This is a genomic window from Pseudonocardia sp. D17, from assembly GCF_036984265.1.
In the GTDB taxonomy this organism is placed as follows: Bacteria; Actinomycetota; Actinomycetes; order Mycobacteriales; family Pseudonocardiaceae; genus Pseudonocardia; species Pseudonocardia benzenivorans.
This window is the reverse complement of sequence record NZ_BPRG01000113.1, coordinates 138,288-185,263: the sequence shown is the minus strand read 5'-3', so window position 1 is coordinate 185,263 and position 46,976 is coordinate 138,288. Positions and strand designations below refer to the sequence as shown.

The 46,976-nt window shown below is 74.5% G+C and carries 43 protein-coding genes and 2 pseudogenes; 20 read left to right on the top strand and 25 right to left on the bottom strand.

The window, feature by feature from the left end:
* The first annotated feature begins 299 nt into the window (after positions 1 to 299).
* Both PSD17_RS19040 and PSD17_RS19035 read left to right on the top strand, forming a co-directional pair.
* A complete protein-coding gene (locus PSD17_RS19040) occupies positions 300 to 698 on the top strand; it encodes a DnaJ domain-containing protein (RefSeq protein WP_339123904.1) in 399 nt (132 codons plus the stop codon).
* Between the two features lie 141 nt (positions 699 to 839).
* Positions 840 to 1,373 carry a hypothetical protein gene (locus tag PSD17_RS19035; protein WP_013674433.1) on the top strand — a complete coding sequence of 178 codons (534 nt, stop codon included), beginning with the start codon at positions 840 to 842 and terminating at the stop codon, positions 1,371 to 1,373.
* A 64-nt stretch (positions 1,374 to 1,437) separates the two neighbouring features.
* Here PSD17_RS19035 and PSD17_RS19030 read toward each other — a convergent pair whose 3' ends face one another.
* A complete protein-coding gene (locus PSD17_RS19030) occupies positions 1,438 to 1,623 on the bottom strand; it encodes a DUF1918 domain-containing protein (RefSeq protein ID WP_013674434.1) in 186 nt (61 codons plus the stop codon).
* A gap of 231 nt (positions 1,624 to 1,854) precedes the next feature.
* On the opposite strand from PSD17_RS19030, the gene PSD17_RS19025 reads away from it, so the two are divergent.
* The 4 genes from PSD17_RS19025 (at position 1,855) to PSD17_RS19010 (ending at position 4,692) form a co-directional block, all read left to right on the top strand.
* Entirely contained in the window at positions 1,855 to 2,322 is a 468-nt protein-coding gene (locus tag PSD17_RS19025) for a nitroreductase/quinone reductase family protein (RefSeq protein ID WP_013674435.1), read from the top strand.
* Positions 2,319 to 2,978, top strand: a complete 660-nt coding sequence (locus PSD17_RS19020; RefSeq protein WP_339123900.1) for a hypothetical protein — start codon at positions 2,319 to 2,321, stop codon at positions 2,976 to 2,978. Before PSD17_RS19025 ends, PSD17_RS19020 begins: the two co-directional genes overlap by 4 nt.
* A gap of 281 nt (positions 2,979 to 3,259) precedes the next feature.
* Positions 3,260 to 4,153 (top strand): universal stress protein, encoded by an 894-nt coding sequence (locus tag PSD17_RS19015; protein ID WP_445261023.1) that lies wholly within the window; start codon positions 3,260 to 3,262, stop codon positions 4,151 to 4,153.
* A gap of 110 nt (positions 4,154 to 4,263) precedes the next feature.
* Positions 4,264 to 4,692: a pyridoxamine 5'-phosphate oxidase family protein gene (locus PSD17_RS19010; RefSeq protein WP_339123897.1), complete on the top strand. Its 429-nt coding sequence runs from the start codon at positions 4,264 to 4,266 to the stop codon at positions 4,690 to 4,692.
* 29 nt (positions 4,693 to 4,721) lie between these two features.
* On the opposite strand, the gene PSD17_RS19005 is transcribed toward PSD17_RS19010, so the two are convergent.
* Positions 4,722 to 5,480, bottom strand: coding sequence for a gamma carbonic anhydrase family protein (locus PSD17_RS19005; protein WP_013674439.1), 759 nt, complete (start codon positions 5,478 to 5,480; stop codon positions 4,722 to 4,724).
* Positions 5,481 to 5,767: 287 nt separating this feature from the next.
* On the opposite strand from PSD17_RS19005, the gene PSD17_RS19000 reads away from it, so the two are divergent.
* Positions 5,768 to 6,430: a trimeric intracellular cation channel family protein gene (locus tag PSD17_RS19000; protein WP_339123895.1), complete on the top strand. Its 663-nt coding sequence runs from the start codon at positions 5,768 to 5,770 to the stop codon at positions 6,428 to 6,430.
* A gap of 44 nt (positions 6,431 to 6,474) precedes the next feature.
* Here the strand turns inward: PSD17_RS19000 and PSD17_RS18995 are convergent, their stop codons facing one another.
* From PSD17_RS18995 to PSD17_RS18965, 7 genes are all read right to left on the bottom strand, one after another.
* Positions 6,475 to 6,990 carry a hypothetical protein gene (locus PSD17_RS18995; protein WP_339123893.1) on the bottom strand — a complete coding sequence of 172 codons (516 nt, stop codon included), beginning with the start codon at positions 6,988 to 6,990 and terminating at the stop codon, positions 6,475 to 6,477.
* A 214-nt stretch (positions 6,991 to 7,204) separates the two neighbouring features.
* Positions 7,205 to 8,557: an NADP-specific glutamate dehydrogenase gene (gene gdhA, locus PSD17_RS18990; protein ID WP_233899390.1), complete on the bottom strand. Its 1,353-nt coding sequence runs from the start codon at positions 8,555 to 8,557 to the stop codon at positions 7,205 to 7,207.
* A 135-nt stretch (positions 8,558 to 8,692) separates the two neighbouring features.
* A complete protein-coding gene (locus tag PSD17_RS18985; protein ID WP_199796577.1) occupies positions 8,693 to 9,211 on the bottom strand; it encodes a MarR family winged helix-turn-helix transcriptional regulator in 519 nt (172 codons plus the stop codon).
* A gap of 210 nt (positions 9,212 to 9,421) precedes the next feature.
* Positions 9,422 to 10,159, bottom strand: coding sequence for a hypothetical protein (locus PSD17_RS18980; RefSeq protein ID WP_339123891.1), 738 nt, complete (start codon positions 10,157 to 10,159; stop codon positions 9,422 to 9,424).
* Between the two features lie 62 nt (positions 10,160 to 10,221).
* On the bottom strand, positions 10,222 to 10,731 hold the full coding sequence (locus tag PSD17_RS18975; protein ID WP_013674445.1) for a GreA/GreB family elongation factor: 510 nt from the start codon (positions 10,729 to 10,731) through the stop codon (positions 10,222 to 10,224).
* Positions 10,732 to 11,247: 516 nt separating this feature from the next.
* Positions 11,248 to 11,700 carry a MarR family winged helix-turn-helix transcriptional regulator gene (locus PSD17_RS18970; RefSeq protein ID WP_339123889.1) on the bottom strand — a complete coding sequence of 151 codons (453 nt, stop codon included), beginning with the start codon at positions 11,698 to 11,700 and terminating at the stop codon, positions 11,248 to 11,250.
* A 99-nt stretch (positions 11,701 to 11,799) separates the two neighbouring features.
* Positions 11,800 to 13,488: an ATP-binding SpoIIE family protein phosphatase gene (locus PSD17_RS18965; RefSeq protein ID WP_339123887.1), complete on the bottom strand. Its 1,689-nt coding sequence runs from the start codon at positions 13,486 to 13,488 to the stop codon at positions 11,800 to 11,802.
* 670 nt (positions 13,489 to 14,158) lie between these two features.
* On the opposite strand from PSD17_RS18965, the gene PSD17_RS18960 reads away from it, so the two are divergent.
* The 7 genes and pseudogenes from PSD17_RS18960 to PSD17_RS35385 all read left to right on the top strand — a co-directional run.
* The gene (locus tag PSD17_RS18960) at positions 14,159 to 14,590 is read left to right on the top strand and encodes an STAS domain-containing protein (RefSeq protein WP_339123886.1); all 432 of its coding nucleotides are present in this window, start codon (positions 14,159 to 14,161) and stop codon (positions 14,588 to 14,590) included.
* Between the two features lie 61 nt (positions 14,591 to 14,651).
* Complete coding sequence (locus PSD17_RS18955; RefSeq protein WP_339123884.1) at positions 14,652 to 15,713, top strand: chemotaxis protein CheB; 1,062 nt, start codon at positions 14,652 to 14,654, stop codon at positions 15,711 to 15,713.
* 56 nt (positions 15,714 to 15,769) lie between these two features.
* Positions 15,770 to 17,629 (top strand): CheR family methyltransferase, encoded by a 1,860-nt coding sequence (locus PSD17_RS18950; RefSeq protein WP_339123882.1) that lies wholly within the window; start codon positions 15,770 to 15,772, stop codon positions 17,627 to 17,629.
* A gap of 36 nt (positions 17,630 to 17,665) precedes the next feature.
* The gene (locus tag PSD17_RS18945) at positions 17,666 to 18,055 is read left to right on the top strand and encodes a hypothetical protein (RefSeq protein WP_013674451.1); all 390 of its coding nucleotides are present in this window, start codon (positions 17,666 to 17,668) and stop codon (positions 18,053 to 18,055) included.
* Between the two features lie 110 nt (positions 18,056 to 18,165).
* Positions 18,166 to 18,891 carry an ATP-binding protein gene (locus PSD17_RS18940; RefSeq protein ID WP_013674452.1) on the top strand — a complete coding sequence of 242 codons (726 nt, stop codon included), beginning with the start codon at positions 18,166 to 18,168 and terminating at the stop codon, positions 18,889 to 18,891.
* A 146-nt stretch (positions 18,892 to 19,037) separates the two neighbouring features.
* Positions 19,038 to 19,520: a DEAD/DEAH box helicase gene (locus PSD17_RS18935; protein ID WP_339123879.1), complete on the top strand. Its 483-nt coding sequence runs from the start codon at positions 19,038 to 19,040 to the stop codon at positions 19,518 to 19,520.
* Between the two features lie 204 nt (positions 19,521 to 19,724).
* Positions 19,725 to 19,958: pseudogene (locus PSD17_RS35385) on the top strand (helicase-related protein); the annotation flags it as partial.
* A gap of 834 nt (positions 19,959 to 20,792) precedes the next feature.
* On the opposite strand, the gene PSD17_RS18930 reads toward PSD17_RS35385, so the two are convergent.
* Complete coding sequence (locus PSD17_RS18930; protein ID WP_199796579.1) at positions 20,793 to 21,317, bottom strand: hypothetical protein; 525 nt, start codon at positions 21,315 to 21,317, stop codon at positions 20,793 to 20,795.
* Between the two features lie 234 nt (positions 21,318 to 21,551).
* Here PSD17_RS18930 and PSD17_RS18925 point away from each other — a divergent pair, with 234 nt between their 5' ends.
* Positions 21,552 to 22,088: a helix-turn-helix domain-containing protein gene (locus PSD17_RS18925; RefSeq protein WP_013674455.1), complete on the top strand. Its 537-nt coding sequence runs from the start codon at positions 21,552 to 21,554 to the stop codon at positions 22,086 to 22,088.
* A gap of 39 nt (positions 22,089 to 22,127) precedes the next feature.
* Here PSD17_RS18925 and PSD17_RS18920 read toward each other — a convergent pair whose 3' ends face one another.
* Together PSD17_RS18920 and PSD17_RS18915 are read right to left on the bottom strand one after the other, a co-directional pair.
* Positions 22,128 to 22,466 (bottom strand): hypothetical protein, encoded by a 339-nt coding sequence (locus PSD17_RS18920; protein ID WP_143770446.1) that lies wholly within the window; start codon positions 22,464 to 22,466, stop codon positions 22,128 to 22,130.
* Positions 22,467 to 22,595: 129 nt separating this feature from the next.
* A pseudogene (locus PSD17_RS18915) lies at positions 22,596 to 22,646 on the bottom strand (hypothetical protein); the annotation flags it as partial.
* A gap of 818 nt (positions 22,647 to 23,464) precedes the next feature.
* Between PSD17_RS18915 and PSD17_RS18910 the strand changes: the two are divergent.
* Together PSD17_RS18910 and PSD17_RS18905 are read left to right on the top strand one after the other, a co-directional pair.
* On the top strand, positions 23,465 to 24,499 hold the full coding sequence (locus tag PSD17_RS18910) for a sugar ABC transporter substrate-binding protein (RefSeq protein WP_233899391.1): 1,035 nt from the start codon (positions 23,465 to 23,467) through the stop codon (positions 24,497 to 24,499).
* A 91-nt stretch (positions 24,500 to 24,590) separates the two neighbouring features.
* The gene (locus PSD17_RS18905) at positions 24,591 to 25,835 is read left to right on the top strand and encodes a CaiB/BaiF CoA transferase family protein (RefSeq protein ID WP_013674458.1); all 1,245 of its coding nucleotides are present in this window, start codon (positions 24,591 to 24,593) and stop codon (positions 25,833 to 25,835) included.
* Positions 25,836 to 25,884: 49 nt separating this feature from the next.
* Here PSD17_RS18905 and PSD17_RS18900 read toward each other — a convergent pair whose 3' ends face one another.
* The 5 genes from PSD17_RS18900 to cbiM form a co-directional block, all read right to left on the bottom strand.
* Complete coding sequence (locus PSD17_RS18900) at positions 25,885 to 26,526, bottom strand: IclR family transcriptional regulator (RefSeq protein ID WP_013674459.1); 642 nt, start codon at positions 26,524 to 26,526, stop codon at positions 25,885 to 25,887.
* Between the two features lie 138 nt (positions 26,527 to 26,664).
* Positions 26,665 to 32,241, bottom strand: a complete 5,577-nt coding sequence (locus PSD17_RS18895; RefSeq protein ID WP_339123874.1) for a GAF domain-containing protein — start codon at positions 32,239 to 32,241, stop codon at positions 26,665 to 26,667.
* A 359-nt stretch (positions 32,242 to 32,600) separates the two neighbouring features.
* Positions 32,601 to 33,407: an energy-coupling factor ABC transporter ATP-binding protein gene (locus tag PSD17_RS18890; RefSeq protein ID WP_339123872.1), complete on the bottom strand. Its 807-nt coding sequence runs from the start codon at positions 33,405 to 33,407 to the stop codon at positions 32,601 to 32,603.
* On the bottom strand, positions 33,394 to 34,344 hold the full coding sequence (gene cbiQ / locus PSD17_RS18885; protein WP_339123870.1) for a cobalt ECF transporter T component CbiQ: 951 nt from the start codon (positions 34,342 to 34,344) through the stop codon (positions 33,394 to 33,396). The genes PSD17_RS18890 and cbiQ overlap by 14 nt, the downstream gene beginning before the upstream one ends.
* Positions 34,341 to 35,450 carry a cobalt transporter CbiM gene (gene cbiM, locus PSD17_RS18880; protein WP_339123868.1) on the bottom strand — a complete coding sequence of 370 codons (1,110 nt, stop codon included), beginning with the start codon at positions 35,448 to 35,450 and terminating at the stop codon, positions 34,341 to 34,343. Before cbiM ends, cbiQ begins: the two co-directional genes overlap by 4 nt.
* A 353-nt stretch (positions 35,451 to 35,803) precedes the next feature.
* Here cbiM and PSD17_RS18875 point away from each other — a divergent pair, with 353 nt between their 5' ends.
* The 3 genes from PSD17_RS18875 (at position 35,804) to PSD17_RS18865 (ending at position 38,776) form a co-directional block, all read left to right on the top strand.
* A complete protein-coding gene (locus PSD17_RS18875) occupies positions 35,804 to 36,931 on the top strand; it encodes a HoxN/HupN/NixA family nickel/cobalt transporter (RefSeq protein WP_339123866.1) in 1,128 nt (375 codons plus the stop codon).
* Positions 36,932 to 37,092: 161 nt separating this feature from the next.
* Positions 37,093 to 37,731 carry a peroxiredoxin gene (locus tag PSD17_RS18870; protein ID WP_013674465.1) on the top strand — a complete coding sequence of 213 codons (639 nt, stop codon included), beginning with the start codon at positions 37,093 to 37,095 and terminating at the stop codon, positions 37,729 to 37,731.
* A gap of 157 nt (positions 37,732 to 37,888) precedes the next feature.
* The gene (locus PSD17_RS18865; protein WP_339123865.1) at positions 37,889 to 38,776 is read left to right on the top strand and encodes an EamA family transporter; all 888 of its coding nucleotides are present in this window, start codon (positions 37,889 to 37,891) and stop codon (positions 38,774 to 38,776) included.
* A 23-nt stretch (positions 38,777 to 38,799) separates the two neighbouring features.
* Here the strand turns inward: PSD17_RS18865 and PSD17_RS18860 are convergent, their stop codons facing one another.
* The 8 genes from PSD17_RS18860 to PSD17_RS18825 all read right to left on the bottom strand — a co-directional run bounded on the left by PSD17_RS18860 (position 38,800) and on the right by PSD17_RS18825 (position 46,694).
* A complete protein-coding gene (locus tag PSD17_RS18860; protein ID WP_339123863.1) occupies positions 38,800 to 39,705 on the bottom strand; it encodes an NAD(P)H-hydrate dehydratase in 906 nt (301 codons plus the stop codon).
* Positions 39,683 to 40,423, bottom strand: coding sequence for a histidine phosphatase family protein (locus tag PSD17_RS18855; protein ID WP_339123862.1), 741 nt, complete (start codon positions 40,421 to 40,423; stop codon positions 39,683 to 39,685). Before PSD17_RS18855 ends, PSD17_RS18860 begins: the two co-directional genes overlap by 23 nt.
* Entirely contained in the window at positions 40,420 to 41,271 is an 852-nt protein-coding gene (locus tag PSD17_RS18850) for a glycosyltransferase family 2 protein (RefSeq protein WP_339123860.1), read from the bottom strand. Before PSD17_RS18850 ends, PSD17_RS18855 begins: the two co-directional genes overlap by 4 nt.
* Positions 41,256 to 42,314 (bottom strand): glycosyltransferase, encoded by a 1,059-nt coding sequence (locus tag PSD17_RS18845; protein ID WP_339123859.1) that lies wholly within the window; start codon positions 42,312 to 42,314, stop codon positions 41,256 to 41,258. Before PSD17_RS18845 ends, PSD17_RS18850 begins: the two co-directional genes overlap by 16 nt.
* The gene (locus PSD17_RS18840) at positions 42,311 to 43,387 is read right to left on the bottom strand and encodes a glycosyltransferase (RefSeq protein WP_339123857.1); all 1,077 of its coding nucleotides are present in this window, start codon (positions 43,385 to 43,387) and stop codon (positions 42,311 to 42,313) included. Before PSD17_RS18840 ends, PSD17_RS18845 begins: the two co-directional genes overlap by 4 nt.
* Positions 43,384 to 44,499, bottom strand: coding sequence for a glycosyltransferase family 1 protein (locus tag PSD17_RS18835; RefSeq protein ID WP_339123856.1), 1,116 nt, complete (start codon positions 44,497 to 44,499; stop codon positions 43,384 to 43,386). The genes PSD17_RS18840 and PSD17_RS18835 overlap by 4 nt, the downstream gene beginning before the upstream one ends.
* A gap of 117 nt (positions 44,500 to 44,616) precedes the next feature.
* Positions 44,617 to 45,657: a YihY/virulence factor BrkB family protein gene (locus PSD17_RS18830; protein ID WP_233899392.1), complete on the bottom strand. Its 1,041-nt coding sequence runs from the start codon at positions 45,655 to 45,657 to the stop codon at positions 44,617 to 44,619.
* 293 nt (positions 45,658 to 45,950) lie between these two features.
* The gene (locus tag PSD17_RS18825) at positions 45,951 to 46,694 is read right to left on the bottom strand and encodes a GAF and ANTAR domain-containing protein (RefSeq protein WP_339123853.1); all 744 of its coding nucleotides are present in this window, start codon (positions 46,692 to 46,694) and stop codon (positions 45,951 to 45,953) included.
* Positions 46,695 to 46,976: the final 282 nt, after the last annotated feature.

Sequence of the window (46,976 nt, the reverse complement as noted above, 5' to 3'; positions counted from 1 at the left end):
TCTCGAGGAGTTGGGCGATGCCGCGTCGGACGATCTCGTGGTCGTCGAGCAGGAACACCGAGATCGTCACCGGGGGCCTCCTGGTTCGTGGCGAGGCTCGACGATAACGGCGTTCGACCGGCCTTGAACAGAACCGATGGCCCCCTCCCGGTGGACCGCGGTCATGATCGGTTCCGGCCGGAGAAGCCGGCACGTCCGGGCGCCGGCGACCGTGGAGCGCTCGGCCGACCGGCGGGCGGTTCGGTTCTCCGGGCGCAGAGCCGGGTAACCGTGGGTCGTCGACGGCATCGGAGGTGCACGTGGCCGGCGAAGGACGAGCGACGCCCGACCTGTACCGGGTGCTCGGCGTACCCGCGGACGCGGACCAGGAACAGCTGCGGCGCGCCTACCGCCGCGCGCTGCGACGGCTGCATCCCGACACCCGGGGCGCGGCCGGCGACACACGCCCGGACGCGGCGGCGGAGGCGGCGTTGGCCCACGTCCTGCACGCCTACCAGGTGCTGCGCGACCCGATCCGGCGGGCGCACTACGACGCCGCGCGGGCGGCCGCCCGCGCACGGCCCGGTGGTCCCCGCCCCCGCCCCCGCAACCGGGCCACGCCGTCGGCCACCTCCGCCGGTCGCGAGCCGAGGCGGGCGCCACGCGCCGAAGGGCGGCTGGTGATCAGGATCGGCCCGCTGCGCATCGACCTCGGCTGAAGGCGAGCCCGGAACGAGGACGGTCTGATCGGCGCGCGCGGCCGGGCCGTTCGCCCCTGCTCCGCGCCCGCCGCCCGTTCCTAGCCTCGCGGACGGGGCTCACCGCGGCCCCGCATCCGTCCGACGACCCGGCGAGGCGTCATGACCATCGAGGTGAAGCCGAGCACCGCCGACGTCCTCCTGGCGGTGGCCAGGTCGGCGGGGACGACCGCGCGCCTGCTCGCCCGGCGCCGGCTGACGATGCCGTCGTCGCTGGTCGGGGCCCAGCTCCGGGATGTCGACGGGTCCTGCTCGACCGTGTTCCGTGAGACCGTCGCCGCGCGGCGCGCGACCGACCCGGTCCTGCTCGTCGTGGCCTTCCGCCTGCGGTGGGTCGGGGCCGCGCGGTGGGCGCACGCGGTCTTCCGCAGGACGTGCGTCGTCAACACGCCGTTGTTCGCCGGATTCCCGGGGTTCGTGAGCAAGCTCTGGCTCGCCGATCGGTCGACCGATGTCTACCGGGGTCTGTACGTATGGGACGGGGCCGCACGGGCGACGGCCTACGCGGTCCGGCTGTCCCAGGTCCTGAGGCTGGTGACGGTTGCGGGCTCGGTCGCCTACGAGGTGGTGGAGGGGGCGGAGCGTGCGGAGTTCCTCTCCGGACGACGCACGCTGCCCGCCGCACCGCCGCGGTGACCCGTCGGGCCGAACCCGGTCCGGGAGGCGCATTCCCGCCGGGACGAGTCCCGGGCCGCCCGGTTCAGCCCTTTTCGAGGTGTGCGTCCGGTCCCGGGAAGAACAGGGACTCGTGCCCGTCCTGCCACCGCACCTGGTAGTGCTCGAGCCCCTCGTCCTTGCCGAGCACCGCGACGACGGTCCCGCGCCGTGGGGTGGCGTCGAGGACGCTGTTCTCGACGACGATGTGGTCTCCGACGTCTGCGTGCACTGTTCCTCCTCGGTCGCGGGGCCGCAGCCCCGAGCGTCCGGGTCCGGTCGGGGCCTTCGCGTGAGGCTTCCGGCACGTCCGCCGAGGACCTCCGGCCCGACCGCGCCGCCCGGTCGTTCGGCCCCGGGGGAGGGGCCGGAGCGCCGCAGCGCGCCGCGGTGCGACGGACGAGGCTGGAGGCGTCCGACCCGGCCGATGCCCGGGCCGGGCGCCGGAGGCGAGGAGGAGACGATGACGGTCACGATCACCAGGAGGATTCCGCCCCAGCGGCTGATCGATGCGATCAATCCCGTCGTGCGGGGGCTCGCGGGCTCCCGGTTGCACGGCCTGGTCGACGACCAGGTGCTGATCCTGCACGTGACGGGCCGGCGCACGGGGCGTCGTTACGACATCCCGGTCGGTTTCGCGGACCTGGGAGACGAGCTGCTGGTGGTCACCCAGCACCGGTGGCGGACGAATCTGCGCGGCGGGTCGGACGTGACGGTCACCCACCACGGCCGGACGACACCGATGACCGCGGTGGTGACCGAGGAACCGGCTGCCGTCGCCGCGACGCTCGCGCGGGCCGTCGAGCGCATCGGCCGGGCGCAGGCGCAGCGCCGGTTCGGTCTGACGCTGCCGGACGGCTACGGTCCGGAGGACCTCGAGGCGGCGGTCCGGGAGTACGCGCTGGCGACGATCACGCTGCGTACCCCGTGACCGGGCCGGCCTCCTCGGCCGACGCCGCGAGCGCCGCGCCGGGTGGCCGCGGGGTGCCATCGGTCGCGGACGTGGCCGTGCTCGCCGGGGTGCACGGGCCGAAGGTCCCGTCGACGGCGGTCCGTCAGCGGGTCGCAGGGGACGGCCGGCCCGTGGTCGACGGGCTCCGGCCGCGCGAGGCTCTGCCTGACGATCCCGGCGACGGACGCGAGGTGGACATGCGGTACGTGGCGCAGGCGAGCCGACAGGAGACGGTCCGGGTCACCCGGTGGTCCCTGGTGGTGGTCGAGGCACTGGTCGCCCTCTCGGCGGTCTACGGCGGCGTGGGACTCATGGCGGACAACATGATCGGGATGCCGCACGACTGGCTCTCGGCGACCCCGTTCACGTCCTGGGTGGTCCCCGGGATGCTTCTGGTGCTCGTCGTGGCGGTGCCGATGACCGTTGCCGCGGTCCTGGAGGCCCGGCGCTCGACGTGGGCGCCGGTGGTGTCGATCGCGGCCGGTGGGGCGCTCGTCGCCTGGATCGGGGTCCAGCTGCTCGTCGTGCAGCGCTACAACGTGTTGCAGCCCGTCATGCTCGGGATCGGGCTCGCGGTGATCCTGCTGGCCGTCGTCCTGCACCGGCACGAACCGCCGACCGCGCTGCGACGGTGACGAGTTGCCGTCGGACGTCGGGTGCTGAGCCGGGGTGGGCGTTCCCCCATGGACGCCCACCCCGGCCCGACTACCCCGTCCGCTCCCCAGCGACGGGATGTGCCGGCGCGGTGTGGTCACGCTGACCGGCGACATCGATGGTGAGCCGACGAGTGTGGGTGCGGGCAGGGCCGAAGGACCTGAGCAGGCTGTGATTCGGCCGGCGGGGTCGCCGGACCGGAGCCGGGGTGACCCACAGCTGTGGTCGGCCCGGCCGTGCTCTGGCACCGTCGGACGGACGGATGGTCGGGAGAGGGGAGCAGCCAGTGAGCGAGCAGAGGCCCCGCGGCGTGGTGGTGGGCGTCGACGGTTCCGAGGCCGCGGCGGGGGCCGTGCGGTGGGCCGCACAGGAGGCGGCGCGCAGGCACCTGCCGCTGCGGCTGGTCGCGGCGGTCGACTGGGCCGTCCCGGCGGGGATCGGCGCGGTCGCCCTGCAGCCGGAGATCTTCCGCGACGCGATCGAGGCCGCAGCGCAGGAGTGGCTGGCGCACGCGCGCGCCATCGCCGAGGACGTCGCGCCGGAGCTCGGGACCGAGACGGAGGTCCGCGGCGGGGTGCCGGCCGCGGTCCTGCATCAGGAGTCGGAGACCGCGGAGCTGCTGGTCGTGGGCAACCGCGGGGTGGGAGGTTTCGCCGGGTTGTTCGCGGGATCGGTGTCGATCGCCGCCGCTGCCTCCGCGCACTGCCCGGTCGTCGTGGTCCGCGGTACCCCGACGCCGGACGGCCCGGTCGTGGTGGGTGTCGACGGGTCACCGGTGAGCGAGCCCGCGTTGTCGTTCGCGTTCACCGCCGCGTCGGCGCGGGGCAGCGGGCTCGTCGCCGTGCACGCGTGGAGCGACTCGACGCTCGACGCCGCCGGATGGGCGCTGCTGGAGTGGGACGCCATCGAGGCGGGCGAGCGGGAGTTGCTGGCCGAGCGGTTGGCGGGCTGGTCGGAGAAGTACCCCGATGTCGTGGTGACGCGCGAGGTCGTGCGCGACAACCCGGCCGCGGCGCTGGTGAGCCGGTCGAGGCGCGCGCAGCTGGTCGTGGTCGGCAGCCGTGGGCGCGGGTCGGTGCGCGGGGCCCTGCTGGGCTCGGTGAGCCAGGTCCTCCTCCGGCACGCCGGCTGCCCGGTCGCGGTGGTGCGTGCGTGAGACCGGTGTGGGCGGTGCCCCGGCCCGAGGGCCGAGGAAGGACGGGAAGTCCGTGCGAAGGGGGTCCTTCGGCCCGGTGACGCACGCGTGGGCGCAGGGACACTGGACCCGTGTGGATCTCTCCTCCGGCGGCGAGCATGTCGTCGGGCCTGCCCGAGCTCGACCGCGGCGAGTGCCTGCGGTTGCTGGCGGGCGCCGCGATCGGCCGCCTCGTGTTCACCCATGCGGCCATGCCTGCCGCCCATCCCGTGAACTTCCTGGTCGACGGTGACGAGATCGTCTTCCGGACCTGCCCCGACGGCCCCCTCCTACGAGCGGTCAACGGGGTCGTCGTCGGGTTCCAGGCCGACGACGTCGACCCGGCGACCCGGACGGGATGGAGCGTGCTCGCCGTCGGAGAGGCCTACGAGATCACCGATCCGCAGCGCCTCGCCGCGCTCGGGCCGCGGCTCCCGACGCAGTGTGCGCCGGGCCGGACCGCGCACACCCTCGCCATTCCCACCAGGCGGCTCACCGGCCGGGCCCTCACCCATGCCTGACCCTCACGGGTGGGTCCGTCGGACGTGCCCTACAGACGTTCGTCCGGCTGCTCGGTCCGGGTGACCCGCCTGCGCCGGGGCCTGCGGACCGTCCCGGCCCGCCCGTTGCCCGTCGGGCCGGGCAACTGGTCGTGCTGGCCGGGCGGGAGCACGGTGTCGCGGTGGTGCAGCGCCAGCGCGCGGGCGTAGCGCTGAGCGATGTCGGGCACCGAGCCGCCCTGTCCCGCCGCCCCGAACACGGTGCCGGGGTAGTCCAGCGGGCCGATCAGGTCCCGGATGCGCTCCCATTCGCCCGGGGCGACGAGCTCCGCCGGATCACCTCCTGCGAACCAGCCCATCGGCACCGCCGTCCCGGCCGGGACCACGGTGTTCACGTAGACGACGGCATGGAACTCCACCTCGGCGCCGACCTCGACGCGCGCACCGTTGAACACCACCGCGCCGGTCGCGATGCGGGTGTCACCCTCGACGACACAGCCCGTCAGCGAGGCGTGGGGGCCGACGAGGACGTGGTCCCCGAGCCGGGCCGGGTGCTGGGGCACCCCGCGAATGACGGCGTTCTCCATGACCACGCAGTGTTCGCCGATCTCGACGGGACCGCCCTCCGCGGTGACGACGGCGCCGAAGAGCACCCGGCTGTGCGGGCCGACGGTCACGTCGCCGCACAGCACCGCGTTCGGCGCGACGTAGGCCGACTCCGCGACCTTCGGGCTCTTGAGCCGGTGCCGGACGAACACGGCATCGCGGCCCACGGCTCGGGGCGGCGTGGTGTAGTCCTCAGCGGTCATGTCCGCCTCCACCCTCACCGGTCACGACGGCTCCGTCGCTGCGCACGCCGGCCCCGGGAGGTCCGGCCGCCGCGCATGCCGGCGGAGGCTACGCCTGCCCGGCGAGCGCGACAATCCCGGCAGCGGGCCGGGCGGCCGGCCGCCCGGTCGTCGGCCGACGTGCCGGGTTCATGCGCCGAGCAGGCCGAACCCCGCCGGGAGCGCCGGTTCCTCGAGTGACGGGCCGCCCGCTCGCCGCCGTCCCGGAAGGCACGGCGGTGTCGACGGGCGGCTGCTAGGAAGGCGGGGTGACGCAGCCGCTGCTGCTCGTACTGGACCTGACGGGCACGTTCGTGTTCGGGCTCAACGGCGCGCTGACCGCGGTGCGGGCCGCGCGGCTGGACGTCGTCGGTGTGCTGACCCTCGGGGTGATCACCGCGCTCGGCGGCGGGATCACCCGCGACGTCCTGATCGGCGCGATCCCGCCTGCCGCCTTCACCGACTGGCGCTACCTGGCGCTCGCCCTGGGCGGCAGCGCGGTCGCGTTCGTGCTGAGCCGTCGGTTGGACGCGCTCGGCACGCCGATCCTGGTCCTCGACGCCGTCGGGTTGAGCGTGTTCGCGGTGATCGGCGCGGCGAAGGCCCTGGAGTTCGGCCTCGGAGCCGCGCCGGCCGTCCTGCTCGGAGCGGTCACGGCGGTCGGCGGCGGCACGATCCGCGACACCCTCGTCCGGCAGGTCCCGACGGTGCTGCACTCGGAGCTGTACGCGATCCCGGCGCTGGTCGCTGCCGGGCTCACCGTCGCGGCGGTGGGCGCCGGCGTCTACGGGCTGCCCGCCGCGCTCGGCGCCGCGGCGGTCTGCTTCGTCGTGCGGATGATCGGGGTCAGGTTCGATCTCCACGCCCCGGGCCCGCCCGGTGCCGGGCAGCGCGCACAGGAGCACGAGCGCGACGACGACGAGCGGTCGTGAGTGGCGATGGTCGCCATTGCGACTGTCGTGGCGACCATCGCCACTCACGGGGAGCCGAGCGGCCACACGATGTCGTCGGCCAACCCTGCGGCGCGCGCCTCGTCGTGGGTGAGCAGCTCGTCGGGGCTGCGCCGGAGGGCCTGCAGGACGACCACCGCGGCCAGCCGGCGCTCGTCCGGAGCGCGCAGCACCCGGGAGACCGGCGAGCCCGCGGGCCCGACGAACGCCAGCGGGCCGGCGTCGCCGCCCGCCGTGGGGTCGCCCGTGACGACGTCGGCCGTCACGGTCCACGAGGTCCCGTCGGCTCCCACGCGGCTCGCCCGCAGCGCCGTCGCCGGTGCGGTGACCCGGCACGCGAGGCCGGTGCGCCGGACGATCTCCGCGACGAGCTCCAGGTCGAGGGGTGGGGACTTCGGGGCAGGCATGACGAGCGCCTCGCGGACGTCGGGGTCCGCGAGCTCCTTTCGCGACGGGACGACGGTGACCGACCGCGCGGCGGGGACGGCGCGGCGGCGGGGCATGCGGGGGTCGGCGAAGGGCGGGTCGGGAAACCCCCGCATGCCCCTGTCCGGGTGACGCGGACGAGACCCACGATGCCGGAGACCGCGGGCCGCGGCAGGGGTGCCGACGGGACATCATGCGGCCGTGGACGTTGCCGACCTCCGGCAGGGAGTGTGCCGCCGGGCCGCGGGCCGGCCCGGGGCGGCCGAGCGCGTCGGATGAGGCCCGGTCGGTTGAGGCCGGTCGGATGAGGCCCGGTCAGATGAGGCCCGGTCAGATGAGGCCCAGGGCGAGCATGGCCTCGGCCACCCGCGCGTAGCCGGCGATGTTCGCCCCGGCGACGTAGTTGCCCGGAACGCCGTACTCCTCGGCCGTCGCGTGGCACCGGGCGTGGATGTCCCTCATGATCTCGCGCAGCCTGGCCTCGGAGTACTCGAAGGTCCAGGAGTCGCGGGACGCGTTCTGCTGCATCTCCAGCGCGGAGGCGGCGACGCCACCGGCGTTGGCCGCCTTGCCGGGCCCGAACGCGACCCCTGCCTCCAGCAGCACCCGCACCGCGCCCGGGGTGGTGGGCATGTTGGCGCCCTCCCCGACGGCGACACAGCCGTTGCGCACGAGCGCGGCCGCACCGGCGGCGTCGAGCTCGTTCTGCGTGGCCGAGGGGAGCGCCACCCGGCAGGGCACCTCCCAGATCGACCCGCCCTCGACGAAGGTCGCCCCCGGGGCCTTGTCGGCGTAGGCGCGGATCCGCTCCCGGCGGACCTCCTTGACGTCCTTGAGCAGGTCGAGGTCGATGCCGGACGGGTCGTGGACGAACCCGTCGGAGTCGGAGCACGCGACGACCCGACCGCCGAGCTGGTGCACCTTCTCGACCGTGTAGATCGCGACGTTGCCCGAGCCGGAGACCACCACGTCCTTGCCGGCGAGGGAGTCGCCGCGCACCTGCAGCATCTCCTCGACGAAGAACGCGCTGCCGTAGCCGGTCGCCTCGCGCCGCACCTGCGCGCCGCCGTAGATCAGCCCCTTGCCGGTGAGCACGGCGGACTCGTAGCGGTTGGTGATCCGCTTGTACTGGCCGAACAGGTACCCGAGCTCGCGCCCACCGACCCCCATGTCGCCCGCAGGGACGTCGGTGTACTCGCCGATGTGGCGGTAGAGCTCCAGCATGAAACTCTGACAGAACCGCATGACCTCGCGGTCCGATCGGCCGCGCGGGTCGAAGTCCGAGCCGCCCTTGCCGCCGCCGATCGGCAGGCCGGTCAGGGCGTTCTTGAAGACCTGCTCGAAGCCGAGGAACTTCACCGTGCCCAGCAGCACCGAGGGGTGGAACCGCAGCCCGCCCTTGTACGGGCCGAGGGCGCTGTTGAACTCGACGCGGAACCCGCGGTTGATGTGGATGCCGCCGTGGTCGTCCTCCCACGGCACCCGGAAGATGATCTGCCGCTCGGGTTCGCAGATCCGCTCGACGATCCGCGCGTCCGCGTATTCGGGGTGCTTGTCGACGGCGGGGCCGATGCTGTCCAACACCTCACGGACCGCCTGGTGGAACTCGGTCTCGCCCGGGTTGCGGGACAGTACCCGCTCGTAGACCGCCTGTAGTGCCTCGTGCATGTGCTGTGCCCGCATCCCTTCGTGCTGTTCGTCCGCCGTGCACCTCGTGTCCGACGGTATGCCCGGCGTGGCCCGCGGCGCCCCGGGGTGAGCGGGACGATCGGGAGATTCCCGTCACCGCCGGGCACGCCGGACGCGACGGGGTGACGGTCACTCGGCCCAGGGGTCCAGGTCGGTGTCCAGGACGGCGCGGAGCGCCGTGCGCAGGTTCGCCGCCTCGGAGGCGCCGAACGCCGCTTCGAACGTGTCCTGCGCCTCCTGCCACAGCGGCAATGCGTGCTCGAGCGTGCGGAGCCCCGCCTCGGTGATCTCGACCAGCCGGGTGCGCCGGTCGTGCTCGTCCGGCCGCACCGTGAGCAGCCCGTCGCGTTCGAGCGGCTTGAGGTTGGTGGCCAGCGTCGTCCGGTCCATCGCGATGGTGTCGGCGAGCCCGGAGATCGACGCGCGACCCGCCACCGCGAGCTTGTGGAGGATCGTGAACTGCGTCGTCCGGAGGCCCGCGGGGGCGAGCGCGCGGTCGTAGGACGCCGAGAGGTAGCGCGCCGCGCGCCTGGCAGCGAAGCTGTTGCACCGGCCGTCCATCGCGCCGAGAAGCTCGCGCAGTGCGGCATCGGGCCGCGTCCCGGCTCCCGTGCCGCCACCGGTCACGCCGTCCACACCGCCTGCCACCCGACCACGGTAGGGCGGCACGCCGCGTTCCGGCGACGGCGGGCCGGGCGCGGCCCCCGGCGCACCGGTCCGGCACCGGGCCCGCGGGCCCGGTGCCGGCCGGAGGGGCGTCGTCGCTGCGCCTGCCGACGCTCGGCAGCCGGGCGCGGTCGGTGACGTGCGGAGGTCGGGCTCCGGCGGGCCGTGGCCGGGCGAGGCCCGCGGCGCTGCTCAGCGCCGCACCGCGACGCGTGGGGCCGGCGGCCGGACGTCGCTGCTCGTCGCCGTGCCACCGGTGTGCCGGGTCCGCGCGGTGCGGGAGGGAGCCCGCCGGGACCCGGCCCGGCGCCGTCCGACGCCGATTTCCGTGTCGATCTCCGTGCCGGCCTCCGTGCCGATCCCCGTGCCGATTTCGGTGTCCGCCTCGCGGGCGGCGTGGTCGGACCGTTGCCAGGAGCCGTGACGGCACCGTGCCTCCCACGGCATGGTCCTGCGCGGCAGGCCGAGCCGTCGCTGCCAGCGCGGCCGGGAGTCGATCAGCCACACGACCCACCGGCCGTCGCGGTGCCACCGGAGCCCGACGTCGTTCACCAGGTGCCGGTCCGGGCGGCCCGCGACCGACAGCACCGGCCTGCCCACCACGCTGTGCCCCAGCCACTCCGGGGCCGGTTCGAGGTCCAGGTACGGCTCCCGGGTGGACCGCGCGACCTCGCCCAGCCGCACCCGCCGCGGGTGCCAGCTCCGGACCGCCTCCGCCGGGAGCACGTAGAGGTGCCCGCCCGCGTCCACCAGCACCGTCGCCACCGACGGCTGCCCGCGCGACCGCGCCAGGCCGAGATCACGCAGGTGGCCGAGATGCTCGCCGTCGGGTCCGACGACCGAGGCGCCCACGACCGCGCGCCACCACAGCACGGCGGGCCCCGGTTCGTCGCGGGGCCGCCACCACTTCCGCCGGACCGCGCCGGACATGGACACCTACCCTGATGAGATCCCGTTGCCGGGATGGCCGATGAACGGGTCGACCGGCGAGGTCAACCGGCGACCGGGAACGTCTCGGTCCGGTACGGAACCGCTCGCAGGAGCGTGACCTGCATCCTCTCCCCGTTCGGGAGCGAGTACTCGATGCGGTCGCCCTCCTTCTTGCCGAGCACGGCGCTGCCGAGCGGGGAGTCCGGCGAGCACGTCATGAAGTCGTCCGGATACGCGCCCTCCTCGTAGTGCGACAACAGGAAGGTCTCGGACTCCTGGTCCTCCTCGTAGCGGACGGTCAGCAACATCCCGGGTTCGGCGACCCCGTCGTCGGGCGGGTCGTGGCTCACGATCGCCTTCTGCAGCAACTCCTGCAGCTTCCTGATCCGGTTGTCGCGTTCCCGGCGATCGGTCAACCGCTGGTGGTCGCCGGTCGAATCGGCGCTGTCGCCGACGAGATGGTCGCCGGCGCCGCCCTCCGCCCCCTCGGCCCGCTGTCGCAAGAGCTCCGCGAGCTCGTTGCGCAGCCGCTGGTACGCGATCTCGGCCAGCCACACCGCTTCCTCGGTCACGCCTTCGTCCTTTCCGAGTCCTTCTTGTCTTCCTTGCCGTCCTGCGGTGATCGGCCCGGTCGTCGACGAACCGCGCTCGACGCCCCCCGTCCACCCCTGATGCACGACGAACACGGCCCGACGAGAGCCGGGCCGTGTTCGGAAGGGGCCGCGGAGGTGGCGGGAACGCCGTTGCCGGCGCCCGAACACCTGTTCCCCACGACCGCCCGACCCACCTCTATCACAGGTGCGACAGCCACAGCGCCCTTGTCGACGCTTTCGCGAGCACATTGCCGACCTCCGGCAAGCAGAGCGCGCCCCAGGTTGCGCATTTCCGACCTGACGGGCCGCCTGTCTTCCGGGCATCATGCGGCTGGCTCGGCCGAGAGCGCGGACCCGCGGGGTCCGACGCCACTCGGGGCATCCTCCCCAGGACCTCCCAGGAGGCCGTCCTCCCAGGAGGTCGTTCGAGCACACGGGGAGGTCCGCCGGGCCCGCGCCGGGCCCGCGGCGCGGGGGAGGGAGCCGGGGCCGCCGCTACGTCTCGTCGTGCCAGATCGGGACGGAGAGCGCGGTCCGCATGTGCTCGAGCTGTGTGCGGTGCAGGCGGCTGAGCCGCGCGAGCAGCTCCTCCCCGGCTCCGGTCAGCTCGACGCGGACGACGCGGGCGTCGTCGGGATCCGGGACGCGGCGGACGAGGTCCTGCTTCTGCGCCCTGGTGATCAGCTCGGCGGTGCTGTGCGGGCGCAGCTGGAGCCGTTCGGCCAGCTCCCCGACGGTCGCCCAGTCGCGCAGCGGGAAGCCCTTGAGCGCCAGCAGCAATTGGTACTGCTGTGGGCTCAGCCCGTGACCGCGCACGGTGTCCTCGCTGAAGCGCAGGTAACGGCGGATGCCGAAGCGGAACCGGGCGAGCGCCTCGAAGTCCTGCTTGGTCAGCGCCGGGTCCGCCTCGGCCGGATCCGCGGCAGGTGGCGGTCCCTCGGTCGTCACGACCGCATCAGACCACGACGACCCGACTCCTGTCACTTCTATCGTGTTGCGATATTTTTTGTCCGGTTCTTCGACGGTGGTGACCCCGTTCGTCCCGCGCTACGCGTGCAGGTCCATCGCACCGACGGCGAGGTCGGCGACCACCGTCTTGCCGGCGTCGTGGCGCCGGAACGACCACGTCGAGGTCAGGTTCTGCACCATCTGCAGCCCACGGCCGCGGGTGGCCCGTATGTCGAACGGCTGCAGGCGCGGCTCGGCGGAGGAGCCGTCGGTGATCTCGACCCGCAGGTTCCCGGGGGTCAGCGTGGCCGTGAGGCTGAACGGCGTGTGGGCGTGGTCGACCGCGTTGCTCGCCAGCTCGCTCGCGACGAGCAGCGCGTCCTCCGCGGTCTCCTCGTCGACGTGCCATGCGGTGAGGAACGCCCGCATGTCGCGACGCAGCTCGGCACAGGCTTCCGGGACGGGTTCGTAGCGGTGCCGCATGCGCCTCCTCTCCGGGCCGTCACGCTCGGTCCGCGTGCGGCCGGACACGAGATCGGGGTGCCCGGGCCGCGATCCGGGCAAACCGTCGAACCCGGTGCCGGCGGCGGAGGGGGCGGCGCTGAGGAGGGCGACGGCACGGTCGTCGTTGCCGAAGGGCGTGCGCGCGTCGACGGCCTGCAGGAGGGCGTCGAGCACTGCGTCGGACCCGGACCCCCCGGCCGGACCGGTCGTGGCGAGGACGTCACCCATGACGTCGACGAGGCCGTCGACCCACAGCACCTCGCCGTCGTGGTCGCGGGACTCGATGAGCCCGTCGGTGTAGAGCAGCAACGACCACGCCGGCGGCAGTGCCACCTCGACCGGGGCCCAGGTGGTGCCGAGCTGTACACCGAGCGGGACGCCGAGCGCGTGATCGGGCAGCGGCCGCGCAGTCGTGCCCTCGATCAGCAGGGGCGGGGGATGGCCGGCGAGGTGGAGGTCGGCCCGCCGGCGGTCGGCGGACACCGAGACCGTCGCGACGGTGGTGAAGAGGGTGTGGTCGTGGCGCTCGGTGACGAGGACCCGGTCGAGCACGGGCAGGGTGTGCGCCGCGGGGACGCCGGCGAGGATGAGGGTGCGCCAGGCGATCCGCAGGCTGACGCCGATCGCGGCCTCGTCCGGGCCGTGCCCGCTGACGTCGCCGATGATCGCGTGCAGGGTGCCGTCGTCGGTCTCGATGGTGTCGTAGAAGTCCCCGCCCAGTAGCAGCTGCTGGCGTCCGGCGCGGTACCGGGTGGTCACGTCGACCTTGTGGTCCTGCAGCAGGGCCGTGGGCAGCAGCCCGCGCGCGAGCCGGCGGTTCTCCCGCTCGTGGACCCTGGCCTCGTGCAGCTGGCGGGCCAGCCGCTCGGCGTGCCGTCGCTCGACGGCGTACTGGACGGCCCGGGTGAGCAACCGCCCGTCGACCCGGCCCTTGATCAGGTAGTCCTCTGCGCCGGCGGCGACGGCAGCGCGCCCGCGGGTCTCGTCGACGTCACCGGTGAGGACGACGATCGCGGGGTGCCCGTCGACCGCCAGCAGCCGGGTGAGCCCGTCGAGGCCGGCGGCGTCGGGAAGGTGCATGTCGAGCAGGACGCAGTCGACCCCGTCGAGGCCGGCGAGGGCCTCGGCCAGGGTGTGCACGTGGAGCACGTCGTGGATCTCGCCGATGTCCGCGAAGAGCTCGGACACCAGCAGGGCGTCGCCGGCGTCGTCCTCGACGAGCAGGACGCGGACGTGACGGGGGCTCGTCACCGCCGGCACACCGGTGGCCGAGGTCGCGGGCATGTGCAGGCGCTCCTCACGGCTCGGGTGTGCACGAGCGTACTGACGCGGCGGCCCGGTCGCCGGGTCGAGCGGGTGGTTGCCGCGGCGAGGCCGGGGTGGATGACGGGACAGGGTGCGGGACGGCGCAGGACGCGGCAGGTGTGTGGCTGCCGGTGCCGCGGCGGGAATCGTCGCGGCGGTCGGGGTGGCGGTCGGCCGGAAGGTGGCGAACGTTCGGCGCGGCGTCGAGCGCGCAGCGACGACGACCGGCGCGGCAGGGTGAGCTCGCTCCAGTCGGCCGGCCCGTCACCACGGTGGGGCCCGTCGCGAGCAGCGCGGCTCCGACGAGCCGGCGGACCGCCGTCTGCTGGTCGCCCACCGCGTCCAAGAGCGCGACCGACACTCGGGCCCCGATGGGGACGGTGACCAGCAGGGGTGGACCGGATGACCGAGCCACTCACCGTGCAGGGCCGAGTCGACGGGCCCGCGCAGGACCCGGCGGAGCCCGCGTTGCACGGCAGCGGCGCGACCGTCGGGGACCGGGACGGACTCGGCCGACCGCAGTGTGCCTCGACCAAGGGCGAGACCATGGCGGCGACGCACCCGCTCGGCGTCCGTGCGTGCGCAGGGTCCCGCGGCGTGACACCGCTTGCCTGCGCGGCGTTCGCGTGGTTTCGTCCAGGGGTCCGTCGTGGCGGTGCAGGTCACCCGCCGGCACGTCCGGCGGTCCTCGTGCCGATCGAGGGAAGTCGTCATGGAAGAGCAGCCCGAGCGGGTCTCGTCTCCGTCCGAATGGCACGGCGCCGAGGGGGAGGCTCGTGCGGTGTGGCTGCGGCCGGGCGTGGTGTGCGTCTGGCTCACGGGCGAGATCGACCTGCTCAACTGCGACGGAATGGGCCGGTGGCTCGAGAGCCTGCCGGCGGACACGATGCAGCTCGATCTCACCGGCGTTCGCTTCCTCGCGGTGTGCGGTGCGCGTCGGCTCGCCCATCTCGGGGCGGAGCTCCAGGCCCGCTCCGGGACTCTTCGGGTGCTGCCGCCGCCTGAGCCCGTGATCCGGCGGGTGCTGGACGCGACGGGGCCCTTCGAGATCTTCGAGCCGGTCGTCGAATCGTCCGGGTGACGAGAAGGGCGGCGGCCCGGTCCGGCCGCCGTCGACGCGACCGGAAAGGCGGTGCCGCAAGGTGGCAGGGACGTCGCGCGGTGTCGACGCCCCGCCCGGCCGGGCGCGGCAAATCGTCGTCGTCGGAGCCTCGGCGGGGGGTGTGGAGGCCTTGCGCGCCTTCGTGGGTGCGCTGTCGCCGGGGTTGCCCGCCGCGGTGGTCGTCGTGCTCCACATCCCGCCCGACGCCCCGAGCGCGCTCGCCCCGATCCTCGACCGCTCCGGGCCGCTGCGGGCGGTGACCGCGCGGCACGGTGACGTCCTGGTCCCGGGGACGATCTTCGCCGCCCCGGCCGACAACCATGTGCTCGTGGCCGACGGGCACCTGCACCTGTCGCGGGGACCACGCGAGAACGGGCACCGCCCGGCCCTCGACCCGCTCTTCCGGTCGGCGGCGGCGGACTTCGGGGAGGCGGCGATCGGGATCGTCCTGTCGGGCAACCGCGACGACGGCACCGCGGGTGCGTCGGCGCTCGTCGACCGGGGTGCCCCCGTCCTGGTCCAGGACCTGGAGGAAGCGCTCTACGACGGCATGCCGAGCAGCGTGCTGCACCACGTCCGCACGGCCCGGGCGCTGCCGGCGGTGAAGCTGGGAGCGGCGGTCGGCGAGCTGCTGGCGGAGGCCCCGGCCGGCACCCGGTCCGGTGACGACGCGTTGCCCGATGCCGAGACCGTGATCGCCGAGGGCGCGACCGGGGCCACGGGTCCGACGCCCGGGCTGGCGGGGGCGGAGCCGTCGGGCCTGTCGTGCCCGGACTGCGACGGCGTGCTGTTCCGGCTCCCGGGTGCGCCCGCGCCGCGGTTCCGCTGCCGGGTCGGCCACGCCTGGTCGCCCGCCAGCCTCTCCGCGCAGCAGGACGAGGACATCGACCGTGTCCTCTGGTCGGCGCTGCGGGCACTCGCGGAGAAGGCGGAGCTGCACCGCCGCCTCGGCGAGTCGGCCGCGGTCGCCGGCCGTCGCGAGACCGTGACAGAGTACCGGCGGCGCGCCGACCGGGCCGAGGCCGACGACGGCCTCCTGCGCCGGTTGCTGGCCGACGACCAGGCCCGGCACGGCTCCGGGGGCCCGTCGCCGATCGGCTAGGCTGCGCCGGCGCAGCCCCGGACCGGGGCCGCCGGCCGAGCAATCGGGAGTAGGCAGTGTCGCAGCCGGATCCGGGTTTCGAGGCCCTGCTGCAGCATCTGAAGCAGACGCGCGGGTTCGACTTCACCGGGTACAAGCGGAGCAGCCTGGTCCGCCGGGTCGCCCGCCGGATGTCGCAGGTCGGGGTCACCGAGTACGGCGACTACCTCGACCACCTCGAGCTGCACGCCGAGGAGTTCACGGCGCTGTTCAACACCATCCTGATCAACGTCACCGGGTTCTTCCGGGACGCCGACGCGTGGGAGTTCCTGCGGACCGAGGTGCTGCCGGACCTGCTCGCCAGCAAGGGGCCGACCGAGCCGGTCCGGGTGTGGAGCGCGGGCTGTGCGTCGGGCGAGGAGGCCTACACCCTGGCGATCGTCCTGGCCGAGATGCTCGGGCCGGCGGAGTTCCGGGACCGCGTGAAGATCTACGCCACCGACGTCGACGAGGAGGCGTTGTCCTACGCGCGGCACGGCACCTACTCCGAGCGGGAGGTGGGTGGCGTCCCCGACGAGCTGCGCGAGCGCTACTTCGAGCAGGTCGGTGGCCGGTTCACCTTCCGCAAGGACCTCCGCCGCTCGGTGATCTTCGGACGCAACGACCTGGTGCAGGACGCGCCCATCTCGCGCATCGACCTGCTGGTCTGCCGCAACACACTCATGTACTTCAACGCCGAGACCCAGGCACGGATCCTGGCCCGGTTCCACTTCGGACTCGCCGAGCACGGTGTGCTGTTCCTCGGCAAGGCGGAGATGCTGCTCAGCCACGGTTCGCTGTTCCTGCCGGTGGACCTCAAGCGCCACACCTTCCGCAAGACGCCGCGGGTCGCGCCGCAGAACGGGACGCTGTTCGCAGACCCGCCGCCCCTGGTGACGCGGTCCTCGCCCGAGGGCATCGACCTGCTCCGCGACGAGGCGGTGCTCGCGTCGCCGCTGGCGCAGGTCGTCCTCAACGGCGACGGGATCGTCGCCGTGGTCAACCGGCAGGCCGAGGTGCTGTTCGGCATCTCGACGCGCGACGTCGGCCGCCCCTTCCGGGACCTGGAGCTGTCCTACCGGCCGCTGGAGCTGCGCAGGCACATCGAGAAGGCGCTGGACGAGCGGCGGACGGTCCGCGTCACCGACGTCACCTACCACCGTGGGCCGGAGGTCGTGCACCTCGAGGTCCAGGTCAGCCCGTTGGCGAGCGGCGGCGGGAATGAACCGCTGGGCGTCAGCGTCGCGTTCCACGACGTGACCGACTTCCGCCGGCTCCAGGACGAGCTCGAGCAGGCCAACCGCCAGCTCGAGACCGCCTACGAGGAGCTGCAGTCGACGAACGAGGAGCTGGAGACCACCAACGAGGAGCTGCGGTCCACGGTCGAGGAGCTGGAGACCACCAACGAGGAGCTGCAGTCCACGAACGAGGAGCTGGAGACGATGAACGAGGAGCTGCAGTCGACCAACGACGAGCTCCAGACGATCAACGACGAGCTCCAGGACCGCACGAGCGAGCTGGACCGCAGCAACGAGTTCCTCGAGACGATCCTCACCAGCCTGCGGGCGGGGGTCGTCGTCGTCGGCACCGAGCTGGTCGTCCAGGTGTGGAACCACCAGGCGGAGGAGCTGTGGGGGCTGCGCCGCGACGAGGCCGTCGGCGAGCACCTGCTCAACCTCGACATCGGCCTCCCGCTCGACCTGGTGCGGCCGGTCGTGCGCGGCACCCTCGCGGGCGAGGACGGCCCGCAGGAGGTGACCCTCGCCGCCGTCAACCGCCGGCGTCGCACCATCGACGTCCGGGTGGTCGCGAGCCCGCTGCGGGGTGACACGGGTACGGTCGTCGGGGCCATCCTGACGATGGAGGAGGCGTCCAGCGTGGAGGACCTCGTCCGCTGAGCCGGAAGTCCCGCGGACCCGGCCGGGAGGGCGGCGATGGACGACGACGCTGCACTCCTGGCAGCCGTCGAACGACGGCGCGAGCTGATCGCCGTCCGCCTGGAGGAGTTGCGGGCGCGCAGGCGGCTGCTCGCGGCCCGCGGCGCGAGAGGCTCGACGGCGGCCGACGTGGCGGCCGCCGAACGCTCCGCCATGGCGGCGCGCCGGCACGCCGAGGAGGCCAGGAATCGGGCCGAACAACGTCAGGAGCTCTCGAGGCACCGGCACCTCCAGGCTGCGGCGGTGCTGGCGGCCGCGGGCGACCACGAGGCCGCTGCGCGGCACCGGGCGGCGGCCGCCGCCGAGCGTCCGGGTGAGCCGGCCGGGCGGGACGACTACGAACCCCGGCGGGTAGGGATCCCCACGATTCCGAGCTCCGATGAGTAGGAACCTCGACGCGGAGGAACCCGACGCGTAGGAAGGCCCCGGACGGCACGAGCAGGTGCGGGACCGCCGCAGCGGGGGCACCATCCGGTACGACCGAGAGGGGAGGACCGGTGCGAGCCGAGGAACCGACGGTTCGGGTCGAGGACGGTCCCGACGCCCGGATGGTGGTGTGCACCGGGGAGCTCACCGTCGCGGGGGCGAGCTCCCTGCACCGTGTCCTGCGCAAGCACCTTCTCGACCGCGGCCGGCTGCTCGTCGACGTGGCGGCGCTCCGGCCCACCTCGGCGGCGCAGACCACCGTCTTCGCGACGGTGCTGGCGCGCGCGGGCGGATGGCCGCACGCGCGGATGGTGCTGGTCGCCCCGGACGGCCCGGTCGTGCGCGTCATGCGGCTCGCCGGTCACGACCGCGAGGTGCCCCTCGCCGCCGACCGCGCGGCGGCTCTGGTCCGGCTCGACAGCCCGCCGGACCGCGTGCGGCGGACCACCGAGCTGCCGCAGGGGTCGCACGCACCGGGCTTCGTCCGCGAGCTCGTCCGGCTCGCGTGCGACGACTGGGAGCTTCCCGACGAGCTCCGCGACCGGGCCGTCGTGGTCGCGGACGAGCTGACGTCGAACGCGGTCCGGCACACGTCGGGGGCGGGGGAGCTGGTGCTGACCCTCGACGCGCGCGGGCTGCGGGTGGCCGTCCGCGACGGGTCGCCGACGCTGCCCACGCTCCCGGCCGGGCCGGCGCGCGGGCTCGGCGTCGTCGCCGCGCTGAGCGACGCCCAGGGCGTGACCCCGCACCGCGACGGCAAGACGATGTGGGTCCTGCTGCGCCGATCTGCTCGGTGAGCGCCCGGCCCGGCTCGGCCGCGGCCGAGCCGGGCCGGCCTTTGCGACGCAGGGCGTGGACGAGCCGCCGCGCCGCACGGGAACGGCGCCGCCGACAGCGGCGCGGCGCCGGGATTGCGCGGGCGGGCCGGGGGTAGCCCGCGCCGGTGAACACAGCGCGTGAGCGGCTGCAGCGGGTCCGTCTCGACTTCACCGAGCTGCACCCCGACCAGCTCGCCGGCATGGAGCACCTGCTCGCCGGACACGACGTCCTCGCCGTGCTGCCGACCGGGGCGGGCAAGTCCGCGATCTACCAGGTACCGGCAGTCCTGCTCGACGGACCGACGGTCGTCGTGTCACCGCTGGTCGCGCTGCAGCACGACCAGCAGCGCGGACTCGCCGACCGCGATGTCCCGGAGGCGGTCACCGTCAACGCGAGCCAGGCCGCGGCCCGGACGCGGCACGCATGGGAGGCCCTCGCGGACGGGCGGGCCGAATATGTGTTCCTCGCCCCCGCACAGCTGGCGAAGGACGTCGTCGTCGCGCGCCTGCTGGAAGCGGGCGTCGGTCTGTTCGTCGTCGACGAGGCGCACTGCGTGTCGGAGTGGGGCCACGACTTCCGCCCGACTACCTGCGCATCGGTGCGGTGATCGATCGGCTGGGGCATCCGCCGGTGGCCGCGTCGACGGCCACGGCCGCCCTGCCGCTGCGCGCCGACATCGTCGAGCGGCTAGGGCTGCGCGCGCCGCGGGAGGTCGTCGCGAGCGTCGACCGACCGGAGCTGCACCTGGCGGTCCAGGTCCACGCCGACGACGGTCTGCGGCACCGCGAGATCGTCGAGCGGGTGGCGGGAGCTGCCGAAGCCGGGGCTGGTCTACGTCGCCACTCGCAAGGAGGCCGAACGCTACGCCGAGCTGCTCGCGGCCGCGGCTCCGGACGTGCGGGCGGCGCACCACCACGCGGGACTGCGACGGGCGCGCCGCGACGAGGTGCACGACGCCTTCCTCGCGTCCGGGTTGGACGTCGTCGTCGCCACGTCCGGGTCCGGGATGGGCATCGACAAGCCCGACGTGCGGTGCGTGCCGCACGCCGCGACACCCGGCTCGCTCGACGCGTACTTCCAGCAGATCGGGCGCGCCGGACGCGACAGGGAGCCCGCGACGATCGAGCTGCACCACCATCACGAGGACCTGCGCCTGCAGCGGTTCCTCGTCGCCCGCCGGCCGAGGCCGGACGCGCTGCGGGCCGTGCTCGACGCCGTGGCGGACGGCCCGGTCACCGGCGCCGAGCTCGGCGAACGCACGGGGCTGTCCCGGCAGCGGCGCACGACCGCGGTGAACCTGCTGGAACAGGTCGGGGCGTTGCGGCACGAGGACGGACGGATCGTCCGCGCGAACGCCGCCGACCTGCCGGCGAGGGAGGCCGTCCGAGGCTGCGCCGGAGGCGGCGACGGCCGCTCGGGGCGCACGCCGAGCACCCCGGTCCGGCACGCCGAGTGGGGACGGGGTCGTACTCGCGACGGAGGCCGACCGGCCCACCGTGCTGTTCGACGAGCGCGGCTACGCCACGCTCTCCCGCGAGGCGGTGGCGGAGAACGACCTGCTCGAGGTCCGGGAGGGTTGAGTCCGGGAGGGCCGGGTCGGCGTGACCGGGCCGGTGGTCCCGGGTCGGTGGCGGATGGTGGCCGGGGTGGTTCGGCCACCATCCGCCGATGGTTGTCGCGATGTGGTCTGCGTGGCCACTCGGGGGGCGATCGGCCACGCCGGTGGTGGAGGGTGGCGCTCACCTCCTCTCGGCGCGGGTGGATCGGTCGGGTCGTCGACCGTTCGGCGCCGTCACGGGGCATGCCGTCCGGTCGGTGCGGGGAAACGTCACCAGGCGTCGGTGCCGCGGCGCCGCGGTGCCGCGGTGCTGTCAGCCGTTCAGTGGGCACCCGCGGCGGCGCGGACCGCGCCGCTCCCCGGCGCCTCCCGCCGCGACGGCGTCTCCTGCCGGGGGTCCGCCGGATCGCGCTCGTCGGCGCCGGTCGAGGCGTCCCGCGCATCCGCGGGAACGGCGGCGCGGAAGGAGCTGAAGAGGAAGCGGACCGGCGCCGCACCGGCATCGCGGCCGGGATCGCGGTCCGCGCGCGAACCGGCGGGGGCGTCGACCCGGGTCGTCACGACTCCCGCCGTGTCGAGGGGGTCGAGCTGGGCGAGGAGGCGCGCGAGGTCGAGTGGCGCCTCGCGCGGCTCGACGGGGGACTGGGCGAGGGTCCGGTGCAGCGATCCGGTTCGCCAGCCGTGCCGGTCGCCGGCGCCCGCGGGGGTGGGGACGACGACGTCGACCAACCACCGTGGCGTGCCGCCGGACACCGCAGGCGTCGGCCGGACGACGATCTCGCTGATCCGGTCCGCGCGGACGAGGCCGCCGTCGCACATCTGCAGCCACACGTGCTCGAGGCTCATGAGAACTCCTGCTCGGTTCCCCGGTCCGGGGTCATTGCCCGTGCCGATGCTCAAGTCACCTTGCCGAATATCTGTAGTCTAGAGAAGAGGTTCTCCGTCTGCAAGAGCGGAATTCCAGCGATCACCTGGGTGGACACCCGACGGGGCATGTACCGAGACTCTGTTGTCGAGAGTGGAGGTTCCTGTATTCGTCGGCTGCAGGGTGTCCGGTAGGCTCGGGTCGAAGGAGGTGACATGAACGGACTCGACCGGCTCGACGACGAGGACTACCCGTCGGTGTCGATGGGGCAGGCAGCGGAGCTGCTCGGCGTGCAGCCCGCCTTCCTGCGCAGCCTCGACACCGCGGGTGTGCTGCACCCGCACCGTACGGCCGGAGGGCATCGTCGGTACTCTCGGCGCCAGCTCGCCCAGGCGGTCCGGCTGCGGGCGCTCCTCGATGCCGGGCACAGTCTCGTCTCCGCCCAGACGATCGTCGACCTGGAGAAGCGGGTCGCGGCGAGCGACGACGCACGCCGCCGCGCGGACGACGCGCGCGACGAGGCCCGCCGCGATCGCGACCACGCCGAGGCCGCGCGGGAACGGGCGACCGACGAGCAGCGCCGGGCGATCCGCGACCGCGACGACGCCCGTACCGACCTGCGGAAGCGCACCGACCAGCTCCGTCAGGCCCAGCGCGAGCTCGACGAGGCCCGTCACGAGATCTCGGCGCTGACCGACCGGTTGGACCGCGCCCACGCGTCCGCGGTGGAGGAGAGTGCCACGTCCGGCTGACCGCGGCCGCGCTGAGCCGGACGTGGCAGTCGGCGGCGGTCAGCGGCCGGTGGTCTCCTTGACGGTCCCGCCGGCGTCCTGGGCGCGCGTCCGGACGTCCTGCGCGGCCGACCGGCCCTCCTCCTGCACGGTCGAGGCGGCGTCCTGGGCGGTCTGCTGGACCGACTGCGCCGACTGCTGCGCCGGTTCGCGGAGGTTCTCGACGAGCTCCTTCGTCTTCTCCTGCGCCTGCCCGCCGAGGGGCTGCCCGGCCTCGACGGGCTTGTCCTTGACCTGCTCGGCGAGATCCTGTTCCTGCCGCGTGGCGGGCAGCAGCGACGACACGAGCGGGATCGTCGTTCGAGGTGGTGGGCTGCGGGTGGTCGTAGGGGGCGTCAAGGGGGTCCTCCTCACCGGCTCCTCAGGGCGTCGGGAACCTGCTCGAGCGTGTCGACGGTCCGTTCGGGGGTCGGGGGTCGGGTTGGTACGGCGCAGGTTCGATCGGCCGATCGCGTAACCGACGGCGGCGATCACGGCCCACACGCCGGCGACGATCAGGCCGGCCCAGCTGCCGTCCATCACGTTCGTGAGGCTCGCCCACAGCGCGACGGACAGGTACGGGCCGGACCGGGCTGCGAGTAGGTCGGCGCGTAGGGATCTGTGGGTGTGGGCGGGACACCGGCCGCGGGCGTGCCCGGGGTGGGCGTCACCGGGCGCGGGGGCACACCCGGCCATGTCGCGCCCGGAGATGCGACCTCGGCCCCCTCGGACCGGGCGGTGTCCGCGGCCTGCGTGTCCACTCACCCGCAGCGGCGTCGACTGGCTGCCGCGCGCCCGCGCAGCGCGAACACCCCGCCACCCGGCCTGCCGACGTTGCCCAGGCCGGGCGGGGCCACTGGCCCGCGCCGACGGCTGACGCACCCGGCGACGCGCCCGCGACCACACGACCCGGCGCCGAGCCGCCCGACGGGGTGGACCGCGACGGCGCGGCCGCCCGCGACGCGGCCGCCCGCGACGGGCCGCCCTCCACGAGGCCGCCCTCGACGGGGCCGCCCTCGACGTGGACGTGCGCCGGGTCGTGCTGCCGGCCGGCGTCGGGGAGGATCGGTTGCCGAATCGCAATGCCCCGTCGCTTGTCCTCGATCGCCGGGAGCCGTTAACGTCCGATATGCGGTGAAGTTTTGTCCGAATAGTGGATAGGCGGTGCTCTTCGCCGCCCTCGACGGCCGCGCCGGAGGACTCCCATGGGGATCGTTCGTCCTGTCAGTACACGGGTGGTACGCCGCGGAGCGGTCGCGGTGGCGGCGCTCGCGCTCGCTCTCACGGCGTGCAGCACCGGTGGTGGAGGCAGTGCAGGTGGCACCGGCTCCGGGGCCGCCAACACGGTCCCGCCCGCGGTGACCGAGAACGTCGCCAAGTACAAGGCCCTGCCCACGTTCACTCCGCCTGGCCCGCCGATCGACCCCACCACGTTGCGCGGCAAGCGGATGTACCTCATCCCGCTGGTGCCGAACCCGTTCAACCAGAGCATCCAGGAGACGATGCAGGCGATCGCCCAGAAGATCGGGATGGAGTTCACGATCTATCCCAACCAGGGCAAGCCGTCGGAATGGGTGCAGGGTATGAACGCGGCTCTGACCGCGAAGCCCGACATCATCGTGCTCAGCACCGCGCCGGACCCGCGCACGCTGCAGCCCCAGCTCGCCGCGGCCAAGGCCGCCGGAATCCCGGTCCTGGTCACGCACTTCTACGACGACTCCTCACCCGTCCCCCCGGCGTGTGAGGGTTGCGCCGCCGGCGTGACCGCGCTGGTCACCGCCCCGTTCAACGTCGCGGGCAAGGCGGCCGCGGACTGGATCATCGCCGACTCCAAGGCCAACGCCAACGTCCTGCTCATCGGCGGCGCCGACGTGCTCCCGAGCCCGGCGACACTCGACACCATCAGCAAGGAGTTCGCCGCGGAGTGCCCGGCCTGCAAGGTGACGGTCAAGAACATCCCGGTGTCGGACTGGAACACCAAGACCCAGAGCGAGATCCAGTCCGCGCTGACCGCCGACCCCTCGATCAACTACGTCTACCCGCTCTACGACGCGATGGTCGCCGGCGCGGTGCCCGCGATCCAGACCCTCGGCCGGGCCGGCCAGGTCAAGGTCGTCAGCTACAACGGCTCGCCGTACGCCCTCAAGCTCATCCAGGAGGGCGACATCGTGGCGATGAACGTCGGGGAGGACACCGTCGGCATCGGCTACGCGTCCATGGACCAGGCCTTCCGGATCCTGCTCGGGCAGCCGACGGTCGACGAGCGCACCCCGATCCGCATCTGGGACAAGACGAACGTGAACGAGGCCGGCGTCCCGCCGGAGGTCGGCAAGGGCTACGGCGGCGCGCTGCCGGCCGGGTTCCTGAAGTTGTGGGGCCTGCCGGCGTCGTGACGACGGGTTCGGCCGCTCGCCGCGGGCACGTGGCCCACACCTGCACGTGGCGAGCGGAGCCCCGGCCCGTCCCGACCGGCCGGTTCCGACGGTGACGCCGGAGGAGCCGCCCGGGGACGCACCGGACGGGCACCGGCCGCCGCTGGCCGGCGTGCGCGTGATCGAACTGGGCAACTTCGTCGCCGCGCCGTCGGCCGCGCGCCTGCTGGGCGAGTTCGGTGCGGAGATCATCAAGATCGAACAGCCCGGCGTCGGGGACGAGGTCCGGCGCTGGCGGCTGGGCCGAGGCGAGACGTCGATGATGTGGCGGACCCTGGCACGCAACAAGAAGTCGGTGACACTCGACCTGCGTCGGCCCGAAGGTCAGGACCTGGTGCGCCGGCTCGCCGCGACCGCCGACGTCGTGCTGGAGAACTACCGCCCCGGGACGCTCGAGAAGTGGGGGATCGCCCCGGACGTGCTGCGCCGCGACAACCCGTCGCTCGTCGTCGTGCGCATCTCGGGCTACGGCCAGACCGGGCCCTACCGCGACCGCCCGGGGTTCGGCGGGGTCGCCGAAGCGCTGGGCGGCCTGCGTCACCTCACCGGGCACCCGGACCGCCCGCCGACCCGTGTCGGAGTCAGCCTGGGTGACCAGCTCGCCGGCCTGCACGCCGTGATCGGCGCCCTGCTGGGGCTGCGGGCGCGTGAGCGCCGGCCGGCCGAGGAGGGCGAGACCGTCGACGTCGCGCTGTACGAGGCCGTGTACTCGATCATGGAGGGGCTCGTCCCCGAGTACTCCGCGTACGGGCTGGTCCGGGAGCGCTCCGGCAACGCGATCCCGGGCGTCGCACCGTCGAACACCTACCCGTGCCGCGACGGCGACTGGGTGGTCATCGGCGCCAACTCCGACACCCTGTTCCGGCGGCTCATGATCGCGATCGGCCGCGACGACCTCGCCACCGACGCGCGGTTGCGCGGGAACGCCGGCCGGGCCGCCCACGCCACCATGCTCGACGACGCGATCGCCGCGTTCACCGTGACCCGGCGGCTCGACGAGATGAGCGCGATCCTCGACGCGGCTCAGGTCCCGGGCGGGCCGATCTACTCGGCTGCCGACATCGTCGCCGACCCCCACTTCCGGGCCCGCGACATGCTGGTCCCGCTCGACGTCGTCGTCGAGGACGAGGTCGAGACCGTGCCGTTCCCGGGGGTCGTGCCCAAGCTGGCCCGCCGGCCGGGGGCCATCCGCTGGCTCGGGCCCGAGCTCGGCGAGCACACCGACGAGGTCCTCGTCGAGCTGCTCGGCCTGGCCCCGGAGGAGATCGCCCAGCTGCGCGGCGACGGGGTCGTCTGACCGCACTCACGGGCGCTCCGAGGGGCGGGCGCCCGCCGGCCGGCCGGGGTCAGTCCGACGCCGTGGCCGCGGCGATCTCGATCTCCTTCGCGGCGGCCATCACCGCCTCGGCGTAGCGGGAACCCGGGTCGGTGCCCAGCCGCTCCACCGGGCCGGAGAGGCACACCGCCGCGACGAGCTGACGGCCGCTGTAGACCGGGGCGCTGACCGACGCGATCCCCGCCACGCGCTCCCCGACGCTCTGCACCCACCCGGCCCGCAGGGCGTCCTCGTCACCGAGCAGCAGCCGGCCCGCCGATCCCTTGTGGACGGTGAGCAGCGCGCCGACGGGCACCATGGTGCGCAGCTCCTCCGACGACTCGATCGAGACCACGACGAGCCGGTGCGGGCCCCGGCGGACGAACAGCTGTGTGCTCTCGCCCGTGTCGGCGGAGAGCCGGCCCAGGACGGGCGTCGCGATCTGGGACAGGCTCGCGGTGGCGAACCGGCTGCCGGTGACGAGCAGCCCGCGCTCGTCGCGGGACACGAACCCGTGCGTCTCCAGGGCCGCGACGAGCCGGTGTGTGGTGGTCCGCGGGAACTCGACGGACTCGGCGAGCTCCTGGAATCCCAGCGGCTGGCGGCGCTCGACCTGGTTGAGCAGGTGCATCGCCTTGTCGAGCACCCCGACGCCGCTGACCAGGTAATCCACGACTCGAGTCTAGTGCTGCGCGCCGGTCCGGACCTGCCGTCGTCGACCGGTGCCCCGCCCTGTGCACCCTCGCGGGCGTCGGGGCCGGGCGCCGCCCTCGCGGTGGGTCGAACCTCCGACGGTCGCTCCCGAGCGGGGTCAGCGGTCGCCGGTCAGGACCGCGGAGCCGTCCAGGCCGGTGAGGGCGAGGGCCCGCGCGACCGGACCGGTCGCCGCCCGTTCCACCCGCAGCCGGCCGCCGCGGGCGCGGACCTCGCCGATCAGGTCGACGAGCATGCCGATGCCCGCGCTGGGCAGGTAGGTGACGCCGGTGAGGTCGAGGACCGTCGTCGACCCGGGCGGCGCCGCGGCGAGCTCGGCCCGCAGCGGACCGCGGACCGCGGCCATCCCGTCGAGGTCGAGGTCGCCGCGCAGGAGCAGGTGCAACGCGGAGTCGTCCCGCCGGGCCTCCAGGGTGGCGAGCGCCGCCGGGCCCCGGACCGCGGCCGGGGCGGCGGGCGCAGGTGCCCCGATCTCGGCCCGCACCGGCGCCAGCCGGAAGGCGACCGTCGTCCCGTCGTCGCCCCGGGTGATCTCGCAGCCCTCGGCGAGGGTCCGGATCAGGCCGATCCCGCGGCCGCGGAAGCCCTTGTCGGCAGGCTCCGGCCGCCACCGCCCGTGGTCGCGCACCGTCACCTCGATGCCGCCCTCGCGGTCCAGCTCGACCCGGATCGCGAAGGTCCCCGGCGCGCTGTCGCGGTAGGCGTGGTCGACCGAGTTGGCGGCGGCCTCACCGAGGGCGAGCTGGAGGTCCTGCTCCAACTCGTGGCACACCGCCGACTCGGTCGCCCAGGTGCGCACGTCGGCGCGCATCCGGCGCAGGATGCGAGGCTCCGCCGGGTACTCGTGGCGCAGCGGCGGCGGGAGCAACCGCACGGCGACGAGCGCGATGTCGTCGGCGGGTCCGTGCTGTCCGACGACGTCGGAGAGCAGGTGGTCCAGCAGCTCCTCGGGGTCCTTGTCCGCGTGCTCGGCCGCCGTGGCCGCGAGCAGGGCGAGCCCCTCGTCGATGACCTCGCCGCGGCGCTCGACCAACCCGTCGGTGTAGAGCAGCAGGGTCGTGCCGGGGCGGACGGTCGTCGTCCCCTCGGCGAAGGGCGGCCTGCCGGACAGGCCGAGGACCGAGCCGAGGGTCTCGTCGAGGTAGTGGGCGCCGTCGCTGTCGATGAGCAGCGGCGGAAGGTGACCCGCGCGGGCCCAGCGCAGCACCCCGCTCGTGCGGTCGAGCAGCAGGCACGCGGCCGTCGAGGCGAGCGCTCCGGGGATCCACGACACGTGCGCGTCGAGCGCCTCCAGGGCCGCGGCGGGACCGAGGCCCTGGCGCAGCGCGCCGGACAGGGCGACCCGCAGCTGCCCCATCACCGCCGCGGCGGCGGGTCCCTGGCCGACGACGTCGCCGACGGACAGCGCGATCCGGTTCTCCTCGACGGCGAAGACGTCGTACCAGTCACCGCCGGCCTGCTGGCGCGCGGCGCCCGGGCGGTACCGCGTGGCGCTGCGGAGTCCGGGCACGAACGGCGGGTCCGCCGGCAGGAGGCTGCGCTGGAGCACCGCGGCGATCTCGTGCTCCGCCTCGTGCAGCCGGGCCCGGTCGAGTGCCTGCGCGCACTGCGCGGCCACGGTCAGCAGCGCGGCACGTGCCTCGTCGGACAGCTCCGGGCTCTGCCCGGGGAAGCGCATGCCGAGCACGCCGATGGGCGCGCCCGCGAGGACGAGCGGCACCGCGACCTGCTCGGGCAGCCGCCCGTCGTCGGCGGTGGAACCGGTGTCCGGGTCGACCGCGGTCCACACCGGCCGTCCGGAGCGGGCGGCCCGGGCGAGGGGACGCGCGCCGTCGGCGGCCAGCAGTCGCACGGACGTGGGCGGGTCGGCGGCGAGGACGTCGAGCTGGTCGCCGCGCCGGATCGCGACGACGGCCGCCTCGGCGCCGAGGTCGGCGGCGTGTCGGAGGATGACCTCGGCGACCTGGGCGGGGCGCGCCGAGCGGGACAGCGCCGACACGACCCGGCTGAAGTTCTCCGCGGCGAGCCGGGCACCGCTCTCGGCGGCGAGCAGCTCGGCCCGCTGCAGCGCCTGCCCGGTCTGCTCGGCGAGCGAGACGATCGCGGTCCGCTCGGTCGCGGACAGTCGTCGCGGTCGGGTGAAGCCGAGCGCGACGACGCCGACCCGGCCGCCCGCCCCGGGCAGCGGGACCGCGGCCATGGCGGGGTAGCCGTAGTCGTTCCGGACCAGGTCGGCCAGGTGCGGGTAGCCGGTCTCCCAGTCCTCGTCGGCGAGCACCCACACCGGGGACCCGTGGCGGACCGCATCGGTGATCGGGGCCGGCCGGTCGTCGGCGACCGAGGCCCGGTCCCGCGCGACGGCGGCGGGCCACCCGACCGAGTGCAGCACCTCCAGCGCGCCCGAGGCGCGCACCTCCCACACCGCGACCGACGCGGTCCCGACGAGCCGGGAGAAGTGCACCGCCGCGGTCTGCGCGACCTGCGTCGGGGTCGCCGCCGCCGACAGCGCGGCCGTCGCGCTCTGCAGCAGCGCCAGCCGGTGGCTGGTGTTCTGCTCGCTCTCGAAGAGCTGGGCGTTGTCGATCGCCGCGGCCGCGCGCCTGCCGACCTCCGCGAGCAGGCCCAGGTCCAGCGCGTCGGGGGAGGCAGGCGGCCCCGTCCGGGCGACGCCGAGCAGCCCGCTCACCCGGCCCCGCGCGGCCAGCGGGACGAGCGAGACGTCGCCCTGGCCCAGTGCGTGGCGCAGCTCCCGCTGCTCCGGGTCGGTCGACGCGTCGTGGATGAACGTCTCGTCGGCCGTCGCGGTGGCGGCCCGGCCGCTCGCGAGCGCCTCGGCGATCCACGGCGACGACACGTGGAGCCGCGCCAGCGCCGCCTCGTGCTCCGGGTCGCGCGCCGCGAGCGCCGCCACCCGGAGCTCGCCGTCGTCGTCCACGACGAGCAGCCGGACCTGGTCGGCGACGCCCTCCTCGACGAGGGTCCGGACGAGGACCCGGCGGCGGGCGTCGACGGAGTGCTCCCGGTCGAGCGCGGCGGACAGCACGCCGAGGACCCGCTGGCGTTCCTGCTCGCGGTAGCGGTCGTCGATGTCGAGGCAGCCGCCGACGTAGCCGCCGCCCTCGTGCGCCGGCTGCAGCGGGGCGCCCCGGTCGAGTACCCAGCGGTAGCGCCCGTCGGCCCTGCGCAGGCGGTACTCCGCCTCGAACACGCCGCCGGCCGCGGCCCGGCGCTCGTCGTAGCCCGCGAGGTCGTCGGGGTGGATGCGGGCGCGCCAGCCGGTGCCGAGGTCGCCGTCGCCGGCGCCGGTGTACTCGCGCCACGCCTTGTTGACGAAGTGCCTGCCCCCGTCGGCGTCGTCGGCCCAGATCAGCGCCGGGGTGGCGTCGGCGAGGGCGCGGAACCGCCGCTCGGCGTCGGCGCGGGCCCGGCCGAGCCGCAGATGGCCGTCGACACGGGCCAGCAGCTCCCGGGCGGCGAAGGGCTTGGTGAGGTAGTCGTCGGCGCCGAACGCGAGGCCCTGCACCGCCGCTTCCTGCCCCGCGCGCGCGGAGAGCAGGATCATGGGGACGCGCGAGGTGCGGGGATCGGCGCGCAGGGCGCCGAGCAGGGCGATCCCGTCGAGCTCGGGCATCATCACGTCGGAGACGACCAGGTCCGGCGGGCGGGCGAGCGCGGCGTCGAGCGCGGCCCGCCCGTCCGCGACGACCTCGACGTCGTAGCGCGGGGCGAGCAGCCGGTGCAGGTAGTCGCGCATGTCGGCGTTGTCGTCGGCGACGAGCACCCGGCCGCCCGCGACGGCCGCGGGCCCGTCGGTGGTCCCGGCCGCGTCGCCCGGCAGCCAGCGCAGGGCCTCGGCCACGAAGGGCTCGACCGCCGACGGTGTCGGCGCGGGCTCCTCCGGCGCCGCCGCGACCCGGTCGGCGGGCAGGTGCGTCGTGCCGAGCGGGATGGTGACCGTGAAGGTGGTGCCGCGGTCGGGTTCGCTCTGCGCGTCGACGGTCCCGCCGTGCAACGCGGCCAGCTCGCGCACCATCGCGAGCCCGATGCCGCTGCCCTCGGCGGACCGGGACCGGGTCCCGGTGATCCGGTGGAACCGCTCGAACAGCCGCGGCATCTGGTCGGCGGGGACACCGACCCCCGTGTCGGCGACGGTCAGCACGGCGGCGTCGCCGTCCTGCCGCAGCCGCACGGTGACCGACCCCTCGAAGGTGAACTTGAGCGCGTTGGACAGCAGGTTGAGGACGACCTTCTCCCAACTGTCCCGGTCGACGTGGACGGGTCGGGCCAGCGGCGGGCAGTCGATCACGAGCTGGAGGCCCGCGTGCTCGACGGCCGACCGGAACGCCCCGGCCAGCTCCGCGGTGAACACCGCGAGGTCCAGCGGCTCGAACCGCGCGTCGATCCGGCCGGCCTGCAGCCGCGAGTAGTCCAGCAGGCTGTTCACCAGCTTGCCCAGCCGCAGCCCGTTGCGGTGGATCACGTCGAGCTCGGTGCGCAGCCGCTCCGGGGTGACATCGTCGGCCGACCGCAGCTCGTCGAGCGGGCCCATGATCAACGTGAGGGGCGTGCGGAACTCGTGGCTGACGTTGGAGAAGAAGTCGGTCTTGGCCCGGTCGAGCTCGGCGAGCGCCGCGGCGCGGTCCCGCTCGGTCTCGTACGCGCGGGCGTTGAGCAGCCCGGAGGCGATCTGCGCGACGAGCAGCTCGACGAAGCCGCGGAACCCCTCGTCGTAGCGGCGGAAGGGGTTGAGGCCCACCACCATGAACCCGGCGACCGCGTCCTCGGAGCCGAGTGGCGCCACCACCGCTTCGGTCGGCGGGCGGTCCCACTCCCCGTGGGGCAGCGTCGCGAACCGGGAGGCGAGGTCGTCGACGAGGACCGCGCGCCCCTCGCGGGCCTGCGCCGTCGGCCACGGCCCGTCCGGCCCGATCCGCGCCGGCGCCGCGGGACAGCCGGGGTCGATCCCCGCGGCGCACGCCAGCCGCGCCTCGTCGCCGTCGTCGAACAGGTAGACCAGGGAGAAGGGCAGGTCGCGGGTGCTCGCGGCGAGGAGCTCGCGCACCGCGTCGAGCACCGCCCGCTCGGTGCGCGCGGCGGCGACGGCCCCGGCGAGGGCACGCAGCGTCGACATCCGGCGTTCGCCGAGGACCCGGTGGGTGGTCTCGGTGACGACGCAGAGGAAACCGGGGACGGCGCCGGCGTCGTCGGTCAGCGGGCTGTAGGAGAAGGTGTGGTAGGTCTCCTCGGGGTACCCGGACCGTTCGAGGACGAGCAGCAGGTCCTCGTCCCAGGTCGCCTCGCCGGTCCGCAGCACCGACTCGATCCGCGGGCCGATGTCCTCCCAGATCTCCGCCCACACCTCGCGGGCGGGCCGCCCGAGTGCCCACGGGTGCTTGGCCCGCAAGGTGTCGCGCTGGTAGGCGTCGTTGTAGAAGAACGCCAGGTCGGGTCCCCAGCCCATCCACATGGAGAACCGGGAGCCCAGCAGGATCCGCACGACGTTGCGCAGCGCGGACGGCCAGGTCCCGGGCGGCCCGACCGACGTCGACGCCCAGTCCCAGCGGGCCATGATCCGGCCGAGCTCACCGCCGCGGCCGAAGACGGACAGGTCGCTGCCCCGGGGGGACGTCGGGCCGGGGGCCTGCGGGGACACGCTGTCGTCGGGCGGGGGCACACGACCTCCGTTCCGAACTCGCTCGTCCCGGATGCGCAGCGTAGTACGCGGTGGCCGGGTCGGCCCGTCGACAGCGGCCCGGCTGCGGGCCCGTCCCCGCGGGACGGGACCGGGGTGGGCAGCCCCGAACAGTGCCCACCCCGGTCGATCCATCCGTCCGCTCCCCAGCGACGGGTGGTGCCGGCGCGGTGTGGTCACGCTGCCGACGTCACAGATGGTTCGCCTCCGCGGCGCGGATCGGCAGGGCCGAACGGCCCGACTCAGTGGCGGATCTCCGCCCGTGAGGCCGGCCGGACGCCGTGGGCCGCAGGGCGGACGGGCGGTCGACGGCCCGGACCCGTCCTGCGCCGCGCGCCGGGTCAGCCGACCGCCGCTGCCGCCGGGTGGACCAGGTTGACCTCGACCAGCAGGCGACGGTCGCGCAGGATTTCCTCGGGGGTGCCGTCGGCGACGATGCGGTGGTCCTCGGAGAACACGACGCAGCGGTCGGCGATGCGGTGCAGCAGGTCGAGGTCGTGGGTGGCGTGCACGATCGTCCGGCCCGCCGTCCCGAGCCGCTCGATCAGCTCGACGAGCCAGTACCGCGTCCGGGGGTCGAGCGCCGCGGTGGGTTCGTCGAACAGCAGGACCTCGGGGCTCATGACGAGGACGGTGGCGATGGCGACCTTCTTCTTCTGCCCGCCGGAGAGCTGGAAGGGGGCGCGGTCCGCCAGGTCGGGGATGCCGAGCATGTGCAGGACGTCGTCGACGCGCCCGGCGGTCTCGTCGCGGGAGAACCCGAGCTGCAGCGGCCCGAACGCGATCTCCTCCCGGACGGTGGGGGAGAAGACCTGGGCGTCGGAGTTCTGGAAGACGAACCCGACGCGCGAGCGGAAGCCCCGCGACATCTGCTCGTCCTCCAGGCTGTCCTCGGTGACGGGTGCGCCGAACGCGGTGTAGCTGCCCGCGTCGGGGAAGACCAGCCCGTCGAGGACCTTGAGCAGGGTCGACTTGCCGCAGCCGTTGGCGCCGAGGAGCGCGACGCGCTCGCCGCGGCGGACCGTCAGGGACACGTCGTCGAGTGCCGGATGGCGCTCCAGGTAGGCGTAGCTCAGGTGGCGGCAGACGAGCAGCTCCTGCGGGTCCGGGGTCGGGTCGGCGTGGGACGTCGGGTCAGCGTGGGACAAGGACGTGGTCCCCCCAGATCAGGGCGGCGGCCACGACGACGACCGCGGCGGCGCAGCCGAGGTCGGCGGCGCGCAGGCGGTGCCGCTCCAGGGTCGTGGCGTCACCGCGGTAGCCGCGGGCGAGCATCGCGTGGTGGACCTCCTCGGACAGCTGCGCGGACTTCCCGAGCAGGGCACCGACCCCGGCGCCGACGAAGGCCCTCGCGGTCCCGTCGTGCCTCGGGGTGCCGGGGGTGCGGGCCTGCCTGGCCTGGAACATGTCGGTGACCGAGCCGAGCAGCAGGAAGACGAAGCGGTAGGCCATGCCGACGATCAGGACGACGATCCGCGGCACGCCGAGCCCGCGCAGTGCGGCGAGCAGCCGGACCCACGGCGTCGTGAGGGTCAGGAGCACCACCAGCGAGATCGACGCCGCGACCCGGCAGACCACGCGCGCCGCGGCGAGGAGTCCCTGCGTCGTGACGCCCTCGGCGACGCCGTGCCAGTGCCAGAGCGTCAGGACGACGTGGCCCGGCGTCACGACCGACAGCGTCGCGGGTAGCACCACGATGCCGGTGAAGATCGGCACGAACAGCCACACCCGGCGGACGAAGAACCCGAGCGGCATCGCGGACGCGGCGGCCAACCCGAGCGTGAGCGCGTAGAGGGCCGCGAGCGTGATCATCGAGTGCGCGAGCCCGGCGACCACCAGCAGCGCCAGGAGGCTGACGATCTTGGTCCGTGGGTCGATGCGCTGCAGCAGGCCCGGCGCGGCGGCGACGTCCTCGCCGAAGAGGACCTGCTGCAGGATCCCCGAGCCGCCCCGGATCGTGCGGGTGAGGAAGCTCGCCTTCCGGCGCCTGCCGACGCACCCGCACGGGCAGAGCGCGACGTCCTGCTGCACCAGCCAGTCCGGCACGGCGACCGCGCCGGCGTGCGACCCGTCGGCGCCGGTCACCGGGCCGGTCCGTCGGTGACCTGCTCCACGGTGTCCTCGCGCTCCGCCGCGGGCGGGGGAACCGGGACGCGACGGCCGAACAGCCGCACGGCCAGCGTCGCGGCCCCCCACACGACCAGACCGACGACCACGATGCCCACCACGGCCGAGACGATGTAGGTCCACGGACTGCCGGAGAGGTAGCCGGGGAACAGCACGTCGTGCCAGAAGCCCGAGTAGTGCGCGAGCCCGGCCGGGACGGCCGCCAGCCCGAGTGCCGCCCGCAGGTCCTGCGGTGAGTCCTCGCCGAACGCGCCGCCGGGCGCCAGCAGGCCGAGCGGGGTGAGGACGACCAGGGCCGCGACGACCACCGCCGCGACGACCCCGGGCCGCAGCCGGCGGCGCCGGGTGCGCTCGGCGTCGGCCGCGGCGGCGTCGACCGGTACCCCGGGGTGGTTGACGCGCAGCAGCGGCAGGTTGGCGCGCTGCAGGTACCCGAGCACGGCGGCGGTCAGGATGCCCTCGGCGACACCGGCGACGGTGAGGTGGGCGAGCAGCATCGCGGGGATCGACTGCGCGAGGTGGTACGGGGAGTAGAGCGGGGCACCCGTCGCGTCGTGGAAGAGGTCGGGCTGGATGCCCAGCTCGACCCCGACACACAGCGCGGCGACGTTGATGCCCACGTACCCGGCCAGGAACGCTGCGAGGACCCGTCGCCGGGCGGTGAGCGCGGCGCCGCGGGCGACCAGCCGGTACACGCCGTACCCGGCGAACGGGAGGATCACGGCCATGTTGACGACGTCGACGCCGAAGGAGAGCACGCCGCCGTCGCCGAACAACAGGGCCTGGAAGCCGAGCGCGACGGTGACGGCGATCGCCGCGGCCCACGGTCCGAGGAGTATCGCGATCAGCGCTCCGCCCACGGCGTGCGCGGTCGTGCCGTCGGGGATCGGCACGTTGAACATCATGATGAGGAAGCTGACGGCGGCCAGCACGGCCAGTGTCGGCACGTTGCGTGTCCGGACCCGTCGCTTCACCCGGGCGGCCGCCGTCGCCAGCACCGGCACCGCGACGACGAACCCGGCCGCACAGGTCTGCGGGCTCAGGTAGCCGTCGGGAATGTGCATGTCCGCCTCCACCGGTGCGCGCGGTCGAACCGCTCTCGCAAATTAGACGCAACAGCGGAGGAATGGCGACTTGTGTTCGCACCCTCACGTAGCAGGATTCACGAAAGACGCATTTCCTGTGAATTCACCGATTCGTCGAAATAGCGTTCTATGGCGGCGAATGTTCGTGGTGGGCGTTGTCGCGCCGAGTTGATATGTGTGCTGGATCACAGGCCCGAAACGTGACCGGTCGTGGGACTTCGTCCCGGATCATCCTGTTCCGACATCTGCTCAACCTTGCCGATGAGCCGACCACGCTGCTGGACTGGGACGTCCACGACGCACGTGATCGTGGGCGGAACGAGAGGACCCCGATGGCGACGCTCCCCACCACGCGCACGGGCCCGGCCAGGGCCGGCCTGCGGCCCGCCGAGAAGCGCACCGTCGCGGCCATGGCGGTCGTGCTCGTCGCGCTGACCGTCGTCGGTTGGGTGGTGCTCGCGGTGTTCGTCGCGCCGCAGCACTACGAGCTGGGCGAGAGCGGGGTGTTCGGCGTCGGGCTGGGCCTGACCGCCTACCTGCTCGGCATGCGGCACGCGTTCGACGCCGACCACATCGCCGCCATCGACAACACGACACGCAAGCTGCTGGCCGAGCGCGGACCGGGGGAGAAGCGGCCGCTCTCGGTCGGGTTCTGGTTCGCACTCGGACACGCGACCCTCGTCCTCGTCCTGGTCGCCCTCATCACGCTCGGCGTCCGGGCGGTCGCGGGCGAGATCTCCGACGAGAACTCCTCGCTCAAACAGATCGGCGGGCTGATCAGCACGAGCGTCTCGGGACTGTTCCTCGTGCTGCTGGGCCTGATCAACCTCGTCATCCTCGTGCAGATCCTCAGGGTGTTCCGCGACATGCGCCGGGGCCGCTACGACGAGGCCTCCCTCGAGGAGCAGCTCGACAAGCGCGGGCTGATGAACCGCATCCTCGGGCGGGCGACGCGGGCCGTCCGCAAGCCGTGGCACATGTACCCCGTCGGGCTGCTGTTCGGACTGGGCTTCGACACCGCGTCGGAGGTGACGCTGCTGGTCATCGCGGGCGGGGCGGCGGCAGGTGCCCTGCCCTGGTACGCGGTGCTCGTCCTGCCGATCCTCTTCGCCGCCGGGATGAGCCTGTTCGACACCCTCGACGGTGCCTTCATGTGCTTCGCCTACGACTGGGCGTTCCTGCGTCCCGTCCGCAAGGTCTTCTACAACATCACCATCACCGCGTTGTCCGTCGCGGTCGCCCTGGTCATCGGGGTGATCGAGCTCGTCTCCCTGTTGGCCGACAAGCTCGGCGTCGAGTCCGGGCCGCTCGCGTGGATCGCCGGCCTCGACCTGGACAACGTGGGCTTCGTGGTCGTCGGGCTGTTCGTGCTGACGTGGGCCGTCGCGCTCGGGGTGTGGAAGTTCGGCCGGATCGAGGACCGCTGGTCCGCCGGTCTCGCGCGGGCCGAGGAGGGGTGAGCGCGGACGGCAGCCCCCTGCGGCGTGGACCCCGACAGTCGCCGGGCTCACGGCCGTCGACGTAGATTCACTCCGTATGCTTCTGTCCGGGCGGCCGTCGTCGCCCCGACGAGCGATGTCGGACGTCGCGGGTGCGCGCCCGCGAAGTAAAGGAGAGCCTCGTGACCCTGCGGCTGGGCGATGTCGTCCCCGACTTCACTGCCCCCACCGCCGACGGCGAGATCCGTTGGTACGACTACCTGGGCGACGGCTGGGGCGTGCTGTTCTCGCACCCGGCCGACTTCACCCCGGTCTGCACGACCGAGCTGGGCCGCGCCGCGGCGCTGCAGCCCGAGTTCGAGAAGCGCAACGTCAAGATCGCGGCCATCTCGGTCGACTCGGCGGAGGACCACCGCAGCTGGTCGTCCGACATCGCCGAGACCCAGGGCGCGCAGGTCGGCTACCCGATGATCGCCGATCCCGACCGGAAGGTCGCCGACCTCTACGGGATGATCCACGAGAACGCGTCCGACACCACGACGGTGCGGTCCGTCTTCGTCATCGGCCCCGACAAGACGCTCAAGCTCGAGATGACCTACCCGCAGAGCACGGGCCGCAACTTCGACGAGATCCTGCGCGTCATCGACTCGCTGCAGCTCACCGCGAAGCACAAGGTCGCCACGCCCGCCGACTGGAAGCAGGGCGAGGACGTCATCATCACGAAGGCGGTGAGCGACGAGGAGGCCCGCGAGCGCTTCCCCGACTACCGCACGATCAAGCCGTACCTGCGGGTCACGGCCCAGCCGTCGCAGGACAACTGAGCAGCGGAGCCGTCGCAGGACGACCGAGCAGCCGCGACAGCTGCACCACGGCGCCCCGTCGTCGGCCGTCACGGCCGCGGCGGGGCGCCGTCCTGCGTCCGCGGTCCGCCGCCGGCGCCCCGGTTTCCCGGGGGCCGGTGGTGGACACCCACCCCGCGTGGGTGCCCTGCTCGCGCTCGCCTCCGCGCTGAGCTCCGGACTGTCCGACGTCGTCGGCGGCCTCGCCGCCCGGCGGATGCGGCCGGCGCTCGTCGCGCTGCTCGGGCAGCTCGGCGGCCTGGTCGCGGTCGGCGTCGCCGCGCCCCTGCTCAGCCCACCGGGACCGGGCCCCGCGAGCCTCGCCTGGGGTGCCCTGTCCGGTGTCGGGACGGGCCTCGGGATGGCGTTCCTGTTCCGCGGCATCCGCCGGGGCGCGATGTCGGTCGTCGTCCCGGTGAGCGCCGTCGGCGGGATCGCGCTGCCCGTCCTGGTCGGGGTGGCGCTGCTCGGGGACCGCCCGTCGGTGCCGACCTGGGTCGGGATCGCGCTCGTCCTGCCGGGGCTGTGGCTGGTGTCGCGGCCGGGAGCCGGGGTCGCCGCCCCCGACCGGGGCTCGGTGGGCGACGGCCTCGTCGCGGGCGCCGGCATCGCGGTGCAGTACCTCGCCCTGGCCAGGGCCGGGCCGGACGCCGGGCTCCGGCCCGTCCTCGCGGGGCGGGTCACCGCGGTGCTCGCCGTCGGCATCCTCGCGGTCACCCTGATGCGCCGCACCCCGACCGACGCCGATACCGGCGCCCCCACGACAACCAGCACCGACGACGCCGCGCCGACGAGCCGGGCGGCCGTCGAGGCACTCGGCTCCGGCGTGCTGGCCGCGGCGGCGCTGGCCGCGTACGCGGCGGCCGTGCTCGCCGGGTCCGTCACGGTCGCGGTGGTGCTCTCCTCGCTGTACCCGCTGGTCCCGACGCTCGTCGGGCTGCTCTTCCTGGGGGAGCGGCTGTCCCGGCGTCAGGTGCTCGGGCTGACGACCGCGCTGGTCGCGGCCGTGCTGATCTCGGTGTCGTGAGCTCCCGGGCGGGCGCGAGATCGTCAGCTCGACAGCTCGGCCATCACGAGCGGGGCCTCGTCGAGCAGCTCGCGGGCGAGGAACCCGACGTGGGAGATGCGGGTGCCCAGGCGCTCGCCGGCCGTGGCGTGCACGTGGGTGGCCCAGCACGCCGCCTGCGCGGGCGTCGCACCCCGCGCGAGCAGGCCGACGACGAGCCCGGCGAGGACGTCGCCGCTGCCCGAGGTGCCCAGCCCGGCGTGGCCGCTGCCGTCGGCCCAGCGCCGGCCGTCGGGGGTCACGATCCGCCCGCCCGAGGCGACGACGGCGTCGAGCCGCTCGGCCACCGCCGCCGCGGCGGCCTCCGTCCCGGGTTCGGGCGCGTCGGGAACGCCGTCGAGCAGGGCCTCGGTCTCACCGGCGTTCGGGGTGACGACGAGCCGCCCGCCCAGCGCGGCGACGGTCCCGGGCTCGAGCCCGCGCAGCGCGTAGCCGTCGAGCACGACGGTGGCGTCGTCGCGGACCCGCCCGAGCACGGCGGTGACCAGTGCCTGCAGGGCGGGCTCGTCGTCGAACAGGCCGGGGCCGACGAGGACGGCGTCGGCCGCGGGCAGGACCTGGGCGAGGTCGTCCACGGCATCGGCCGCGACGCAGCCCGCCGGGCTCTCGGGCAGCGGGAGCGCGAGCGACTCGGGCACGCTGACCCCCAGCGCCGTGGCGATGGATGCGGGCGCGCCGAGCTGCAGGACCCCGGCCCCGGCACGCAGCGCGGCCACCCCGGCCAGCAGAACGGCGCCGGGGGTGCCGCGGCTCCCGCCCACGACCAGCGCCGTGCCGCGTGAGGCCTTCGCGCCGCCGCGCGGGGCGGGCAGCGCCCACTCCCGCAGGACGGCCGGGGTGATGACGGTGCCCGAGGGCGGGCCGTGGTCACTTCTCGTCGGATCCGACACGGGGTTCCTTCGTCGCCGGGACGTCGTTGCGGGGCAGGGGATCGACGAGTCCGACGTCGACGACGCGCAGCGGCTCGCCGGGCGCGGGACGTTCGAACCGGGTGAGCGAGCAGTTGCCGATCGGCGCGTCGCGCAGCGCGGCGAGCAGGTCGGACTCGGTCAGCTGTTCGACGATGTAGCGCACCAGATGGATCGGCGCCTCGTGGCTGACGCACAGGACGCGCTGCCCGTCGAGCTCCAGCATCGGGTCGGTGAGCAGCGAACGCAGCCGCAGCGCGACGTCGGCCCACGACTCCCCGCCGGGCGGCCGGTGGTAGAAGCGGCCGAGGTGGCGACGGCGGGCGGCCTCCTCGGGGAAACGGGCCGCGATGCCCGCGGCGGTGTGCAGGTCCAGGATGCCGAGCTCGCGGTCGCGCAGTCGCTCGTCGACGCGCAGCGGGACGTCGGGCAGGTGCTCGAGCACCCGGCGGGCCGTGTCGTGGGCGCGCCGGTAGGGCGAGGTGAGGCCCAGCGTGGGCCGCTGCTCGGCCGGGAGGGTCGAGAACCACTTGCCGACGGCGTCGGCCTGCTCCTCGCCCAGCTCCGACAGCGGCACGTCGGCGTCGCGCTGCAGGTCGAGCAGCTCGGCGCCGCTGCGGCGGGCCTCGTCGTTGGCGACGTTGCCGGTGCTCTGTCCGTGCCGGACGAGCCAGAGGGCGTCAGGGCCGCGGTAGCTCACGACCGGGCCGTACCCGCGCGGGCGCCGTCCCATACGCGCTCCCACCGATCATCCGGCGCGTCGTGGCGCACCAGGCCTTCGGCCGCGAACCGTTCGAGCCAGCCCGTCATCGGCCACCAGCCCCAGCGGCGCCGGAACAGCGCGCCGTTGCGCAGGATGTCGTCGAGGTGCTCGACGGGCGGGTCGCTGACCGGATGGTGCTGGTGGTACGCGGTGGCGCCACCCACCCAGCACAGCCCGATGCCGCGGGCGCGGGCCTGCTGGCCGAGGTCGGTGTCCTCGGCGCCGTAGCCGTGGTAGCCCTCGTGGAACCCGCCGAACCGCGCCCACGTGGATGCCGTCACCGCGAACGACAGGGACCAGAACAGGGTGTGGTCGTCGGCCTCGACGCACGTGCCGTCGGGCGGGGCCGGCCGGGCCGGGTGCGGCGCCGCGCTCGTGGCCAGCGCCTCGGCGCGGTACCCGCCTGGCGGCGGCGGCGGCAGGTAGGCAACGGGCCCGCACAGCAGCCGCGTCCCGGCGGTCCGCGCCGCCTCCCGGTAGCGCCGGAACAGCGCGGGACCGGGGATGCAGTCGACGTCGAGGAACACCAGCAGCCGCGCCCCGGCGGCGAGTGCGGCCCTGGCGCCGGTGTTGCGCGCCCGCGCCAGCGGCAGCCCGCGCCCGTCGGAGGTCACCGGCACCGTGCGCGTCGGCACCCGGTCGTCGACGACGTCGGCGACCTGCGGGTCGTCGAGCGCGACGACGATCCGCACCTCGGGCGGCCGCTCGACCGCCGCGAGGCCCTCCTGTTGGCGGCGCAGGTGGCCGTGCCTGCCGTGGGCGACGGTGATCACCGCGGTGCGCACGCCGGCTCCTGTGTCCCCGCCGGCTCCGGTGTCCCCGCCAGCTCCGCGACCAGCGCCGCGGCGGCCGCGGGCGCCCCGCCCGGGCACCAGCGCCGCCAGCGCCGACCGTCCTGCGCGGCGGCCTCGTCGAGCAGCGCCGGCCACGTCGCGGGGTGGGGCCACCGGCGGCGGACGACGGCCAGTCCGGCCCGGTCGAGCGCCTCGGCGGTGGCCACCTGCTCGCCGTGCGGCCGCTGCTGCGGGACGACTACCGCAGGTGTCCGGGCTGCGGCGACCTCGGCGAGCGCGTTCTGCCCGGCGTGGGTGACGACGACGTCGGCGCCGCGCAGCAGGGGCCACGGGTCGGCGGTCCAGCCGTCACGGCCCCCGAGCACGGTCCAGTCCCATCCCGGGGTCGCGCGCTCGGCCGCGGCGAGGTCGTCGTCGCCGACGTCGCGACCACCCGCGCCCAGCAGCACGACGACCCGGCGTGGCCCGTCGCCACCCCGCCGGGTGCGGCCGGGCCCGGGCCCGGGTCCGGTCCCGATACGGGAGTCGTAGCGCGACAACGCCCCGACGAACCGCGTCTTCGCCGTCCACGATGCGGGCCACGGCGGGTCGAGCACCTCGCGCGGCCAGCAGGCGAGCAGCGCGTCGGCGACGTCGTGTGCCAGCCGGTGGGCGCGGTCGGTCCGGTCGCCGGGCATCGCCACCACGAGCACGGGCACCCCGAGCAGCCGGCAGAGCAGCGTGACCTCGACCGACACGTCGACGACGACGAGCCGCGGCGCGGTGCGGCCGATCCACTCCGCGACCGCGGCCATCCGCCCGCGCAGCCCCGGGTCGCGGCGGGGGACCCAGTGCAGCACCCCGTGGGCGGTCGGGTCGTCGGGCCGGTCGGCCGCGTCGTCGCGGGGGAGGGCGAGCCAGTCGACGTGGCCGGGGGCGTCGGCCGGCCGGTCGAGGCTGGACAGGACCGTCGCGGGGCCGCCGTGGGCGGCGAGGATCTGCATGGCCCGCACGAGGTGCCCGCGGCCGTGGTGGTGGACGTAGTAGCCGATCACGCGGCCGCCCGGGTGTAGAGCCCGACGTACTCATCGACCATCCGGCGGTGACTCCAGTGCAGTTCGGCGCGCCGCCGCGCGGCGCGGCGGGAGAGTCCGGTCACCGTGGGGACGACGGCGGCGAGCGCGGCCGTGTCGCCGGCGGGGACCAGCCGGCCGCAGGAGTCGTCGACGAGCTCGGGCAGCGCACCCACGGCGAAGCCCGCGACGGGTGTCCCGCACGCCAGCGCCTCCGCGACGACCAGTCCGTAGGGCTCCTCCCAGCACGGTGTCACCAGCACGGCCGAGGCCCGCCCCATCAGGCTCGTCAGCTCGGAGTGCGCCAGATGACCGACGTAGCGGACGGCACCACCGAGGCGGGGAACGACCATCTCGTCGAAGTAGGCCCGGTCGCTGACCGGGCCGGCGAGGTCGAGCGCACAGCCGGCCCGGCGGGCGGCGTCGACGGCGAGGTGAGCGCCCTTCTCCGGGACCAGCCGGCCCGCCCACACCAGCGGCCCGCCACCGGGGCCGGGTGCGCGGGCCTCGACGTCGACGCCGTTGCGGATCACCGTGACCTCGCCCGCGACGTGCCGCCACGCCCCGGCGGTGTGTGTGCTCACCGCGGTCAGCACTCCGTGCCGGCCCGCCGCGGTCGCGATCGCGGACTCCAGCCACGGCGTCGGCGGGGTGTGCAACGTCGTGACGACGGGTGCCCGCACGGTGCGGGCCATCGCCACCGGCAGGTGGTGCAGGCTGTTGTTGTGCACGACGTCGAGGGCGTGACCGTCGACGTCGTGGCCGTCGGCCAGCCGCAGCATCAGGTCGAGATAGGCGTGGTGCTCGGCCATGAACACCGCGGCGGGCATCGAGACGTCGGCGCGGGCGGCGTCGCTGAGCCGCAGGGAATGCATGATCTCCACCCGCACCCCGGGTGCCAGCTCGGACCCCGGCGCGGCGAACACCGTGACGACGTGGCCCCGGCGCGTGAGCTCGCGGGCGAGCAGCGCGGTGTGCGCCTCCAGGCCGCCGGCGAACGGCTCCCGGATGGGATGGGTGGACGACGCGATGAGCGCGACCCGCAGCGGTGTCATCTGCGGACCTGGTCGTAGATCCGCCGGTGAGCGGCGGCCACGGCGATCCGTTCGGCGGTGCGCCGGTCGCGGCCGGGACGCTGCGGTGGTCGTCCACCACAGGCCCCGACGATCGCCCCGGTGAGCGAGACCGGGTCGAACCCGTCGCGCTCGTCGTTGCGGTAGGTCAGGCACGGCCGCTGGTCGCGGAAGTACCCGCAGCTCGGGGCCACCACGACCGTGCCGAGGTCGTGGCAGGCCTCCAACCAGCCCGAATGGGTTCCGAACCGGTACGGCAGAATCGATACGTCGATCCGGTCGCGCAGGTAGGTCCACAGCTCGTCTTCGGAGAAGAAGTCGTGCACCTCCAGGCGCAGCAGCCCGCGCCGGTGCGCTCGCGTCAGCCACTCCGCGAGAGCGGGGTCGTGCCGGTCGCCGGCCGGATTCATCACGTCGGTGTGCACGTCGACGCGCAGGACCACGCCGTCGAGCCTGTTGATCACGGTCGCCGCTGTCTCCAGCACGGGCATCGGGTCCATGTTGGCGCGCAGGCTCTTCAGATGGATCCCGACGACGGTCTCGGCCCGCGCCGCCCGCGGGGCATCGATCGAGGGTAGGTCGACCACGTGCGGGTGCGGGAGGACGAACGGCTCGCGGCCCCAGCGGCGCGCAATCTCGGCGGCCGCGCCCGCGGTCAGCGTGACGAGCGCGTCGGCCGCCGGGACGAGCACGTCGAGATGCCGGTCGTGCGCGTCGCGGTGCACGTGGTGCGGGTTGCGCAGGTCGTGAACGGTGTAGACGAGCGGTTTGCCGAAGCGCCGCAACGTCTGCACGAGGGCACGCAGGTCGTCGACGGGTTGGGCGTCGAACCCGAAGTGGACGTGGAACACGTCGAACGACCGGTGGTTGTCGGCGACCCACCCCGGATCGAGCATCACCGGTGGCCACCAGACGGACTGGTCGCTGGGTGCGGGGCAGGGGCGCGGGTCCGGGAGGCGCCGGACCCCGTCGTCGGCCAGCGGGTCCGACAGGTGCCGGACGTAGACGTGGCCGGAGGGCACGGAGGCGACGGTCAGGACGTCGGTGGGCCCGCCGGCTCGGGCGGGGCAGCCGTCGAGCGTCGGCCCGCTCATCGTGCGGCGTCCGCGTCTCCGCGGCGCGGACCGGCATCCCGGGGCTCGGACATCGTGATCACAGCGCGGTCGATACCCGAAGCCCCCCGAACGGAAACCGCGCCGGGACGGCACGGGTCAGGCACGTGAGCGCGCCCGCCGCGGCTCGCCCGCGACGGTGTCGGCCGCGTCGGCGCCGCGCGCGCCCATCGGCTCGGCGGGCCCGCGCGTGGTGTCACGCGCCGTCTGCCGCTCGCTCTCGGCGTTGATCTCGGCCCCGAGCAGGACGATGTAGCTGGTCAGGTACAGCCACAGCAGCAGCACGACGGCGCCGGCCAGCGCACCGTAGGTCTTGTTGTAGGAGCCGAAGTTGTCGACGTACACGCTGAAGACGATGCTGCCGACGAGCCACAGGACGGTGGCCACGACCGCCCCGACGCTGACCCAGCGGAACTTCGGCGCGTCGCGGTCGGGGGCCACGCGGTAGACGACCGCGAGCGCGACGACGACCAGCACGACGAGCAGCACCCACCGCACGACCTGCGCGACGACGAGCCCGGCACCGCCGAGACCCACGGCCTCGAACACGGCGGGCATCGCGGCGACGAGCGCGACCGCGAGCAGTACGAACACGATCGCGGCGAGGGTCAGGCCGAGCGCCGTGCCCCGCAGCCGCAGGAAGCCGCGGGTCTCCTCCTCGTCGTAGGCGAGGTTGGTGGCCCTGATCAGGTTCATCGTGCCCGCCGAGGCGCTCCACAGCGCGGCGAGCAGCGACACCACCAGGCCGACGCCGAGGGCGCCGGTGCCCGCGCTGCTCACCGCGCCGAGCTGGTCGGCGACGATCGGGCGCGCCGCCGCCGGCAGGATCGCGGCGAGCCGGTCGACCTGGTCACCGACCTGCGCGGGGTCCGCGACCAGGCCGTAGACGGTGATGGCGGCGATCAGCGCCGGGAACAGCGCGAGGAAGGCGAAGAACGCGACCCCGCCCGCGAGGATCGGCACGTTGTCCGCCTTGGCCTCCGCCCACGCCCGCCGGGTCACCTGCCACCAGCCGGCGGGCGGTACCTGCGCCGGGGTGCGGGCCCGCCTGCCGGGGACCTGCGCGTCGTCACCGCCGTCCGGCGTCCGGCCGTCACGGTCGGTGCGGTCCTGACCGGCCGGGTCTCGTCTCGTCGTCACGACGGACCACATGCCCCGCCCGGGGGCGGTCGAATCCTGCCCGGCGCGAGGGAACCGGCTCACGTGGGGGACCACCGTGCACCGGCCGGTGAGCGGCGATGGCCGCCAGGGCGACCATTGCCGCTCCCGACCTCGGGGCGCCCGGCCGCACCCGCGGGCCCGAGGCTCCCCGCGGGCTGCGCCGGCGCGGGCCGGGCTCGTAGGGGGCGCACCCCGCGTGGGCCGGAGGCTCGACCGGGGTGCGCCCGCGCGGGGTATGAAGGCTCGCAGCGGGGTTGCGTCGGGTCGGGCCGTCAGAGCTCGCAGCGGCGCTGTGTGACGGTGCCGGCGATGTCGGCGAGCTTGACGTTCATTCGCTGCGACACCGAGCGCAGGATCTCGAAGGCCTGCTCCTCGGTGATGCCCTCGCGCTCCATGAGGATGCCCTTGGCCTGCCCGATGACGTCGCGGTTGCGTAGCGCTGCGCGCAGGTTCTCGTTCGTGCGCTCCGCCGCCAGGGCGGCTCGCCGGGTGTCGAGCACGGCGGCGGTGTGCGCGGCGAGCACGACCGCGGCGTCGAGGTCGGCCTGGTCGAGACCGCCGCGCCCGCGGGACAGGAAGTTCAGCGCGCCGAGACGCGGCGGATCCTCGTGGGCGAACAGCCCGACCGCCAACGCGCTGTGCACGCCGTCGTGGGCTGCGGCGGGGCCCCAGCGGGCGAGTCGCGTATCGGCCCCGAGGTCCGAGGAGGCGAACACGCCGAGCCCGGCCCGACTGCTGGCCAGCAAGCACGGACCCTCGCGCAACCGGTACTGCAGCTCGTCGAGGCGGGCGGCGAGCGGCTCGGTGCAGACCGCCGTCTCGAACGTGCCGTCGTCGAGGTGGATCGTCACGCTGACCAGGTCCGCCGCGGGGACCATCGCGCCGGCGGCCTCGACGATCAGCCTCAACGCGTCCTCCGGCGTGGCCGTCTTGCCGAGCGCCGCCGCCAGCATCGAGAACTCGTGGGCCCAGTCATGGGCACCCGCCCCGTTCGCCACGGCGTCGCCGCCCTCCACGGTCGTCCCTCGAAACCCGTCACGTGTCGCCACCGAACGTACTGCCGCGCCGTCCGTGCAGGAAACCACCGCGCGGCCTCATCCTGCCCCTCGGACCTGCGCGCCGGACCTGGGCGCGGTCGTCTCGCCCGCGTTGCCGAGCTGGGTGGTTTGACGGCCCGACGGCGGGGCACGCCGCGCGCACACCCGATGAGAGGAGGCCCGATGAGCGAGCCGACACCCGAGCCGCACTACGGCGAGGAGTCCGAGGAGCAGACGCCGACCTACGGCGAGCAGACCCCG

Bases quoted from the DNA above. Each gene is read 5' to 3' on its own strand.
- PSD17_RS19035 (WP_013674433.1), top strand. From the start codon at position 840: ATGACCATCGAGGTGAAGCCGAGCACCGCCGACGTCCTCCTGGCGGTG.
- PSD17_RS19025 (WP_013674435.1), top strand. From the start codon at position 1,855: ATGACGGTCACGATCACCAGGAGGATTCCGCCCCAGCGGCTGATCGAT.
- PSD17_RS19015 (WP_445261023.1), top strand. From the start codon at position 3,260: ATGGTCGGGAGAGGGGAGCAGCCAGTGAGCGAGCAGAGGCCCCGCGGC.
- PSD17_RS19005 (WP_013674439.1), bottom strand. From the start codon at position 5,480: ATGACCGCTGAGGACTACACCACGCCGCCCCGAGCCGTGGGCCGCGAT.
- PSD17_RS18995 (WP_339123893.1), bottom strand. From the start codon at position 6,990: ATGCGGGGGTTTCCCGACCCGCCCTTCGCCGACCCCCGCATGCCCCGC.
- gdhA (WP_233899390.1), bottom strand. From the start codon at position 8,557: ATGCGGGCACAGCACATGCACGAGGCACTACAGGCGGTCTACGAGCGG.
- PSD17_RS18980 (WP_339123891.1), bottom strand. From the start codon at position 10,159: ATGTCCGGCGCGGTCCGGCGGAAGTGGTGGCGGCCCCGCGACGAACCG.
- PSD17_RS18965 (WP_339123887.1), bottom strand. From the start codon at position 13,488: ATGCCCGCGACCTCGGCCACCGGTGTGCCGGCGGTGACGAGCCCCCGT.
- PSD17_RS18945 (WP_013674451.1), top strand. From the start codon at position 17,666: ATGGACGACGACGCTGCACTCCTGGCAGCCGTCGAACGACGGCGCGAG.
- PSD17_RS18930 (WP_199796579.1), bottom strand. From the start codon at position 21,317: ATGAGCCTCGAGCACGTGTGGCTGCAGATGTGCGACGGCGGCCTCGTC.
- PSD17_RS18925 (WP_013674455.1), top strand. From the start codon at position 21,552: ATGAACGGACTCGACCGGCTCGACGACGAGGACTACCCGTCGGTGTCG.
- cbiM (WP_339123868.1), bottom strand. From the start codon at position 35,450: ATGCACATTCCCGACGGCTACCTGAGCCCGCAGACCTGTGCGGCCGGG.
- PSD17_RS18875 (WP_339123866.1), top strand. From the start codon at position 35,804: ATGGCGACGCTCCCCACCACGCGCACGGGCCCGGCCAGGGCCGGCCTG.
- PSD17_RS18840 (WP_339123857.1), bottom strand. From the start codon at position 43,387: ATGACACCGCTGCGGGTCGCGCTCATCGCGTCGTCCACCCATCCCATC.
- PSD17_RS18835 (WP_339123856.1), bottom strand. From the start codon at position 44,499: ATGAGCGGGCCGACGCTCGACGGCTGCCCCGCCCGAGCCGGCGGGCCC.